Here is a 57,007-nt window from a genome sequence, read left to right on the forward strand (position 1 = left end):
ATCGTGTACCCGTTCGTGTTCGCGGTAATGCCCAAGCTCTGGAAAATCGCGCACGCCAAGAATCACATCACCGCTGCGGACTATGTGCACGGCGAGTACGGCGGCAAGTGGTTCCCTGCTGCCATCGCGTTGACGGGCATCGTCGCGACCATGCCTTATATTGCGCTGCAACTGGTCGGCATGCAGGTGGTCATCAAGGGACTTGGCGTGACGGGCGAATTGCCGTTGATCGTCGCGTTCGTGATCCTCGCGCTCTACACCTACACGAGCGGCCTGCGCGCGCCCGCGATGATCGCGTTCGTCAAGGACATCATGATCTATATCGTCGTGATCGCGGCCGTGTGGGTCATTCCGTCGAAGCTCGGCGGCTATGCGCATGTGTTCGATACCGCCGATCAGTTCTTCAAGGCCAAGGGCGGCGCAACGGGCATCACGCTCAAGCCCGCGCAATTCACGGCGTATGCTTCGCTTGCGCTTGGATCGGCGCTTGCGGCATTCATGTATCCGCATACCATGACCGCCGTGCTGTCTTCGTCGTCCGCGACCACGGTGCGCAAGAACGCGATCTTTCTGCCTGCTTATACCTTGCTGCTGGGCCTGATCGCATTGCTCGGCTATATGGCGATCGCGGCGGGCATTCATGTGAAATCGGCGTCGGATGTCGTGCCCGCGCTCTTCAACACGCTGTTTCCCTCGTGGTTCGTGGGCTTCGCGGCGGCGGCCATTGCCATTAGTGCGCTCGTGCCGGCCGCGATCATGTCGATCGGCGCGGCGAATCTTTTCACACGCAACTTGTGGGGACCGCTGATCTCGCCGGACATGACGCCCGCTTCGGAAGCCGCGACGGCCAAGGTGGTATCGCTCGTCGTGAAGTTCGGCGCGCTGCTGTTCATCGTCTTCCTGCCGACGCAATATGCCATCGACCTGCAATTGCTCGGCGGCGTGTGGATTCTGCAAATATTCCCCGCTATCGTGTTCAGTCTCTACACGCGCCGCATGACGATGCCCGGCCTCTTTCTCGGCTGGCTCGTCGGTATCGTGCTCGGCACTGGACTTGCCATCTCGCAAGGGCTCAAGCCGGTGTATATCCTGCATGTCGGCGCGGGATCGTGGCCGCTTTATATCGGCCTGATTGCGCTGGCGGTGAATATCGTCGTGACGTTCGCGGTATCGCTCGTGACGCATCGCCGCGTGGTGCCCGCGGTTTAACGCCATGAAAAGCCCGGCGCTTGACGGCGTCGGGCTTCTTTGCCGAGTGATAGTATCGATGGACATGCCCTTCTCATCTTCCGTCGAGTGCCATGTCCGCCTCTTCCATCGCGAACACGCTGTTCGCACCCGGCAAGCTCTCCATCGGCCTTACGCTTCCCTTGGTAACGTCGGGCCGGACCGTAGTGGACTTTAGCGAGCAGCTAGAACTCGCGCGTCTTGCAGATCAACTCGGCTTTCGTGCGCTATGGGTGCGCGATGTCCCGCTCAATAGCATCGACTATCCCGATCCCGTCGGACACCTCGATCCGTGGGTTCTGCTCGGCGCGCTTGCATCGAATACGCAGCGTATAGCGCTTGCAAGCGGAGCAATCGTGCTCACGTTGAGGCACCCGCTTCATATCGCCAAGGGCGCCGTTTCCGTCAATACGCTTTCGCGTGGACGCTTCATTCTCGGTGTCGGCTCCGGTGACAGGCCGCCTGAATATGCGGCCTTCGGGCGCGATCCTGAAGAACGCCGCGACTTATACAAACGGCATTGGGAGACGCTCGCTGCGGCCATTGAGGTGCCCTCGCGCGTTAATCCGGACCGCGAGCCCGAAGGTGCGCCCGCGTTCTTTCTGCTGCCTGAGCAGGACGCTTCGATTCCCCTGATCGCAGTCGGCTCCGGCGGTCAAAGCGTCGACTGGATTGCGCGTCACTCGCTTGGCTGGATGACTTATCACCGCGAACCGCAAGCGCAGCGCGGCCGCTATAGCATGTGGCGCGCAGCGGTCGAGCGCGTGTCGCCCGGCAAATTTCGCGCATTCGGCGTGGCCATGCGTCTCGACTTGAGCGAAGATCCCGACGAACCTGCCAGCGATATTTCTCTTGGCTATCGCACGGGTTATCGCGCGTTGATCGACCTGCTGCGCGCCATGCGGAATAACGGCACGCATCATGTCACGCTGAACGTTTCTTCTGAGCGGCGCGAGGCACGCGCGGTCATCGAGGAAGTCGCGAAATACGTGTTACCCGAATTTAATCGCTAAACGCATATGACCAGGCTTGCTTCCTTGCCCACCAACGATATCGTTGCACTCGACGCCATTGCGCTATCCCAAGCTATCCATGCACGAGAAGTATCTTGCGTCGAAGTGATGAGCGCGTATCTGGCGCAAGTGGATCGCCTCAACCCGCAAGTCAACGCGATTGTCGCGATGCAGGATCACGAGAGTCTTTTAAAGCTCGCAAGCGAGCGCGACACGCAGTTGGCGCGTAACGGAAGTCTTGGCGTGTTGCATGGTTTTCCTCAAGCGCCCAAGGACATTTTGCCCGTCGCCGGCATGGTGACGACCAAAGGCTCGCCCCTCTTCGCCAAGCAAATCACGCAAACCGATGCGTTCATTTTCGAACGCACGCGTCGCGCAGGCGCGGTCTTCATTGGCCGCACCAACTCTCCCGAGTTCGGCCTTGGCGGACATACCTATAACCCCGTTTATGGTTTGACGCGCAACGCATTCGATCCATCTCGGTCGGCTGGCGGAAGCAGTGGCGGCGCAGCCGTTGCGGTCGCGTTGCGCATGCTTCCCGTGGCCGATGGATCGGACATGATGGGCTCGCTGCGCACGCCTGCGGCATTCAACAACGTGTTCGGATTTCGCAGTACACCGGGATGCGTGCCGTATGGCCCCGCCGACGAAGTGTTCTATCAGCAATTCAGCGTCGCCGGTCCAATGGCGCGCACGGTCCCCGAACTCGGCTTCCTGCTTTCGGTGCAAGCGGGATTCGATGCGCGCGCCCCACTCTCGCGCCGCGGCGATTCACCGGCGGCATTTGCCAGTGCCTTGGAGCGCGATATGCGTGGCACGCGAATCGGCTGGCTTGGCGATCTGAACGGATATCTGCCTACCGAGACGTCCTTGCTCGATACCTGTAGCGCCGCCTTGCGTCACTTTGAAACGGCAGGTTGCACGGTTGAAGCGGCAGAGTTGAAATTCGATTTTAATCGCTTGTGGCAAGCGTGGATCGATTTACGCAGCTTCGCCATCGCGGGCGCTAATGCGCCGCTTTATCGCGATGCCGCTAAGCGCGCATTGCTAAAGCCCGAAGCCGTATGGGAAATCGAGCGCGGACTGGGTCTTTCGGGAGAAGACGTCTACCGCGCCGCACTGGACCGTTCGGCGTGGTACCAAACGCTCAACGCGCTATTCGAACGTTATGATTTTCTTGTGCTGCCTGCGGCACAAGTCTTCCCCTTCGATGCCACGCTCAACTGGCCTCATTCCATAGGCGCACGAACAATGGATACCTATCACCGATGGATGGAAACCGTGGTGCCCGCAACCATGGCGTCCTTACCCGCGTTGTCGGCGCCAGCCGGTTTCGGTCCTGCGGGTTTGCCAGCCGGAATACAAATAATCGGGCCGGCGCAAATGGATCTTGCCGTGTTGCAAGTCGGGCTTGCCTACGATCGCGCAAGCGGCTATTCCAGCATGCGCAGTCCGTTGCTTGCTTAGCGGGATTAAACCGCGCTAAGCGCATTTTCAAGTGTTTGCTTCTTGCACGCTTGCCGCTTTCTTTCCTGCCGGACGAGCTTTGCTCTTGGCGCCCGCTGCCTTAGACGATCCTGCCGGACTGTCACGACGCGCGCCCGTTTTGCCGTTTGATGCGCCGTCGATCAAATACACGCTACGGTCTACTACATCCTTGATCCAGGCCGGTGGACGCGCGTGCCCACTCCAAGTCAGACCACTTGCGGGGTCACGATACTTAGGCGGCATCTTCGATTTCTTGACGGCCTTCCTGGACGAAGCCACATTCTTCGACCCCACCGGACGCCCGCGCTTCTTGACGCCAGGCGAACTGTCGCTCTTGTCGAGATCCGCCGTAGTTAGGCCATATTCCTGCATCAGCGCGCGAATGTTTGCGATGACCTCGCTCGATTTACGTTCACGCAATGCATCTGCACGGCGCTGCAATTTTTGAATCTGAGTTTCCAACTGAGCCAATGTAACCATTCTTCCCCCGTTTGATATCCTGCATAGGTCTAGGGAATGAGCGTACGAGAATTGATAAAGGCTTAAACAATGAAGCATTAATCTCGACGCGCACACTCACCCGTCGAGACATCTTAAAGCGATACCATTGTTATAGCGGCAATCGCTCAAAAGATTACTTTTTATTGCTTTCGGCCTAATTGCGTTCGATGCGCTTGACGTGCTTTAACCGCGCACGGCGCAATGGCTTGATGAATATGGCGTTGGCGAAACAATCAAAAAAGCGGTGTGGCGAGGCGTGCATTGCACACGCCCTCTTGACGACTTCTCAGCTTTCCTGCGCCATCTCGGCAGGCTCGTGCACATGCGTCACGAGCGCGCCCGCGAGAATCATCGCGCCGCTATTAAGCGGCACGGAACTGCCCACGCGCCTTGGCCGGTACACCGGCTGCCCGCGCCTGATCACCTGCCCGCTTAGCACGCACGTTCCGCCCTTACGCGCCGTGCAAAGTGCCCACACCTGCTCGGAATAATTGAATGAAGTGGGATCGTGCCACGAAAGCGCCAGTGTCGATTCGCTCAAGCGCTCCAACACGCGAATGTTCACGCTTTCCGCGCCCGCCGCCCGCGCTAATGCGTTCGATGGCTCGCGCGTGAAGGCACGCGGCATCAGCCCATGGGTCTCGCCAGACTGCGATCGTCGGCTTGACCGGCTATCGAGCAATGCCAGGGTACGGCTCCAGGGATCCATCGTCGATGGAAGCTTCATGTTCCGCTCCTGCTGGCGGCAACAGACGTCCGCGAAGCAAGCCGGACCGCTGCCTGGTGAACTTTCGGGAATGCACGACGCGCCATCTTTGACACCGGGGCGAGCCGCGCCAGGTCGAACCGTTATCGACTCCTGCTCTTGGTGGAGACACTGCTCTGGACATTCGATCTAGAGTAGTACACCTGAGCATGCATTGTTTTTATTTTTCTTTCCATTCTTTTGTCGAAAATGACAAGCGTCGGTAGCTCGTGCGGGCCGTCCGGCCCGCCATTTGAGACGCGGCGGGGAAAGCGAACGCGTAATGCATTAGCGAACGAACGTTCGGCAAACCCTTTAGAATACTTTAGCGGCTTCCCACGTCACCGTAATGAAGGAAGTCGTTTGCCTGCTTGCGCACGTTTGCCGAACGATGAAGCATGCGCGGAGCGGCGAATTTCTGACAAAATAAAAACCGCGAACCGGACAACCCTGTCGAATCATGACAAGCAAGATGAACGTCAATGCCAGCGTCTCGGCGGACCGCGCGTCCGTCAGTTTCGTTGCCTTCTCGCGCGAGCAGGCCATTCAGTGCAACATCACGCGCAAGGCATTGGAGCAATATTTCTGGGCGCCCGTCGGTGCTACCGACGAGCGTCTGCTCAAAGCGTTAAGCGATGGCTACGAGCGCATCAGCGCTCGCGTTCATCGTAAATTCCTTGCTCATCCGTCGAGTTCGGTCACGCTCGACGTGGTCGATTTTTCCACTTGACGCGGCTCAACGCGCCGCCTGCGTCGACTTGCGCATTTTGGTGACGTCCTCGACGTTGACGGCGGGCGTGTTGTTGTTCCATGCGCCGCGAACGAACGTTAGTACGTCCGCTATCTGCTGATCGCTCAGTACCGGCGCATAGCGAGGCATGGGATAAGGCGCCGGCACGCCTTGAATGACGAGGTCGCCAGTGCCGTTCAGCGTCACGTTAATGAGCGACGACGCATCCTTTTCCAGCACGTTGGGATTGCCCGCCAAAGGCGCGAGCATCGGCGCAAAGCCACGACCGTCCACGCCGTGGCAATGCATGCAGTACGCCGTGTAGACACGCGCGCCCGAATCCGATGCAGCTGGACGCGCCAGGGACACCTTCGTGGCCTTGGCATCATACGAATACGGCGTGTTGCCGTTACCGCCCGCTGCCGGCAGCGACTTCAGATAACTCGCCATGGCCGCCACATCGCTGTCGTTCATGGCTTGCGTGCTGTTGTTGATCACGCTCGTCATTGCGCCGAATGCGGACGCGTGCCCGTTCGCGCCGGTTTTGAGGAACGTCGCGATATCCTGCTCGCTCCATCGGCCAAGACCGGTGTTGTGTTCGGCGGTGAGGTTCGATGCAAACCAGTTGTCGAGCAAACCCCCGGTTAAATAGACGCTGCTCGTTTCGTCGAGTCCTTTTTCCTGGAACGCGATCCCTCGTGGCGTATGACACGAGCCGCAATGGCCCAGGCCTTGAATGAGATAGGCGCCACGGTTCCAGGCGACATCCTTGCCGGGTTTATCGCGGTACACGCCCTTCTCGAGAAATACCAGATTCCAAAGCTTGAGCGGCCAGCGCATGGTAAGCGGCCATTTGAAGTCTGGTTCGCGATTAGCCTGCTTGATCGGCGCGACGCCATGCATGAAATACGCATAAAGCGCATGCATGTCTTCATCGTTGATCTTTGCATAAGACGGATAAGGCATGGCCGGATAAAGATTATGGCCATCCTTGGCAACGCCCTCGCGCAAGGCTTTAGCAAAATCCTCTTCCGTATAGCGGCCAATGCCTGTGTCGGGGTCGGGCGTGATATTGGTCGTATAGATGGCGCCTAACGGCGTCATCATCGGCAAGCCGCCGGTCATGGGTTTGCCGCGCGGAGCGGAATGGCAGGCCACGCAATCGCCGGCTTTGGCAAGGTAAGCGCCGCGTGCGACGAGTGCATCGGCGGATGCATCCGCTGCATGCGCGAGTGTCGACGTCACGGCATACGCTGCAAAACAGGCAGCCACGAGAGGCTTGAATACGTTTTTCATGTCGGCCTCCGTCAAGCGCTTTGCAACTGGTTGCCGACTGGTAATTGCCTCAGTCGCTTGCCGGTGGCGGCATAAATCGCATTGGTGATGGCGGGGGCGAGTGCCGCCGTGCCCGGTTCGCCGATTCCTCCCGGCGCTTCGCTGCTCTTGACGATATGCACTTCCACCGGCGGCGTTTCGTGAATACGCAGTATCCGGTAGTCGGTGAAATTGCTCTGCTCGACGCGGCCGTCCTTGATCGTGATCTCGCTATAAAGCGCCGCCGTAATGCCGAATATGATGCCGCCTTGCACCTGCGCCTCGACCGTATTCGGATTGACGACCATGCCGCAATCCACCGCGCATACGATTCGACTGACCTTCACCGCGCCGGCTTTATCGACGGCGACGTCCGCCACGATTGCGAAGTAACTGCCGAACGCATGCATGACCGACACGCCGCGCCCCTGACCTTGCGGCATGGTTTGCTTGCCCCATTCCGCCGCCTGCGTGGCGACATCGAGCACATTGCGCGCGCGCGGCGACTTGCCGAGCAGATCGCGTCGATACTGCACGGGATCGATCTTCGCCTGCGCCGCGAGTTCGTCGATGAAACTCTCCACGACGAACGTGCCACGCGTCGGTCCCACGCCGCGCCAGAATGCGGTCGGCACCTCGCGTGGCTCCTGGCGCACGTAGTCCACGAGTTGATTCGGCAGATCGTAGGGAAGATCGGCGGAGACTTCCACCGCATCCGGGTCGATGCCATTCTTCACCGCCGGCGGCGCAAAACGCGCAAGCACCGACGAACCGACGATGCGATGCGTCCACGCCACGGGCTTGCCGTTCGCATCGAGCCCGGCCGACAGCGTGTCGTGATAGCAAGGACGAAACATGTCGTGCTGAATGTCTTCCTCGCGCGACCATGTGACCTTGACCGGCACGCCAAGCTGCTTGCCTATCTTGAGCGCTTGCGTGGCCATGTCGAATTCGAGCCGGCGGCCGAAGCCGCCGCCGAGCAGATGGTTATGCACGACGATCTTTTCGGGCGGCAAGCCCGTGGCTTTGACGCCTGCATCGACGACACGCGTGGGCACCTGAGTGCCTAGCCAGACATCGCAGCCATCGACGCGCACGTGCACCGTGCAGTTGATCGGCTCCATCGTCGCGTGTGCGAGCAACGGCTGCACGTAGACGGCATCGACACGCGTCTTGGCATTGGCAAACGCCTTGTCGACATCGCCGTCCTTGCGCGCCACGGCGCCCGAGCGTCGTGATGCGCTCGCCATTTCATCGACAAGCTGTTTCGTCGACGTGTTCGCGCCCGCGCCTTCGTTCCATTCGATCACGAGCGCGGCCGCGCCACGTTTGGCGGCCCACGTATGATCGCCGATGACCGCCACGCCGTTGTCGAACTTGATGACCTGCTTCACGCCCGGGATTTTTTTGGCGTGACTGTCGTCGACGGAAACGAGCGTGCCGCCGAACACCGGGCAGTTCACGATGGCCGCATAGACCATGTCGGGCAAGCGCACGTCGAGACCGAATACCGCCGTGCCATCCACTTTTTCGGGAGAATCCAAGCGCTTGGCGGGCGTGCCGATCAGCTTGAAGTCCTTGGGGTCTTTAAGCTTGATGTCTTTGGGAACCGGCAATTTGGCGGCTGCTTCGACGAGTTCGCCATAACTTGCGCTGCGTCCGCTCGATGCCTGCGTGACCTTGCCGCCTGCGGCGCTGCATGTCGATGCATCGCATTGCCATTGCTGCGCGGCAGCCGCTATGAGCGTCATGCGTGCGGCGGCGCCTGCCTTGCGCATCGGTTCCCATGCATAACGAATCGACGTTGAACCGCCGGTGAGCTGACCGCCCAGCAACGGGTCCATGAAAAGCTTTTCGTTGGGCGGCGCATGCGCAATCGCTACGCTGTCGAGCGGCACTTCCAGCTCTTCGGCGATCAGCATGGGGAGCGCCGTATAAACGCCTTGTCCCATCTCGACCTTTGGCATGATGAGCGTGACCTTGCCGTTCTTGTCGATCTGCACGAAGGCGTTGGGCGCGAATACGCCGTCTTGCGGCGTTTCGACACCATCGCCGGCAATAACGGAGTTGCCGCTCTTCTGATCCTGGCTCGCGGCCGGCAGACTAAAGCCGATCAATAAGCCGCCGCTGGCAGCCGCGCCTATCGTTACGCCGAACTTGAGAAACGCACGGCGCGAGAATGTCCCGCGCGACGCATGACGTCCCGCCTCGATTAAGCCTTGCGACATCTCAGGCCTCCTTCGCGGCTTGCTTGATCGCCGCGCGGATGCGGTGATACGTCCCGCAGCGGCAGATGTTGCCCGCCATCGCGGCGTCGATGTCGTCGTCGGTCGGATTGGGAACGGTCGTGAGCAATGCGGTCGCGGACATGACTTGTCCGGACTGGCAGTAGCCGCACTGCACCACATCCAGCTGACGCCATGCGGTTTGCACCTTCTTGCCAGCGGGTGTGTCGCCGACGGCTTCGATCGTCGTCACCTTGCGCTCACCGACAGCCGCCACAGGCAGCACGCATGAACGCACGGCGACGCCGTCGAGATGAACGGTGCAGGCGCCGCATTGCGCGATGCCACAGCCGAACTTGGTGCCCGTCAGGCCCACAAGATCGCGCAGCACCCAAAGCAAGGGCATGTCGGGCGGCGCATCGACGGTATGCGTCTGGCCGTTGATGGAAAGCGTGGTCATTGGGCGGCTCCGGCTTATTAATGGTTATCGGATATCGCATGAGGCTGAAGGCGTGGGGCGGCCGTCAGTCTTTGAATTCATCGCGTCTCGAATGCAAGGCGACTAAGCACGAGGCAAGCGGATTGTAGCGCCGCATTAAAAAAGGAGCATGGATGGCGACGCCTTTAGCTCAGACGGCTTTAGCACCATGTTGCTTTGCAGGCTTAAGGAATGAGGAATTTGCTTTAAGGCGTCAACATAAAGTATCGAGCGCGATCGACAGTTAGTTGCATGATAAAAGCTAAGGCGAGTTGCTTCACGGCCCTCTCGCCTATTGGCAAGCTAGCGAATCATTTCTCAGTTTGCATAGAACACACGTCGCATGGACATGACGCCAAGACGCACCGCCGCGACCATGACGTCAAGCACGCGCGCAAAATGCGAAGGCCTAAGACATCGAGAAAAATGCAGTACCGCAAGCGATCGGATTCGTTGACCGACCGATGCACGAGCGTATCGTCGAAAATGAATAGCGGATCGTCGTGCCAATAATGACGACGCCCCGCTACATCGATAAAGACATTTTCGTCGTCGATAGGACGGAGGTTGTAAAGACAACGCAAGGTAAGACGCAGCGGTCCGTAATGCACTGACGTACTCTGCCGCTCATTGAAAACCGATATGCCGATGGTCTTGACGTATTTGAAGTCGCGCGCCAATTCCGGTAAGTCAAGCGAACTATCGACAGGCATGCCGTACCAGCGCACGAAACACATGCCGCGGCGCTTGCTTGCCATTTGCCCTCCGAGGCGCGCGTTCACTAGCGGAAGACGGTCGTTGAAAGCGGCGATGATCGAGCGGATCTCGTCTTGATGCGCGGCCGGTAACTGCGAGAGATCGTAGACGCCGTGATTCCGTTCGCAGATGAGATCGACCAGCAAATTGAAGGGAGAAAGCACCCACGTAAGCAGGCCATTGCCAAGAAAATAACGCCGCCAGTTGGCTGCATCGAACTGGCGGCTGCGTTGAAAATCCGCTAAGCCGCTTGCCAGGAAACAGAGCGCAAGGACAGGCAAGAACCTTAGAAGAAGCGCCAGAATCGCAAGATAGAGCAGATCCTTTCGTCTCACATTCGGCCTCGGCGAGCGTCGTCGTTGACCGTTACATCTTAGTACGGGTTATGTCAGCAAGAAAACGCCTGCTTAAGAAAATGCGGCGCGCTTGCAACACTTGCTTCAAGCGCTCTTAGGCTTGAGCAAAACCTTGATTGAGTCGAGTGAATTGGCGGTCTTGATCGCTTCGTCCCATTCTTCCAGGGAAAAGTCGTGCGTGACGATGCCCTTGGAAGTCACGAGCCCGCGCGCCAGCAAGTCGATAGCGATGGGATAGCAATAAGGACCGAGATGCGCGCCGCGCACGTCGAGTTCTTTGCGGTCGCCGATGATCGACCAGTCGACCGTCGTATCCGCACCGAACACGGAGAACTCCACGAAGCGTCCAAGCTTGCGAATCAATTCCAGCCCTTGCGACACGCCGGCAGGCACGCCCGTGGTTTCGATATAGACATCGCAACCGTATTGGTCCGTGATCGAGCGGATGATGTCGAGCGCGTTGTCGCTCTTGGGATTGATGGTGATATCCGCGCCGTATTCGCGCGCGAGTTCCAGCCGCTCATCCACGAGATCGATCACGACCAGCTTCCTGGGCGTCTTGAGATGCGCGACTTGCGTCATCATCAAACCGAGCGGTCCCGCGCCTGCGATCACGACGACATCGCTTAGCTGAATATCGCCGCGATTCACCGTATGAATGGCACACGCGAGCGGCTCGATGATCGCGGCATCTTCGAGCGAGATGCCGTCCGGAATCTTGTGAACGATGGCTGTCGGCGGGAAGCGCATGTATTCGGCCATGCCGCCATCCGCCACTTCACGCTGAAAGCCGAAGATGTTATGCACTTCGCACATCCAGTATTGCCCGGACTTGCAATAGCGGCACTTCGCGCACGGCACGATCTGTTCGGCGATCACGCGGTCACCCTTGTTCACGCCGAAGTGCTCGGCCGCGCCCTCGCCCAGTTCTTCCACGTAGCCGAAGAATTCATGGCCTGGAATGACCGGCGCCTTGACCCAAGGGTTCGGGCCGCCCCAGAACATCTTTGCGCCCGACCAGCATTTGCAGTCGCTCGCGCAGATTCCGCATGCGGCAATGCGAATGACGATCTCGTTTCTGCCCGGCGTCGGGCGCGCGACGCGCTCCACGCGATAGTCCTTCGGCGCGCGGCACACAATGGCCGTCATATCCGTCATGTTCGTGTCTCCGGTTATCGTTTTGACGTTCGTTATTCTTCGAGCACGATCTGCACTTTCACATCCGTAGGCAGGCCGCTCGATGCTTCCTCGAACGCCTTGATACCATCGGCGAAGGGGAATGTGCGCGAGATGAACGGCTTCACATCGAGCTTGCCGGATGCGATCAGCTGGATCGCACGCGGGAAAATATTCGCGTAGCGGAATACGGATTCGATGCGCGCTTCCTTGATCTGCACGGCGACCACATCAAGGGCAATGGCGCGCTGCGGCATGCCGACCAGCACGAGGCAGCCACTGGGACACAACAGATCGACAATGCCCTCGAAGGCCTTTTCATTACCGCTCGCCTCGATCACGATATCCGCGCCCCAGCCGTCGGTCAGTTCGGCGATCACGTCCTTCGCATTGCATTCGCGGATATTCACGGCCGTCACGCCCTGCACCGCGCCAATGAGATCGAGCTTCTCCTGCACGAGATCGCAGACGATGGCGCGGCTGCATCCACCCGCGAGCGCCGCCAGCGCGCACATCATGCCGATGGTGCCCGCACCCAGCACGACGGCGACATCGCCCGGCTTGATCGCGGCTTTCTTCGCGGCCTGCAAGCCGATGGAGAGCGGCTCGACGATCGCGCCTTCGGCAAAGCTCACGTTGTCCGGCAACTTGTACGTGAAGGCCGCGGGATGCACGACGAACGGCGCGAGACAGCCATGCACGGGCGGCGTGGCCCAGAAGCGCACCTTGGGGTCGAGGTTATAAAGCCCTTCACGCGATGCACGCGACTCCATGTCCGGCACGCCGGGTTCCATGCACACGCGGTCGCCCGCCTTGAGATTGCTCACTTCATCGCCGACCTCGATGACCGTGCCCGACGCTTCATGCCCGAGCACCATCGGCTCATTGACGACGAACGGTCCTATGCGGCCATGCTGGTAGTAGTGAATGTCGCTGCCGCAAATGCCCACCGTGTGAATGCGGATACGCACGTCGCGCGGTCCGACCACCTGCGGCAAGCTGAACGGCCGCAAGCTGATACGCCGTGCTTCTTCGAGAACCAGTGCTTCCATCGTCGTTCCTTCCTTGAAATGTTTATTGTTGGCTAGCCCGCCTGAAAGCCGCCGTCGATGGCAAGGCTCACGCCGCTGACCATGCTGGAATCGTCGCTTAACAGATAGGCGATGGAGCGCGCCACTTCCACGGGCTGCACGAAACGGTTCAGCGGAATGCGCGCGAGCATCGGGCCGGATTTGACGGGGTCGCTCCAGGCTCGCTCGGCCATGGGCGTCATCGTCACGACAGGGTTCACGGCGTTGACGCGGATGCCGTGCGGTCCGAGTTCGACGGCCATCACGCGCGTCAGTGCATCGAGTCCGCCCTTGGACGCGCAATACGCCGCATGCAACGGCAAGCCGACGGTCGCCGACAAGCTCGACACGTTGACGATGGCCCCGCCCACATTGCGCGCGATCATGCTCTTCGCGCACTCCTGCGCGACGATCATCGCGGCGCGCACGTTGACGTTCATGGTGAGATCGAACGCTTCGGCGGTCGTCTCGAGAAACGGCTGCAATTGCGCGATGCCCGCGCAGTTCACGAGCAGATCGACCGGTTGCGCGCCGCGCGCGGCTTCGCGGGTGGCATCGGCATTTGCGAGATCGACGGCAATGGTTTCGCAGCCGGTCTCTTCCTTGAGTTGCACGAGGTCGGCAGCGCTGCGGCTCAAGGCAACGACCCGCGCGCCGCGTTCGATCAGGAGATGCACGGTCGCGTGGCCGATGCCCTTGCCCGCGCCGGTGACGAGCACGGTCTTGCCTGCAAACTCGCGGTTACGGTCGATGGTGTCGGTCATGTTCTCTTCAAGGTTCGTCGCAGAGTCGCCGCGCCGTGTCTTCATCGGTCACGAGCACCGACGGATAGCGTCCGCGCAACGCCGCACGCGTGACATGAAACTTCTTCGCCCCGCCACTGACGAGAACCACGCGACGCAGCTTGCGCAAGTCTTCGAGCGTGATCGCAACGGTGCGGCGATTCAGCGGATGATCGATCAGCTCGCCGTCTTCATCCATGAAATGCCCGAGCATGTCGCCGACCGCGCCTGCTTTTTCGAGCGTGCGCAATTGCTCCGGATTGTCGATGCCATAGGTTACGACGAGAGATTCCGTCAGATCGCCGCAAGTCAGCAGGGCAAGGTCGGAGTTGCGCGCGAGTTCGTAGGTCTCGCGCACGGTGCCTTCCTGCAGGATCACATCGCGCGCCTTCTGGCTGCTGACGTAGATGGGCGCGGCGAACAGATATCCGTCCGCTCGGCAGATATCCGCGAAGTCGGAAACGATATCGAACGTGTTGATGCTCGGGCAATGCGAGAGGCCGCCTTGCAGCGACACCGCCGACACCGCGCCATAACTGCGTTGCGGCATGGCGCGCAGCACGGCGCGGATCGTGCGTCCCCAGCCAAGCCCGATAGTTTGCCCTGCAACTATCTGCCTCGAAAAGTAGCTCGCCGCGCCGATACCGAGCGCCGCGTTGTTCGCTTCGGTGTTCGCACCGGTCGGCACGACCACCGCGCATTCAAGACCGAAGCGTTTGCTGAGCGCTTCTTCCAGCGCGACGCATGGCGCTATCTTGCTGTTGATGGTGATCTGCACGAGACCCGACTCGCGGCTTGCCGCGAGCAGCCGGTTCACGCGCACGCGGTTGCTGCCTATACGTTCCGCGATCTCCTGCTGCGTCAGGTTGCCGACGTAGTAGTGCCACGCGACGCGCGCCTGCAATTCCTCTTCCGAGTCGATGGATTCGTCGGTTTCGGCGAAGGCTAGGGGTGGTACTGTCTTGCTCATATCGAGTGTCTGGTCACAATGGAAGGCCGAAGGAGTCTACTTCACCGCGCCCATCGTGAGACCTTGCACCAGCCGCCCGGACACGAGCAGCGCGAAGACGACCATCGGCAGGACGATCAGCGTACCCGTGGCCATGATCTCGCCCCAGGGCAATTCGTAACCGCTCATGTAGCTCGTCGCGGCGACCGGCGATGTAATGGCATCGGTGCGTGTCAGCACGAGCGCATAGAGCAGATCGTTCCACGAGAAGATGAAAGCGAAGATGGCGGATACGACGATGCCCGGCATCGCGAGCGGCAAGTTGATGCGCCAGAACACGCGCCACGGCGACGCGCCATCGAGCCGCGCGGCCTCGTCGAGTTCCACGGGAATATTGCGGAACTGGTCGGTGCAGATCCATACGACGATCGGCAACGAGAAGGTCAGATAAAGAAGAATCAGCACGATGTGCGTATCGACGAGATCGAGCTTGGTCGCAATCAGAAAGAACGGCACCGCGAGCACCACGGGGCTCACCATGCGGTTCGAGATGAACCAGAACCACAGGTCTTCCTTGCCACGGAATTCGAAGCGTGCAAGCGCATAGGCAGCGGGCGCGCCGAGCAGAATGGCAAGCACCGTCGTGCTGCTCGCGATGATGAGCGAGTTGAGCAGACTGCCCGCCACGTCATGCTCGAAAAGCGCCGCCGAATAGTGATGAAACGTGGGACTGAACAGCCACTTCGGCGGATACGCGAGCGCGTCGGACTGGCTCTTCAGGCTCGTCGTCACCATCCAGTAGAACGGAAACACGGACGAAAGGAAGACGATCGCCAGACCGAAAAAGTGCCATACGGTGGCGCGTTTGCGTGCGGCACGCGCACGCAAGGCACGCTTGGTCATGTCGCCATTCGCGGCTTGCAGAGTCGGAGAACTCACGCGGCCTCCCGGTACACGAAGCGGATATAAAGACGCGACAGCACGATAGTCAGGATCAAGAGAATGATGGCCTGAGCGGACGCCATGCCCTGATCGAAGAGACGAAAGCCCACGCGCTGGATATAGATGCTGATGAACTCCGTCGCGGTGCCGGGGCCGCCGCGCGTCATGGTGAAGACGGCATCGAACATCTTCAGCATGTCGGCCGAGCGCAGAATGAGGATGGCCGTCAAACCCGGCAGCAAATACGGTCGCTGCAAGTGCCAAAGAATCATGCTCCACTTCGGCGTTTCGAGGCGCGCCGCTTCCTCGGCTTCCTTCGGCACCATGGAAAGCCCGGCCAGCAGAATCAGCGCGCAAAACGGCGTCCACTGCCAGATATCCATGATCATCACGGAGACGAACGCAAGCGTCGGATCGGCAAGCCAGTCTTGCGGCGGAATGCCGAAGAGGCCCGCCAGATAGTTCGCCACGCCGAACTGCCGGTTGAAGATCAGGCGGCCGATCAGGCCGACGACCGCGTAAGTTGTCGCCATTGGAATGACGAGGCTCACGCGAGCGGCGGCGCGCATCCATCGCAAGTCGATACGGTGCAGCATCAACGCCGCAAAGAGCCCGAGTGCGACCTCGATCGGCAAGGTAAGACAAAGGAACAACGCAGTGCGGCCGAGCGCGCCCCAGAACGAGGGATCGGTGAGCGTCGCCACGTAATTGTCGATGCCCACGAACGGCGTGCCCGACGCGAGATCGGCGAGCTTGTACTGATGAAACGAGTTATAGAGCGCCAGCAGCAGCGGGTAAATGCCGATGACCGCCAGCGCGAATATCGCCGGAATCAGGAACCAGAAGGCAGGCGTTCGCGGCACCACGCCAAAGTAACGCGTCCGCTTTCCGAGCCTTGGAGAAGTTGCCACGCCTGCCATTCGATCGCCTCCGGTTCCTGATGTTTAGCGTTCAGCCGATTACTTGAGCAAAGGCTTCTTGCCGTCGTAATAGCCGGCTTTCTTCAGGATGTCCTCGGTCTTCTGACCGATGGTCTGCGCGCCATCCTTCACCGTCACCTGACCGAGCATGATCTTGCTGCCCCATTCGCCGATGACTTCCGACACCGCCGGCCATTCGGGGAAACGCGGACGATAATCCGGCACGCCGCCTTGCCACGATTCGACCATCGGCTTCACGAACGGATACTTGTCCTGCACCGCCTTGTCCTGATAGACCGCCGTGCGTGCCGGCACGCCGCCCGCCTCGAGATAAGGCTTCGCCATGGCCTCGGACGTGATCCATTGGATGAAGAGCCACGATGCCGCTTGCTTCTTCGCGCTGGCCTTTGCATTCACGGCAAGCGAGAAGCCGCCGAGCGCGGGCTTGAGTCCCGCCGGCCCCTTCGGTTCGGTGGTGATCGCAAGACAGTTGCCGAGCTTCGACTTGCTCGGGTCGGTGAGCGTCGGATAGAAAGCGGACCATTCGGTGATCATCGCGACCTGCCCTTGCGCAAGCGCGTTGACGGCTTCGGCGTGATCGAAATCGACGATACCCGGCGGCATGTACTTCATCAGCTTTTGCCGGTATTCGAGGCCCGCTTGCGATTGCGGCGACATCAGGTTCGACTTGAACTTAGCATCGAGAAGCGACCCGCCATTGGGCCACAACACGCGCATGAAGCTATCCGCCGATTGCGTCTCGCCGCGCCGCGACTGCAACGCGAAAGCGAACTTGTCGCCCTTCGTGAGCTTCGGCGCGTAGGTTGTCAGCAACTCGTCCCAGGTCTTCGGCGGCTCGTCGAAACCCGCGTCTTTCAGCATGCACTTGTTGTAGAACATGAGACCCGAGTAATTATCGAACGGCAGGCCATACGTGACCTTGTCCCATGTGCCAAACGAGTCGAGCAGGATGGGGAAGAAGCCCTTCAGATTGAGGTTCGGGTCCGCGAGCTTGGGGTCGTCCGTGAACTTCTTGATGGGCACGAGCCACTTGTTGCTCGCGAATTCGCCGATCCACACGACGTCCACGAGCACGATGTCCTGATCGCCGCCGCCCACGAAGTTGAGCACTTCCTTCTCACGCGTGTTCTCGTACGGAATCACTTCCCAGCGCACCTTGATGCCCGTCTCTTTCTCGAACTGCGGTATCAGGGTTTGTGCTGCCTTGTAGCCGGGACGATCCAGAAAGATGGCCTTGATGGTGGTGCCAGAATACGGCTCCGCGGCTTCCTTGAGCGTCCACGCCTGTGCGTTCGATGCGGCGAAAGCCGCGCTGGCCGCAAGTAGCGCGACAGCCGCTACGTGCTTGACGGGACCAAGTTGTCTCATCTGGGTGAAGCGCTTCTTCATGCCTGTCTCCTTTGATTTTTTTAGAGCAGTGATGGCTTGCGGATTCGTTCGTAGCGTCTTTCGGTTCCTGCGAGTGCGATGGGAAACGGGTGGAAAACACGGCGTATGCGGCGAAGACCGTCTGTGTCGTTTCACTTGTAATTTCGGTTTTACAATTGTATATTTTGGCCCGAACAGGTTGTCAAGAACTAAATCGACGAAGCCATTCGATGCTGCGCTGCGATGAACATACTCGTGGCCCGGCCATAGACGGAGACAGGCATGAGCGCCGTTCATCTACAACAGATCCGCAAGTCCTTTGCAGGCACCGATGTGCTCAAGGGCGTCGACATTCAGGTAAAGGACCGCGAGTTCATGGTCTTCGTCGGACCATCGGGATGTGGCAAGTCCACCTTGCTGCGAAGCATCGCCGGGCTCGAACGCAGCGATTCAGGGCAAATACTGATAGGCGGTGAAGACGTCACCGAACTCGAACCATCGCAGCGTGGCGTGGCGATGGTGTTTCAGTCGTATGCGCTCTATCCGCACATGACGGTGTACGAGAACATCGCGTTCGGACTGCGCATGCTGAAGCTGCCCGAAGTGCAGATCAAGGAGCGCGTGCAGCGCGCAGCCGAGATCCTGCAGATCGGTCAACTGCTCGAACGCCGGCCGCGCGCGTTGTCGGGCGGACAGCGTCAGCGCGTTGCCATCGGGCGATCGATCGTGCGCGAACCGCAAGTGTTTCTCTTCGACGAACCGCTCTCGAATCTCGATGCCGCCTTGCGCGTGCAGATGCGCCTCGAACTCATCAAGCTGCACAAGCAACTCAACGCGACGATGATCTACGTCACGCACGATCAGACCGAAGCGATGACCATGGCCGATCGAATCGTCGTGCTGAATCATGGGCGCGTGGAGCAGATCGGCACGCCGCTGGAGCTTTATCGCACGCCGCATAATCGCTTCGTCGCGGGCTTCATCGGCTCGCCGAAGATGAACTTCATGGACGTGCGCGTGCAACGTGTCGATGCCGCCGGCGTCAGCATCGAACTGCCCGGTGGCGAGGCGCTCACGCTGCCCTTCAAGGCTTCGTCGGTGAAGGCGGGCGAGACGCTCACGCTCGGCATTCGCCCGGAACATTTCGTCGAGGAATGCGGCGGCGATATCGATAGCGGTCTTGCCGGCGAAGTGATGGTGATCGAGCATCTCGGTGGCGAGACGCTCCTGCATCTGCGGTTGCCGAACGACCTCGTGATTCAAGTGAAGGGCTCGGGCGAATCCACTGCGTTCGAAGGACAACGCCTGAACGCGGGCTTCAGCATTCGCCATGTGCATCTGTTCAACCAGGACGGCAGTGCGCTCGAACGTCTTCGGCCCGTGACGGAGACTGCTGCCGCTTGAGGCTGCGTCGCTCGATCAAGTTTCCTCAGCGGATGCCGTAAACGAAAAGAGGCGCCGGAGTAACGGCGCGCGCGGCCGCGCCGTCGGCTGCATCCGTCACCGCTGTTCATCGTGAAACTCATGGCATCCAGCATTCGTTCGCTGACGGCATGGTCCGTCGTGGTGACGTTCGCGCTCAGCGCGGCACCTTCCACTTTCGCAGGCACCGGCAACGCAGAGTTGCCCGTGACGCTGACCGTCTACGATATCTGCACGCTCGATACGGGCGCCACGCAGCCGAGCGTGGCCTGTTCCGCAGGCGGCCAGTACCGCATCCTCGCGGGCGAATACTTCGCGGATGTCCGCATCGCCGATATCAAGGCCGCGCAACGACCGCAAATGCCGGTCGTCGAGATCGCGTTCTGAAACGTCGAACCCTTGACGACGCATTGTTACAATCGCTTACGCTTTAACGTCTGAGGAATGCACATAATCAGGGCGTCACGACGCGCCAAAAATCTGAGAGAGCAGCGCAAACGTTTGGCGCGCGGAAGACACTTCCAGAGAAGAGGTGAACAATGCGTCGCCGTAACCTTGCCGTTTCCGTGCTTTGCATCGCGTTGGCATCGGGGCCGCTCGTTCCGTTCGGAGCGAACGCAGCCACGCGAACCACTACCTTCACTGTATCCCTCACGCTGCAGAACGATTGCCAGATCGCGGCCAATCCGCTCAATTTCGGCAACTCGGGTGTTATCGCGGCGAACATCGATCAGACCACCACGTTGAGCGTCACCTGCTCGAACGGCGCGTCGTATAACGTCGGGCTGGATGCGGGTTCGGTGTCGGGTTCCACGGTGCCGAACCGGCTGCTCGCGGGCACGGGCACGCCTCTGCCGACGGTCGCCTATCAGCTCTATCGCGATGCCGCGCGCACGCTCGTCTGGGGCCAGACGGTCGGCACCGACACGGTCTCGGGCACCGGCACGGGCGCGGCGCAGACGGTCACGGTCTATGGCCGCGTCGCGCCGCAGACCACGCCGGCCGCGGGCACGTATTCATCCGTCGTCACGGCTACCGTCACGTTCTAGCATGCGCTCATCGCAGTGTTACCGGGCCGCGCGGCCCGGCAGGCGGGCGCTCGCGTGTGCGCTGGCGGGCTTCTCGTGGTGGTGCCTTCTGTACGCGGCGAACGTATCGGCGGCGGCCTTGCAAGTGTCGCCGATCCGGCTCGATCTCTCCGCCGAAAGGCCCGCCGCCGCGCTCACGCTGCATAACGACGGCAGTGCGCCGCTCAATGCTCAGGTACGCGTGTTCGCATGGACGCAGTCGCTCGACGAAGACCATCTGGAGCGCACGGCCGCCATCGTCGCGAGTCCGCCGATCGTGCAGATCGCGCCGAACGGCGATCAGACCATCCGCATTCTGCGAGTGGGAAGCGAGCCGCTTGCGCGCGAGGAGACGTATCGTCTGCTGATCGATGAAATTCCGAACGCACAAAGCGCCCAGAACACGGGCGTGCGCATGCAGTTGCGCTATTCGGTGCCGGTCTTCGTGGGCGCGGACGAAGCGCGCTCACCCGCGTTGAAGTTCGCGCTGGAACGCAAGAGCCAGGCAAGCAACGAAACCGACGTCATGCTGCGCGTGTCGAACGGCGCGCAAACGCATGCGCAACTGAGCCGCGTTCATCTTGACTGGTCCGATGGTCAGAGCACGCAAGTCTCGGCGGGACTGCTCGGCTATGCTTTGCCCGGCGCCGCGCGCCGCTGGCCCGTGCAGGGCGCGCCTGCGAATGGCACGTGGGCGACCTTGCACGCCGTCGTCAACGGCGAGCCCGTGACCATGCGTGTGAACGTCGAGCCGGGAACGCCGGGCTCCGACCGCTAGGCCGTGGATGCCATCGCCGCGCCCGCGTGCGAGCCGGTCACGCGCTCATGTGCTTCGTCTCGTGCCGATCATCGTGTGGTCCGCCATGCCCGCGTGGTCGCACGCGAACGACTCGACACCGGCGACAGCGCCCATTCAGATGCAAGGCGCCCTTCCCCATGAACGCGGCGAGCTATATCTCGAAGTGTCGATCAACGGAACATCGACGCAAAAGATCGCGCAATTCTTCGTGACCGACGAGATGATCTACACGACGCCCGGCGAATTGCGCGAACTCGGCTTGCGCACCGACGACCTGCAAGCGCAAGCGAACGGCCGCATCGCGCTGGGTGTCGTGCCTGGCCTGCGTTATCGATACATCGAGCAACAGCAACGCATCGACCTCGAAGCCGCCGATGCGCGCCGCGTGCCTTCCGCGCTTTCCAACATTCCGGCACGCGCGCCGGTGGCCGCAACCGGCACGGGCCTCGTCATCAACTACGAAGCGAGCGTGCAGACCAACTCGCCGGCGCAATACGGCTTCTATGGCGAGGAACGTTTCTTCTATCCGGGCGGCCTCTTCGACAACACCGGCACGGCGTACTGGTATGCGGACAGCCGCCGCTACGTGCGGCTCGATACGTCGTGGAGCCATTCGGACACCGCTTCACTCATGACCACGCGCATCGGCGACACGATTTCCTCATCGCTCACATGGACGCGCCCGGTGCGAATGGCAGGCGCGCAACTATCGCGCGACTTCGGCTTGCGGCCCGATCTCGTCACGTATCCCGTGCCCGCGCTCAGCGGTTCGGCCGCCGTGCCGAGCGCCGTCGTTCTCTACGTCAACAATGTGCGCCAGTTCAGCGGCGCGGCGCCCTCGGGACCGTTCGTCATCAATGCGGTGCCGGCCATCAACGGCGCGGGCGAAGCGGTGATCGTGAGCCGCGATGTGCTCGGCCGCAGCGTGATGACGACGGTGCCGCTCTATATCGACGCGCGTCTGCTCGCAAGCGGCCTCACGGACTTCTCCGTCGAAGCGGGCTTCGTGCGCCGCGCGTATGCGCTGCGCTCGTTCGACTATGCGGGCGACCCGTCGGCATCGGCGTCGATCAGGCGCGGTTTAACCGATACCATCACGCTCGAAGCACACGGCGAAGCCACGCGCGGCGTCTACAACGCGGGCGCCGGCGTATTGTTCGGCATCGGACAAGCGGGCGTCTTCAATGTGTCGCTGGCGGGCAGCGCGGGCAACGGCGGCTCGAATCCCGCGCCCCTTTATACCTATCCGGCAAGCTTCTACAACGGCTTCGATAGCAGTTTGCCGCCTTATGTTCCGCAAGCGCCGCATGGCGGCAGCGGCATGCAGGTTTCGGTGGGATGGCAATGGCGCACGCCCGCGCTTTCCGTCGATCTGCAAGCGCAAAAAGCGACGCCTCACTACAGCGATCTGGCGTCCGCCGAAGGCACGCCCGTGCCGCGTTCGACGTATCGCGCGACGCTTGCCGCGCCCGTGCGCGTGCTGGGTTCTTCGAGCACGGCAAGCGCGAGTTACGTGGGTCTTGCCGATCCCTACTACGGCGACTCGCGCATCGGTTCGCTGGCGTACACGGTGACGTTGCCGCGCGGCACGTCGCTATCGGCGAGCGTGTATCACGACTTCGGCGATACGCGTAACACCGGCGTCTTCGTGGCGCTCGCCTTCGCGCTCGGCGGCGCCCTCAACGCGAGCGTCGATGCAGGCAGCGATCACGGCAAACCGCTCTTCGGCGCATCGGTGACGAAGACGGCCGACTACGGCGGCGGCTTCGGCTGGCAAGTGCAGACGGCGCATCAAAACGGCGTGCAACAGTCGCTTGCGCAAGGCGCGTATCGCACTCGCTATGGCGATTTGCTCGGCACCGTGGCGAGCGTGCAGTCGCGCGTGTATGGCGAGCTGGACGCATCGGGCTCCATCGTGATGATGGAAGGCGATGTACTCGCGGGCCGCCGTATCGACGACGCCTTCGCGCTTGTCTCCACCGATGGCGTAGCGAACGTGCCCGTGCTGCACGAGAACCGCGAGATCGGCAAGACCAATGGCGCGGGGCATCTGCTGGTGCCGGATCTGATCGCGTATCAGGCGAATCATCTCGGCATCGACCCGCTCGATCTTCCCGCCAATACCTCCATCGCCACCACGCAGCTCAATCTCGCGCCGCAATCGCGGGCGGGCGTCGTCGCGCGTTTTCCGTTACGGGGTTTCAGCGGCGCACAACTGCAGCTCGTCGATGCCGCAAGCGCTCCCTTGCCGCCGGGCACGACGCTTACGCACCGCGAGACCGGCAAGCGTTACGTCGTCGGCTACGACGGACTCGCCTTTATCGACGATCTCGCCGCGACCAATACGCTCGACGTCACGTCATCCGGCACGTCCTGCGAAGCGCACGTTGCCTTCACGGCGCAAGCACACGCCTTGCCGACGCTCGGCCCATTCACCTGCAAGAGCGCGTCGCCATGAAGCGCGCATGGTTCTTGGCTATCGCGCTGTTCGTCTTCATGACGACGCCGGTGCGTGCGCAAGTGTGCACGGCGTCGATATCGAGCATCAACTTCGGATCGATCGCGCCCGCGACGGATTCGTCCGCGAACGTATCGGGCTCGGTGACGGTGTCTTGCACGGGCTTCGTGCTGAGCTTGCCGGTGCGGGCGTGCATCAGCATCGGGACGGGCAGCGCAGGCGCGTCCTACGCGCCGCGCCTGGCGGCCAACGGCGCCAGCACGCTGCAATACAACCTCTATGCCGATTCGACCGGCGGCACGATCTGGGGCTCGCGGCGCTCCGCGAGTTACGGCGCGGTGGCGCTCGACATACCGCTTACCCTCGCGCTCGGCACGGCATCCGGCAGCCGTACCTTGCCGTTTTATGGACGCATCGCGGCGGGTCAGAGCACGCTCGTCGCGGGAACGTATGTATCGACATTCTCGGGCGCGACGCAGGCCGAAATGACGTATCAGCAATACGTCGTTTCGCCGCCCAACTGCTCGACCGTGACCGCCAATTCGAACGCCCTTTCCTTTACCGTGAGCGCGACCGTCATCAACGATTGCACGCTTGCCGCGACCAACATCAATTTCGGCACGGCCGGACTACTCGATGGCGCCTTGACGGCAACGGGCACACTGAGCGTGGCATGCACCAACAACGACCCTTACTCGATAACGTTATCGGCCGGCGGCGGCAGCGGCGCAAGCGTCGCGGACCGGCGCATGACGCGCGGCGGCGGCAGCGAACAGGTGCGATATCAGCTCTATCAGAACGCGGCTTACTCGACTCCGTGGGGCGATGGCACGAATTCCGCGCCGGCTCTTGCAGGCACCGGCACCGGTTCGAGTCAGGCGATCACGGTCTATGCGCGCGTGCTGCCGCAAGCCACACCCACCGCCGGAACTTATAGCGATACCATCCTTGCGACCATCACTTACTGAGCCGCGAACGTGCGCTCTCCACTAGTCAGCATTGCAAAAGTTATTACACACAGGCTCGAAACTACAAGGCGCCGTGCACGGTGACGACGCATGCGGGCGTAACGCTTGCCTCGACGTAACGTTACCTTTGACCGATACGCTCTTCCCGATCCTTCCGAGGATCGCTCAACACCGGCAAAAATTCGGGTTTTCCCTTTCTGAAGTCCGCATCCGAACGCCGAACCGCCGCGTATATTCAAACTGGCACGACTCCTGCAAACCTTCTCTTGAACACTAAGGGAGGGCGGCAAAGCATGAGTACAACGACATCCCGCTCGCAGGTCGAGAACGTCGTGCGCGACTCCGGTCAGGCATTGAGGCGTCGCGTACTTCAGGGTCTCGCGGCTGGCGAGTTTTGTATCGCCTATCAGGGAATCTACCGAGTCGACAGCGGCGAGCTCGCGCGCATGGAAGCGCTCATCCGCTGGCGTCATCCAGACTATGGCGTGCTTTTGCCTGGCGCGTTCTGCGAGGCGTTGCAGGACCCGGACGTCATGGTGAAGATCACCTGGTTCGTCATGGATGCCGTCGCAGGCGATATTGCCGCGTGGCTCGCGCGCGGCGGCAAGCGTTATCCCGTCGCGGTCAACGTGCCGCCTTCGGTCGCCGCCATGCCGGGCTTCGCAAAACGCATGGAAGCGATCTGCGTGGCGCATGGCATCGCGTCGAGCTATATCGAACTCGAGCTCTCGGAAAGCGAGGATCTTGCGCTCTTTCCGTCGATTCAAAAGGTCGTCCAGCGCTTCCGTAATAAAGGCGTCAACATTGCGATGGATGATTTCGGTACCGGCTACGCGTGCCTCGCCGCGCTCGGGCCGATCGACTTCGGTACCGTGAAGATCGCCAAGGAGTTGCTCGCGGAAGCGCCGCGCTGCCCGAATGCGTGCATGGTGTTTTCCTCGGTGCTCGCGCTGCTCACGCGGCTCAAGGTATCGATCGTCGTCGAAGGCGTGGAGACGCCCGCGCAGGCGCAATGGCTCGCGCAGTGGCCGCATGTGCTCGCGCAAGGCTTCCTGCTCGCGCGGCCCACGTTCGGCATGGACAACGTGCCGGGCGTGGATGCTCACGCGGACATGCAAGGCATGCAGGGAGCCCATGCAATCACGCGGCAAACCAGCCGGCGCCCGGCGATGCGTATCGCGGACGCGGCATGAAGGCGCGCACCGCCTGTATGGAAAGTTGAAAGGACATAAGGCCGGACCCACTGATTTCATCCGGCCGCCCAGAGCTTCTGGCAGCCCTCGAAACGCCAGAACTTCGCCGACGTAGGCATGCGTCGGCGTTTTTTTTGGACGCCCGGAATCGATACCCGAGCGCGGCACTCAAAGCGGGCGCGTCTCCGGTTCCTCATCGAAGATCTGGAACTTGCGCATCTTCTCCCACAGCACCTTGCGGCTGATGCCCAGATGCAACGCCGTATCCTGCCGGCGCCAGCCGTTCGCTTCGAGCGCGGCGATCACGCGGTTTCGTTCGTTCATGTCCCACTTGCTGCGGTCGACGAGCAGCTCAGTGGCGTTATCCACGGGTTGCGCATTGCGCGCGAGCACGAGGAGCCGCTTGACGCGCCCTTCGTCCCACGAGCCGAGTTGCCGCACCGTCACACCCACGCGCTCCGCCAGATTGCGCAACTCGCGCACGTTGCCGGGAAAATAGACATCGGCGACGGCGTCCGCCAGCCAGTACGGTAACTCGGGCAAGGACTCGAGCTTCTCCTTGCCCACCACTTCGTTGATGAACGACTTGAAGAGCGCAATCTTGTCGGCCGCGCCGCGTTCTTCCAGCGTCGGAATCTTGAGTTCGATGACTGCGAGCCGGTAATAGAGGTCCGCGCGAAACGTGCCGTCCTTCACGAGCTGCGGCAAGCTCTTGTTGCTCGCCGCGATAAGCCGGAATTCGAGCCGCACGGGCGTCGCGGAACCGAGCCGCGTGACCGCCTGATCTTCCAGCACGCGCAGCAGCTTGACTTGCTGATAGAGCGGCAAATCGCCGATTTCATCGAGAAAAAGCGTGCCGCCGTTGGCCTGCTCGAAGTAGCCTTTATGCGCGAGCACGGCGCCCGTGAACGATCCCTTCGCATGCCCGAAGAACAGCGACTCGAAGAGACCATCGGGAATCGCGCCGCAGTTCACCGGCACGAACGGACCTTCGCCATAGCGGCGATGCTTCTCGTGCAGCAATTGCGCAATGCGCTCCTTGCCGACGCCGGTCTCGCCGTGCAGAAGCACGGGCGTATCGCAATCGGCGAAGGTATCGACTTCGTGCAAGAGCGCCTGCATGCATTCGGCATGCGCGATCAACGCATGCGACGCCTGCGCTTCCTCGCCATGCGCGCGCAATTGCTGGGCGAGTTTCGAAACCATCGCGCGCAATTCGGCGCCGGTGAAATCGAGCGGCAGGATGTGCGAATAATCGGCGGGAAACATGGACGGATCGCGTTCGCGCGGCGCCGCGCCGACCCAGACCACGGGCATCGAATGACGCGCTTCCCAGTCGCGCAGCACGAACGCGCCGCTGTCTATCACGCTTACGCTGATGATCGCGATTGCCGGGCGCGACGAATCGCGCGGCGCGCTGATGGACGTGCCGTCCGCGCGCAATACATCCACTTCGTGACTGGACATGCAGCGCACCACGCGCTCGACGATGTCGGACTTGCCCTCCCACACGTGGATGTCGAGGCCATCGATTTTGGTGATCTGTCTCATGTCGTTCAGTACGCCAGTTGCGATTCGCCGCAGGTAAGCGACAAGTCGTGAATCGTGCTCGTGCCGATCTGCGCGCCGAGGAGTTGCAGGACGGGGACGAGGACCTGGTCCAGTCCGGCGAGTATCGTGGTCAATGCGGGCGTGAGCAGGGCAAGCAGCAGCGGTGCGATGCTATTGAGCAGCGCGGACGGAAGCAGCGGCGACGCGAGTATCAAACCGCCAGGCGCCGAGAGACTCGTGTTGAGCGAGGACAACGCGTTGGCGAGCGTCTTCCCCGGCAGCGATGCAAGTGTCTGATAGTCGTCGCTGTTGCCGCTCTGGCCATCGAATGTGAGCGTGCCCGATGCCGAAGGCACGGAGCCGGTGGTCACCTTGGCGGTGACCGTCAGCAGTCCGAGCACGTTGACGAGCGTCGCCGGTTGCGAGCAGGCGGCGGTGCCCGCGGGGGTGTCGCCGACACACACGTTCGCCACCGTGCTGTTGACGCCGATGACCGAGCGCCGCGCGAGCGGCGGCCCCTTGCATTGCGTCGACGCAAGGTACGCGGAGCCCGCCACGGCCTCCACGACCACGGGCAGATGCACGGTCGGCGCGATGTTGCCGAAGAGCGGACCGAGCACGAGCGACAGCGTGCCGACCGTGACATCGAGCGATGCGCGCACTTGCGCGGTCTGCGCCTGCGTGCGCCAGTTGCCGTTGGCATCCTGGCCCGCTTCGCCGATGGCGAGCACCGGCGGCTGAATGACCTGCACGGTCAGCCCGGCGGAAATCCCGAGCAGATTCAACCCGCCCGCCACGTTCACCGCCGACTTCCCGGCCTGCGCGATCTCGGCCATGACGAAGAGCGCGTCCAACGGGCTGATGGTCGCGTTGAGCGCGGATTGCGTGTTGGCGAGCGCCACCGAAAGCAGCCCCGGCGCCGTCGATGTCTTGCCGAGCGAGATCGTTTGATTGCCCGGGATATTGGCGCTCGCGATGGTCTGCATCGCGCCAAGCGCCGTCGAGAGATTGGCGTTGGCCACGCTCGTCGTTTGCAGCGCGTTCACCATCAGGCGCGCGATCTGCGCGGCCGTGAGACTCGTGGCGAGCAGTTGATCGACCGTGCCCACGCCCGCCGCCGTCACCAGATCGGCGATTTTCACGCGGGTATCGGCGAGTCCCTGATACGACGCGAGCGAGAGATTGAGGCTCGTGCCGAGCAGCGCGTTGAGCAGGCCGTTGATCGGTCCCGGGCCGATGCTCGCGAGCGTCGTGCCGATGCTGAACGCGCCGATATCCGTGACCTTGGCGACGGCCGTCGCCGTCACCGTGCGTGCCGGCCCCACGAAGAAGTACGGCACGGTGCGCGTCGCGACGACTTTCACCGCGTTGATCGGCGTGCCGCCCGCCGCGAAGTAGTTGGGCGCGGCGTTCGCTTGCGTGTCCCAGCGGCCGCACGCGGTCGTCATGCCGTTGCCCGACGCGGTGGCATCGAAGCCGTTGACCGCCGCGCTGCCCGTCGCGGCGGCGGTGGCGCGCGTGCACGCGGCATCGGCGACTTGCGAGCCTGCGGTTGCCGCTAGATCGGCCGCGCTTTGCAGGCTGCGGCGCGCGAAAAAGAAATTGCCGACGTCGATCGCGCCGAGCGCCGCCACCGCCACGATCAGCCAGATGGCCGCGAGCGTGCCCGCCACGCCGCGTTGCGCGCGCCGGGCTGGTCGATGGCGAAAAGGCCGTGTCATGGGCCGGTCAGTCCGCGTCGTGATAGTTGACATCGAGCGCCGGCCGCCCCGCCTGTTCCAGCGACGAGCCGTAGCGCTCGGGAATGGCCGTCTCGAACGACTTCATGTAGCGCGCGTAGGCAAGACTCGCTTGCGCGCCGGGCATCGGGCGCGCGGGACCGGCTGCGGCATTGCTCGACTGCAACGTGAGCCAGGCTTCGGTTGCGTGACCGACTTCGCTTGCTGCCGGTGCGCCTTCCTCGGCCCGCGCTGCGGATACGAGCGCCATCGCGCTCAACCAGATCGCTGCCATTGACGATGCTTTCATCGACTGCTTCCTCGCTCGATTCGATTTCAACGTGACGCGATACGGCTACCGCCGCCTTCGTCCTGCACTTGCGCGCGATACGTGCGCGCCGCCTGCTGCACGCGCTTTGCATCGCCCTGAATGGCCTGCTGCACGTCCGGCGCGAACTTCTGTTGCGTCATCAATCCCTGCGCGTTCGCGGCCTGCCCGCTCGAAAGCAGAAAGAGCGCGACGTTGCTCATGATCTTCGCGTTGTCCGGGGCGAGTTCGGCGGCCTTCATCAATGGCACGCGCGCGCCCGCTATGTCGCCTTCGCGCAGCTTCGCGTACCCCAGGTCGGACAGCGTCGCGGCATCGGTCGGCGCGCGCTGCGCGGCGGCTTCGAAGCGCATTGCCGCCAGCCGGAAGTCGCCCGCCTGGCCGGCCAGCAAACCCAGTCCACGCAGACCGCGCGCGGCGAACGGGGTATCGGCGAGACGCGCATAAGCTGCTTCGGCGGGCTGTGTCTGGCCGGTCTGACGCAGCGCATCGGCGCGCAAGAGAATGGTGTCGGGCGACTCGCCATACTGCTGCTCGTAAGCGTCGATATGCGCGAGCGACGCGAAGTACAACCCTTGCGACTGCATCCGGTCGATGAGCGCCAGATACATGCCGGGCGTGTCGGGCGCGGCATCGCGATGCATCGCCTGATCGAGCGCGGCCTGACGTTCGGCCTGAATGCCGACGCCGTAGCCGCTTTCCATCTTGCTCGCGCATCCGCCAAACAGCATGCATGCGCCGATAGCGGCAAGCGTGACGAGTCGCGTCCGGTTGATTGAAGACTGCGTCATCGATGAAGCCCCGAAAGCGAATGCAATACCGCGAGAAACCCCGGCCCCGCGGTGACGATGAGCAGCGCAGGCAACAGCGTCAGCACCATCACGCCCGTCATCTTCACGGTGACTTTGCCGATGCGCTCACGCAGCGCCGCACGCCGCGCCTCGCGCAGACGGTCGCCGAACTGCCTGAGCGGCTCCTGCACCGCGCCGCCGTATTTCTCCACCTGAATCACGAGCCGCACGACCGCCGCGAGGTCTTCGTTCTCGTAGCTGCTGGAAAGGCGCTTGAGCGACTGCTCGCGCGTGCGGCCCGTCGCAAACTGCGCCTGCGCCGCCGCCAGTTCCTTCGACAAGATCGGCAGCACCGTTTTGAAGTCGTGGATCATCACTTGAAGGCTCTGATCCAGCGATAACCCCACGCCCTGCAACAGCCGCAACAGATCGACGAACATCGGCAGCTCGTTGCCGACCGCACGCTGGCGCGCGTTCGCCCGGCTCTGCACGAACCACTTCGGCGCCATGAAGCCGCCCGACAGCGCGACGAACAGCAGCAGCATGAAGCGCGCGCCGTGCGGCGTGCCACGCGCGAGCAACATCAGCGCGACCGGCGCGAGCGCCGCGCCCGCGATGCGCGCCAGCATGAAAGCGCCGCGAGCGCGCGCGTCGAGATAGCCGCAGCGATCGAGCAGGCGGCGGTCTTCGTCGGCCACGGCGATGCGCCCGAACGAGGTATCGAGCCACGCGATGCTCGCGCGACCGATGGCGGCGAACAGGCCCGTTGGCGGCGTTTCGCCGCGCGCGGGCCCGCTATCCGTCGATACCGGCGCGCCTGCCGCGACACGTTGCGTGAGCGCACCTTCCAGCGTGCGCGCCGAGCGTTGCATGCGCGCGTAGCGGCTCAACGCGAGCGCGCCGATCAGGGCGGCGGCGCATGCGAGCGCGAGCACGGCGAACGCGGCCACGAGGTTGGGCGTCAGATGCATCGCGTCCTCTTAACGTTTACGGCGCGCGCGCTCATGTCCTGAGCCTCGCCATGCGAAACAGCAGCCACACGCCGAGCATTTGCAGGCCGAGCGCCGCGTACACGAGCCGCTGGCCGAGCGGATCGGTCCACATCGCATCGAAATATTGAGGGTTGGTGACGATCACCGCCGCGCCCAGCAAAACCGGCAGGAGACCGAGCACCCACGATGAGAGACGCGTTTCCGTCGACAGCGCGACGAGTTCGCGGTCGGCCTGTTCCAGATCGCGCATGAGCGCCGACATGCGGTCGAGCATCACGTCCGAGCGCCCGCCGTATTTCACCGATACGCGCAGCACCGCGCCCACCAGTTCGAGCTCGCGCACGCGATACATCCGCGCCACCGCGCCGAGCGCGTGATCGATCTCCATGCCGGTACGCAGCATCGGCAACACGCGGTCGAGGCAATCGGCGAGCGGCGGCTCCGTGCTTCCGAGCGCGGTCTGAAACGCCGCCGGCACGCTATGACCGATGACGATGAGCCGCACGATGCCATCCATGAACGAGGGCAACTGCCGCACGATACGCTGACGTCTTTTCTGCGCGCGCCAAAACAGCGCTGCCGCCGTCACGGCAAGCACGAGCGCGCCGGCCGCAAGCCCGAGCAATGCGTTCGTGCGCGCTGTCATCCAGAATGCGGCCAGCGCCGCGGCGACGAGCGTGACGAAAAAGAAAGCGCGCGGCCGTTCGATTCCCGCACGCCGCATCAGATGTCCATAAGCGGCACGCGCCCGCACGATGTCTCGCGCAATCTCGACACTCACGCCCGAGTGCGTGTTCGCCGATGCCCGCGACTGCTCAGGCTGCCGTGCAGTGCGCGGCCGCGGCGTTGCGTGCGACGCCATGACCTGCCGCTCCACGAAGCGCGCGGCGAGCATGCGTTCGCGCTTTTGCGCGCCGCGCCGCCACAAGGCGAGCGCGGCGGCCGCGAACAACAGCGCGAGCATCGCGACGAGCGCCGTGCCTCTAGACACGGAAGCCTCCGCCGAAGCCGCCAAAACCTCCGCCGCCGCTTTTGCCGAATCCTTCTGCAAGCGACGCGCCCAACGCCTGCCGATACTTCGCGAGCTTGGGCGAGCTCGGATGAATGCCGAGCGAGGTCCAGCGGTCGGTTTCCTCGCCATTCGCATCGGCGACGGGGTCGTAGCGATACAACTCCTGCATCGCGATGATGTTGTCCGACAGCCCGGTGACTTCCGTCACGGAAAGAATGCGCCGCTTGCCGTTCGAGAGCCGCCCGATCTGCACGATAAAGTCGATGGCGTTCGCGATCTGCCGCCGCAGACTTGCCTCGGTGCCCTGAAAGCCCGCGAAACCCGCGAGCATTTCCAGCCGGTAAAGGCACTCGCGCGGTGAACTCGCGTGCACGGTCCCCATCGAGCCGTCGTGGCCGGTGTTCATCGCCTGCAGCATTTCCAGCACTTCGCCACCGCGCACTTCGCCGACGATGATCCGGTCGGGCCGCATCCGCAACGTGTTGCGCAAGAGATCGCGAATCGACACGACGCCCGCGCCGTCGAAGCCGCCCGGACGGCTTTCGAGCCGCACCACATGCGGATGGTTCAGCGACAACTCGGCCGTATCCTCGATCGTCACGACGCGTTCGTGCTTCGGAATGAAGAACGCGAGCGCGTTGAGCAGCGACGTCTTGCCCGAACTCGTGCCGCCCGAGACGAGCACGTTGCAGCGCGCCTCCACCGCCGCTTCGAGCAGCGAGCTGATCTCCTGATTGAACGTGGAGTTCGCGAGCAGATCGTCGGGGCGCAGCGGATCGCGGCGAAACTTGCGGATCGACACCACCGGCCCGTCGATCGACAACGGTTCGATGACCACGTTCAGGCGGCCGCCGTCTGGCAGGCGCGCATCGACCATCGGGTTCGACTCGTCGAGCCGTCGGCCGATGGGCGCGAGAATCCGCCGCACGATGCGCAAGAGGTGCGCGTTGTCCGCAAAGCGCACGGGAATCTTTTCGAGCATGCCGTGACGCGACACGTAGACATCGCTATAGCCGTTGATGAGGATGTCTTCCACGGCGGCATCGGCGAGCAAGTCCTCGATCGGACCGAAGCCCGCGAGCTCCTTCGTGAGCGCGGCCGCGACGAGGCGTACCTCGCTCTCGTTGAGCGGGATGCGTCGCAGGCGCACGAAGCTGTCCATCTCCAGATCGACGAATTGCTGGATGGCCTGGCGCGACCATCGCCCGAATTCGGCGCCGAGTTCCTCGATACGCGTGAGCAGATGTTCATGCGCCGCGCTCGCCACGTCCTGGAACTGCTGCGAGTGCGCGAACGCGACGGCATCCTCGGCCAGATCGTTGGAAAACGCGATGTCCTTGCTGAAGTCCTGAACCATCGTCATGACCGCCTGAGAAAGGTGGGAAGAAGTTGCGCGAGTCCGGCGGCCGGGCTTTCAGTAGCCTTGGGCAGTGCATGGCGGCCGGCGGGCGCGGGTTCATCCGCGAGACGCGCGACGAGAGGTAAAAGCGCGCGCACGTAAGGGTCGCGCGGCGCGGTATCCGCGAGCAGGCTTCCCTGATTCACCGCGCGCCCGAGCGCCTGCGCACGTTCCGGCAAGATGCCGATGAGCGGTAGCCCGAGCCGCGCGGCCAGTTGATCCGCGCCGAAGTTGAGCGCCGCATCGAACTTGTTGACGACCAGACCGAGCGAAATCTTCCGCGCCGCGGTTTCGGTTTGCTCGCCGCCGCGCACATGCTCGACGAGCGTGACGGCCGAGACCGCCGAGACCACGTTCGGATCGCATACGAGCCAGGTTTCGTCGGCGGCCTGCACGACTTGCGCGACGAAGTCGGGATTCGAAAAACCGCCGAGATCGACGATCTGGTGGTCGAAGTATGCGCGCAGCCGGTTGAGTGTGCTGACGGCCGTGGCAAAGGAAATCGCGCGCATTTCGGCAAGATCGGCGGGCAGCGCGGTGAGCGCGAGGCCGCTCGCATGACGCGCAAAGGCGGTGTGCACGAAGGTTTCGTCGAACCGGCGCAGGTTGCGCACGGCATCGACGAAATGCAGTTCGCTGCGCGTGTCGAGCAAAAGCGCGCTGTCGGCGGCGGGCAGGCCGAGATCGAGCAGCGCGGTGGCGCGGCGCGCGCTCTGACCGCGCCGTTGCAGACTCACGGCGAGATTGGCGGCGAGCGTGCTCACGCCCACGCCGATGCGCGCGCCGAGCAGCACCGTCAGCTTGCCGCGCTTGGGCACATGTTCGGGACGCTCGTCGATAAGCCGCCGCGCCACCGTGAGCACGCTGCCGGGATGCCCGCCGGTATCGATGAAATCGCGCACGCCCGCGCGCAACGCGGCGAGCGCGGGTGCGGGCGTCGCAAGCGTGCCGAGCGCCACGACCGGCACGTTCGGAAAAGCGTCGCGGGCCGCTTCGGCGAGTGCGGCCGCGTGGTAATCGGCGCGCTCGGTGAAGTCGATGAACACGATGGCCGGCGCGCATTCCGCGATGCGCGTGACCAGCGCGACGGCATCGCACGGCGCGATTTCCACCGCGCCGGTGCTGGTCAGCGCCTGCTGCAGCCACGCTTGCCTCGACGGTTCGGGACTCGCCAGCAGAAAGCGCGCGGTGAGCGGCTCGCCCGCTGCCGCCGCCGCTGCTGCCTTGCCGGGTCCGAATCCTTGGGTGTTCATCGCGAAAATCCTGGCGCGGTGTCGGAAGAAAGCGCTCCGCCGACGAAGCTCTTCCACACCGGTCCGTCGCGCTGTTCGGACTGCTGGCCGGGCGTCATCGGCAAGGCGGCGCCCCGGGCGATAGGCGCGACCAGGTGCGGCGTCACGATGATCACCAGCTCGCGGTCCGTTTGCGAGTACTGCAAAGTCTTGAAGAACGCGCCGATGATCGGCAAGTCGCCGAGCAAGGGCACCTTGTTTACGTTCGACGCCGTTTCGCGATCCACCAGCCCGCCGATCACGAAGCTCTCGCCGTCGCCGAGTTCGACCGCCGTTTCCGCGCGGCGCGTGGTGAGCGCAGGCACCGAAACACCGTCGATGGTGATGGCGTGCGCGAAGTCGAGCTGGCTCGCTTCGGGCGCGACCTTCAGCGCAATGCGGTCGGCGCCGAGCACGGTCGGCGTGAGCGAAAGGCCTATGCCATACGGCTTATAAACGATGGTCGTGCTGCCGAGCGCCTGTGGCACTGGAATCGGAATTTCGCCGCCCGCGAGAAAGCTCGCGCTCTGGCCCGAGAGCGCGACGAGCGTCGGCTGCGCGAGCACGCGCGCGAGGTTGTTCCCTTCGAGCAGGCTCAGGTTGGCGAACAAACCGCGCGAGCCCGAGTTGAGCAGCAGGTTGAACGCGGCGCCGATTGGCGAGGTGGACGTCACCTGCAACGCGGTCGTCGCGCCGCCGGTATAGGAACCCAGCGAACTGGGCGCGAAACTGCCGAACGCGAAGCCCGCGTGGTTCTGCGAGAACAGATTGAAGCCGGCTTCCTTCAGCACGGCCTTGCTGAACTCGACCACTTTCACGTCCACCTGCACGACGCTCTTGCTCTGTACCGTCGATGTATCGACGAGCGCGCCGTCCTTGCCGATAGCCGCGCGCGCCGCCGCTGCCGCGCGCTGATGCTTGGCCATCGACGGCGTGCTGCCGCTGAGCACGGCCGTCTTGCCGAGCACGCGCACTTGCGGCGCGTCGTGGTCGAGCAGCGCGGCGTTCGCGCTGGCGGCGACATCGACGGTATAGGACGCCGGCGTGTCGCGGCCCTGTTCCCAGACGAGCAGATTGGTCGTGCCTGCCGACTTGCCGACCAGCAGCACGCCGCCATTTTTGAGCACGAGAACATCGGCGATGGCGGGATCGGCGACGGCCACGCGCGACACCGTGCGGCCATGCGCGAGAACCCGCTGCGCACCGGTCGCAAGCGCGATCACGGGAGCGTCTTCCGCGCTGCCCGTCGATGCACGCTCGATGTCATCCGCGTGCGGCGTCGCGACGGCATGCGCCAGGTTCACGTTGAGGCCGAGCAAAACCGCGCAGCACGCCATGAGCGCGCGCGTGTGGAACCGCAAGATCGGTGGCCGGGTTATCGTCATCGTCATGGCTTGCTTCGTTTCGAATTCATCGGGATAGCCGGCATCGGCGCGCTCAATATGCGGTTCGCTCGCCACGGCCACCCCGGATCACTTCCACTTCGTTGCTACGCGGCGCACGCGCCACGCCCGCCGCACGCGGCTGCGTCACCGGTTCGCGGCCGGCGCGCGCGCCCGACAGCGCACCGAGCGATACCCCGGCGGCCGCGCGTGCGGCGCCATCCGCGTCGGCATGCAAGGCAGCGGCATGCAGGGGCAGCCACGACTGCGGCGGCGGCATTTCGGCGTCGTTGGTGTTGCGCAGCGCCAGCACGAGGCGGCCCGAGCTTTCGGCGAGCGTGAGCGCATCGACATCGGCGGTGCGCACGGCGAGCACTGCGGTCTGTGCGTTCAAATTGCGAGTCGCCTGGTTCGTGTCGCCCGCGGCCTTGCCATCGACACCCTCCACCGACGCGCCGCCCACGCTCAGCACGCGCACTTTCGACAATAAAAGGCGCGCCTGTGTCGCCTCTACTTCGGCGCCGCTGCTGCCGCCGCCTTCGCGCTTGAGCGTGAAAAACACATCGACGAAATTGCCTGGGCGCACGAGATTGCCGACCGCGTTGGTTTCGTCGACGCGCACCGCGACCGCGCGTTCGCCCGGCTCGACGACATCGGCAAGTCCGCTCGACAGCGTCTCGACCGTGAGCGGCGTGCCTTGGGGCACCGCGACGCGCGTGGTGCGGCCGGTGAGCGCGGCGGTATCGCCGAACACGCCGGACGCGGGTTCGGCCTGCATGCGCACCGTGAGCGACGCGGCATCGAGCGGCTTGCCGGGCTGCAAATCGCGTGCGGCGATCACGACCGGCGCGAGCTTGCGATCCACCGCGAGCGCGGGACCGGGCGCGCCGCCGTTGGCGCTTGCCGGCAGCGGCGCCGGGGCGCGCGCCAGCGTGAACGCGAAGATGCCCAGCGCGATGGCCAGCATGAAAAACAGGACCGCGAGCGTTCGTGTGACGTTGGCCATGTGAGATCAATCGTGAAAGTTCGGGCGGACGCTCATAACACGTTGTCCGGATTGAGTTGGACCATCGCGCGCGCCACCAGCGAATCGGGCAGCGCGAGGCCGATCAACGGCAGCGTCGGCACCAGCGGCTTTTGCGCATAGGCATAAGCGAGCGTCACCTGGATGCAGCGCAGGGTCCCGTCGTAGGTACATGGCGCGGGCGTGGCGGTGCATTGCGCGAGTCCCGCAAGCCAGTTCGACAAGCCTTGCGCGGTCTGGCAGGCGGCACTGCCACGGCGCGCAAGGGCGTCGTCGATGCTCGTCGCGTTGGCCTGATAGCGCAGCGCGGCGCGTGCGCCCTCTTCCGCTGCGAGCGTCAGCGACTGCTGCGCGACGAACACGAGGCTGTAGGTGACGATGGCGTAAAAGATCAGGAAGAACAGCGGAAACACGATGGCGAACTCGACCGCCACGTTGCCGCGCTGGTTTCGTCGTGGGCGTGGCCGTTGGATTGATGGCGCGGACTTCATGCTGGCCGCCCCGTTGCGTTCAGCAGATGCAGCGCCAGCTGACCGATCCCAGCCGCCGCGAGCAATGCGCCGTAGGGCGTGCTGTTGCGCCTGCGTTCGGCCACGCTCGCATGCGCGGCAAGACTGCGCAGCGACAGCACCACGCGGTCCTCACGGCGCGCGAGCAACACGAGCGCATGCACCGCGGCCGCAAGGCTCGCCGCGACCCAGACGCCGACGAGTTCGCGCGGGCCGCACCACGCGCCGAGCACGGCGAACGCCTTGACGTCGGCGGCGCCCATCATGCCGAGCAGGTAGAACGGCAAGAGCGCGGCGAAACCCGCCAACGCGCCGAGCAATGCGAAGCCGATCGCCGTCTGAAAAGGCGAAATGCCGAGCGCGGCGAACGCAAGCGCGAACACGCCTCCGGCCGCGACCAGCGAATTCGGAATGGACCTGCGCTGCCAGTCAAATAAGACGACCGCCAGCGCCCAGCCGATAAATATCGCGGATTCAAAATAAATCATGGCAGCGTAAATCGGCAGGCAATAAGACAGCGCCCTCCGTAGTAATACGGAGGTTTAATCGAAACTCGAAAGATGTATTCGGTCCGCGCGCCGGATTGCTCCGGCGCGCGAATCGGCATCTCGTCAGCGAATAAAGATGGGATTAGCTCGACGTTTTAGCGAGCTCCGCCTTTATCGCGTTGAAAGTGGACGTGAGCTGAGTGGAGACGCCGCCCACGGCCGTCATGATGCCGAGCGCAAGCACGCCGGCAATCAGCCCATATTCGATGGCGGTGATCCCACGCCTGTCGCGGATGAATTGAAGCAAGGTAGATGTCATTCTTGTTGCCCTCGGATGGTGTACTGCCTGGCCGCGGATTCGCCTCTTCGTGCGAGGCTCCAGGCGGCAGACCACCACGCGAACGCGATGTCGTGACCCCGGGCCCATGCATCGGAGCGGCGCTCCAACTCTCTCGATATTTTTGGTTTTTCTTGTTGATCGCTACCCTCCCACAACGTTTGCCGAAAGAAGAGGGCTGCGTTGGCGAATTTATATCGCATGCACATCTCAAAATCAATTACGTCAGAACATTTTGTATCGTGCAGTGCATCAATAGTTGCATCGGGTAAATAATCGCTGGCATATCAGTAAAATCAACTTGATGCGAATACAGCGACTCGTATTCATTTCCTGCCAGCTCTTTTTCACTCATTGGCTCTTTATGGCGGGCCCGCGTAACGCGTCGCGTCGTAACGCGGTTCGATGTTCGTTACGTTACGAACGTCCGGATTGCCGTTTGCCGATACGCGGTGAGACGCGGCCGCAATCTCCCGCCAAACCCCGAATTCATTTGGAAAGCGTCCTTTCGCGAGCGCTTCTCGCAGGGCGAGGAACGCCTGCGGGCCCCGTCGTCCGTACGTTGGCACACCTTTCGCAGTTACTGGCCCGCGGTTCAACCAAAACAAAGTAACGAGGGCCATCATGAATACGAGGAACGTCGGACAGGAATTCTTGCGCAAGTCTATCGTCGCGGCAGCGGTCGCGAGCGTACTCACGCTGGCGGCGTGTGGCGGCTCGGGCACGATGAGCAAGTCGGCAGGCGCGAGCGGTAGCGGCTCTGGAACGATCACGACCGGCGACAGCGGCACGGGCTCGGGCAGCAGCGGCGGTACCGGAACGGGTAGCGGCGGGGGTAGTGGTAGTGGCAGCGGTAGTGGCGGGGGGACCAGCGGGGGCTCCGGTGGCAGCACGGGCGGCACAAGCGGCGGCGGCACCGGAGGCGGTAGCACGGGTGGTGGCAGCACGGGGGGTGGCGGTACGGGTGGTGGCAGCACCGGAGGCGGTAGCACGGGTGGTGGCAGCACGGGTGGTGGCAGCACCGGCGGTGGCAGCACGGGTGGTGGGGGCACTGGCGGTGGGGGAACCGGCGGTGGCACCACGGGCAGCACGACGCCTCAGCCTGTCGCGGCCGTCGTAGGCAAAACAGGCAACGTGGTGTCCGCGCTTGGCGCGACCGTATCGGGAATCGGGTCGGCAATCGGCGCGACGACCACGCCGCTCGTCAGCGCGGGCACCACGAAAGCCACGGGCGATGTCGTCACGAACGCAGGCGCGGCTGTTACGACGCTCGGCGATGGCGTGTCGGCCGGGCTCGGAACCATCGGCTCGAGCACGAATCCGGTCGGCACGACGGTGGCGAGTCTTGGCGGTGTCGTCGAAAAAACCGGCGATACGGTCAGCAGCGCCGGGACGCTCGTATCGAGCCTCGGCACCGGTACGCTTTCACCGCTCGCACCTGTTACGACGCCGGTCGGGAGCATCGTCGGAATCGTGGGTAACGCGGTGACGCAGACGGGCGGCGTCCTCGATCAGACGCTGACCAGCGCACCGGTTCAGCAACTCACGCAGCAAGTCAGCCAGGCCATCACGCCGATCACGTCTGTCGTCAGTTCGACGACGCAGACCGTCGGCGCGGCAACGGGCCTCGGCACGCCGGTCAACAACCTCCTCACAACGCTCGGCGGCGCGCTCGGTCAGGCGGGTCAGGGCATCGCAGGCACGGGCGCCAATCCGGTCACGGCGGGCGTGGGCAATCTGGTGTCGACCACGGGAACGACGGTGGCATCCGCGGGCGGCCTCGTCAGCGGCACGCCAGCGTCCAATCCGCTCGCACCGATCACCGGCATTCTCGGCGGCGCGACCGGCGCAGGCTCGGGCGTACTTGCGCCGGTCACGGGTCTGGTCGGCGGCGTCACGGGCGCACTGACGGGCGCAACGGGCGGCACTGGAACGACGGCAGGCTTGCTTGCGCCGGTCACCGGTCTCGTCGGCGGCGTGACGAGCGCGCTCACGAGCGCGACGGGCGGCGGCACGGGCTCGACGGCGGGCTTGCTCGCACCGGTCACGGGGCTTGTCGGCGGCGTCACGGGTGCGTTGACGGGCGCAACCGGCAGCGGTACGAGCGTGCTCGCGCCGGTCACGAGCGTGGTCAGCGGCGTAACGGGTGCGTTGACAGGCGCGACGAGCGGTACGGGCGCCGGTGCGGGCGTGCTTGCTCCGGTCACGGGCGCGGTCGGCGGCGTGACCGGCGCGCTTACAGGCGCCACGGGATCGGCCGGTGGCGTGCTGGCTCCGGTGACAGGCATCGTTGGCGCGGTCACTGGTGCGCCGGGCGGCACGACCGGCTCGTCCGGTTCGGGCGGCGGCGTGCTCGGCACGGTGACCACGATCACGGGCGCGGTCGGCGTGACGGTTGCCACGACGCACGGCACGACCAGCGCAGGCGCGGGTACGGGCGTGGGTATCGCGACGACGACAGGCGGCACGGGCAGCACCGCCAGCACCGCAAACGGCTCTGGCACGGGCTTGCTCGGCGCGGTGGGTTCGATCGTCGGCGGCGTACTCGGAGGACCGCGACGCTAACGCATGAAGTCGGGCGTCACCGTTTCCGGATCGCGGCGTATCGCGGTTCGGAAACGGCGTGACGCCAGGCGAACGTCGACGCGCATGCCAGCAACACAACACGCGTCCGATCGAAGCCACGAATCGCATCACCAAACGACAACACACGACGAAGAACGCGGCGCTGCCCGTGCAGGATGTTGGAAGAAGCACGCACCGTACGACGTTCTCGCGACAACCTTCGAGGATTCATCGTGGAGATCCGCGACTGGAAACGGGTGCTCTTGCTCGCCGCAATCGGCGCCCCATTCACGGCGCAACTCGCGCTTGCTCAAACTGCTCCGGCGGCACCGCGCGCGAGCATCGGCGGCAATCCGCTCGATGCCCTGCCGCAAGTGAACACGCCGCCCAAGCCGGCGGTATCGGTGAACGTGCAGCCTCCCGCTCCCGCGCTCGACGCGCTTCTCGCGCAGCATCTCACGCCGCGCAAATTCGAAATCGAGGGCGTCAAGGCTCTGCCCTTCGACGATGTCGCGCAACGCTTCGCGCCGCTCGTCGGCACGGACGTGACCATCGGCAAGCTGATCGAAACCGCCAACGGCATCACCGCGCTTTACAAGGAGCGCGGCTATGCGCTCTCGTTCGCCTTCATTCCGGCGCAAACGTTTCGGGATGGCGTGGTGCGCATAACGGTGGTCGAAGGGTATATCGCGCAGGTCGTCGTGAAGGGCAACGCGGGCGCGGCCGAGAAGCGCATTCGCGCGGTGGCCGACCGCATGCGTCAGGACCGGCCGCTCACGCAAGCGAATTTCGAGCGTTATATCAACGTGCTCGGCATGATTCCGGGCGTGAAGACGCGTGCGACCGTCGCACCGCCGCAGAATACGGACGGCGCCGCCACGCTCGAACTCGATGTCGAGCGCAAGCCTTTCAACGTGAGCACGGGCATCGACTTCAATCATCCGGGCGTGCAGGGCATTCTGAGCGCGACCGAGAACGGCATGCTCGGCTTCGGCGAATCGCTGTCGGCGTCCGCGCTGTTGCCCAAGGGACGCGACGATCAAACCTATTACGCGCTCAACGGCTCGCTGCCTATCGGCACGGATGGCTTCACCGCAAAAGTCGATGCATCGCATTATCACGGGCATCCGGTCGACAATCCTGGGCTGCCGTCTTATATCGAGCGCACCGTCGTGAACGACAAGCTCGCGTTTTCCGCCGTCTATCCGTTCCTGCTGAGTAACGCGCGTAGTCTCGTCGGCACGGGAAGCGTCTATGCATCGCACGATGAAGACCGGCTGAAGAACACCATCGTCGCGGGCAATCCGCAGTTGTCGCAGCGCTCGCAGATTCGCGTCGCGCAATTGCAGCTCGATTACACCGGCATTGCGACAGGCGTCGTGCGGCGCGCGAGCGTGAACGTGGCGAAGGCGTTCGACGTGCTCGGCGCCTCGAAGAGCGCGGACACCAACATTGCCGGCTACGCGCCCGTCAATCCTGTCTCGCTTACCTTCGTGCGGACCGGCGCGAGCTACACGCAGAGCAACGATTGGCCGATGAAAATCGGCACGGCGCTTTCGCTGACGGGGCAGTATTCGCCCGACTCCCTGCCGACATCCGAGCAGGTTTCGTTCGGCGCGCAGCGTTTCGCGCTGGGCTATCAGCCGGGCGAAGTGTCGGGCGATTCGGGCTTCGGCGCGTCATTCGAAGTGAACCGGCCGCTCGATATCGGCATGACGTATCTGAAGACCTTCACGCCCTACGTCATGGTCGATGCCGCGCGCGTTTTTCTCCACGGCGGCACGGCGAGTCCGCGGCGTTTGTCGTCGTTCGGGATAGGTTTTCGAGTGTCGGATTCGAAGCACTACAGCATCGATCTGTCCATCGCCAAGGCAACGGGCGATGCGCCCGTCGAGAGCGCATCGCGCAGTCCGCGTGTGAACGCTTCGTTGTCGTATCAGCTGGACTGAAGCTTCACGTGACTGAGCGTCCGGTTCACGGCGTCGAAGCGGGCGCCGGTTGTCCGGCCTTCTTTGCGTTGACCTTGGCCTGCGCGTTCTGCAGATTCTGCGGATAGTCGTTCTGCTCGCCGCCGGGGTTATAGCCGTTCTTTTCGAGCTCGCCGAGTTCGGCGTTTTTCTTTGCGCGCGCTTCCTTGCGCTGCGCTTTCTTGACCTGCTTGGGCGTGGACGCGCCGGCGTCTTGCGCGTGTGCGGGCGTCGCGGGCAGCGTGACGAGCGCCGCGACGGACAGCGCGATGACGGCGAGCGGTGCGGTGCGTAGATTCAGCATGGTTCTTCTCCCCAGGAAGTGAATGAAGCGCCTGTCGCGGCAGCAAGAACCGATCCAAACCTTATCTGTCGACGATCCGGCTGAGGTTCGCCCGCACCCGCTGCAGGAGCCCGATCAACTGCTCGCTTTCCTGGCGGCTCAGGCCCGCGAGCGCCTCGGAAGTGATTTCGTCGCCGACGCGCCGCGCCCGGTCGAGCGCCTTCTCGGCTTTCGCGGTCATGCTCACTTGCCGCTCGCGGCGGTCGTCGGGATTGAGCCGCCGTTCGATCCAGCCGCCCTCCTCCATGCGATCCAGCAGCCGCCCGGCGGAAATCGGCGCGACTTCGAGCAGCCCGGCGAGCCGCGCCTGATTCACCTCGCCGTAATGCGACAGATAGGCAAGCACGCGGCATTGCGCGCGGGTCAGATTCAGCGATGACTTGGCAAGCTCGTCGAAGCGGTTGCCGCACAGGCGGTCCACATCGGCGACCAGAAAGCCGAAGCGTTTGTCGAGTTGAGTTTCCATCGGGCGATTATAGGGAAGACGCCGCCCGGTGTTCCAGAGGCGACGGGCAGGCAAACCACGATGATCGTGATCTCAACGACTTCATGCTGATGTGCGTTGTCGGTGTGATGCGCCCAGCGATGAATTGAGTCGCTAATCATTCGACGCACGCCACGGCGAAAAGTCCATGCCTATTTTTGCCGAAGAGATGACTCGACTTCTTGAAGTTAATCGTTATGTTTCGGTATCCGAATATCTCTGAATTTTTTGCCGATGGCGCGGTCGATTCGAATCATGGATGTATCAGTTCGCATATTCGAATCTGGTCACGGCTCAACGTCTGCCACAACGGCCGATAAAGGCTCGACAGTACTAAATTATTTAGTCTCTGCACACAGGATGACGCGCGCGTTAGTTGGGCAGGATTTAGTTGCACAGCGCCCGGTAAATATCGTTCCACTTGGTTCGAGTTTTACCGATTTACTGCCGCATGCGTGTTAAGCTTGACAGCATGCCTCCTGAAGCAAGCCACGCGGCACGCACCATTCGCCGTTTGTGAGTTGCTCCCTCCTATCGATCGTGCATGTATCGTCCAATGGGCTTGGACAATCCATGCTCCCTTCAACGAGAAAGCGTCCTTTTCACACGACTCGCTTTATTAGTGATTAGCGCATTATTGATCTGACGATCCTTTTCAATACTCGCTTCGTTAGTTTTAACTTCGTCTAAGTGCAGCGACGGGTTGCACGATTTCTTCGGTGCAGGCGCGTTTGAACGCAAGCCTTGCCCTCTTCTGATCCGCCAAGAGTCGCCGTTCTCTGCGACTAATGTCTTGCGTGCGTCACGATTGCATCGGCGATCGATTCGCGAAAAATAGTCTTTGCCACCTTGGCCGGCGTGTCCAGGCCACCGACCATCAGCGTGAAATATCCAGCCGGCTGTTTTCCGGCTCAACAAGACTAAATGCCTACTACGTATGTGTAAATAGCTGGTTCAGGCCGGTCTACGGAGCAAACGGTGTTTATTACCGAGTGGTACCTGCCCATGAAAGCCGATTCCCTCCCTCATCCACGAGAACAGATACCGGAGAACCCCGGCTTCACGCCTGTCGCGCTACTGCTCCGTGCTCTCTCGATGCTTCCATATCGATGGGTTGCCAGAATTGGCAGCATACTTGGCGCGCTGCTGTACGAGATCCCAAGCCGTCGCAAGCACATCGTTCTCGTCAATCTGCGCCTTTGCTTTCCCGGCAACTCCGAAGCGCACTATCAAGAACTTGCCAAAAAACACTTTCGTCATGTAATCCGCAGCTATCTCGAGCGCGGTATTCAGTGGTACGGCAGCGCGAAGTCGATACGTTCGATAGTGCAGATAGACAGCGAAATCGATCTCGATGATAAAAACGCCCCGCCAACCATTTTCATGGGCTTTCACTTCGTTGCCATCGAGGTCGGCTGTCTGGTGCATTCGACGACTTCGCCGGTGGCCGCGCTCTACACCCGCATGTCGAACAAGCGCCTGTGCGCGCTAGCCAAACGGCAGCGCGGCAGGTTCGGCGCCGAGCTAATCGAGCGGTCGACGAGCGCCAGAAAGGTGGTTGCGCTGCTTCGCTCGGGCACGCCGGTGATGCTGGCGGCCGATATGGATCACGGCATCGACAATTCGGTTTTCGTGCCGTTTTTCGGCGTGCCGGCCTGCACGTTGACTGCCGTCTCTCGGCTTGCAAAGCTGGGACATGCGCGTGTGGTACCGTTCGTCACCGAGGTGTTGCCCGATTATCGAGGCTACCGGCTGAAGGTCTTTAAACCCTTGATCGATTTTCCGTCCGCCAGCGACACGGTCGATGCGAGCCGCATGAATGCATTTCTGGAAGAACAGATTCGCCTGATGCCCGAGCAGTACTATTGGGTGCACAGACGCTTCAAGCATCGGCCGGACGGCTTGCCATCGGTCTATTGAGGTTGAAATGGACGTTGTGTGCCCGAAAAGGCAGGAAATCCGGCGTTTCGCGAACCGGAGTTTGACGCAGAAGTAATTTTGCGCACAACACCAGTTGCCTTTCAGACGTAGGCAGTTCACTATAGGCGCCTTAGCGCAATCGCGATAGGAAACCGCCGCTACGCGGCAAAATTCAGGAAGAAGATATGGCAACCGGTACGGTCAAGTGGTTCAACGATGCAAAGGGTTTTGGTTTCATCACGCCTGATGGCGGTGGCGAGGACCTGTTTGCACATTTCTCGGAAATCCGCGCTGACGGCTTCAAGAGCCTGGCGGAAGGCCAGAAAGTGAGCTACGAAGAAAAGATGGGCCCGAAGGGCAAGCAAGCTTCGAACATCAAGCCTGTGTAAGGCGAACGCGCCGCAGCAGCTTTCGGGTTTGCTGCGGCGCGTCATATTTGACCTTCTGTTTAGGCACGGCGACGCGCATCGGTTTTGCGCTGCTCAGGCTGCTGCTATCTAATACCGCTTAGTCTACCTGGGGCTTGATGCGCTCGTGCTGCGGCGCGGCATGTCATGGCCGAACATCGTGTGGGCACGATGGGTTGTGCCGATGCTTTCGTGCATGGGTTGTCTAGGCGCGTCGATCTGGCTCGTCTTCCAGCACCGTCCTTCCCGCTTTTTCCGGCTCGCGTCCATTCGGCCTCTGGTCTTCTTTGGAGCGTCAGCAAAGAGAGCCTTTCCTCAAAGCGTGTCTGTGCAAGTTGCGCGGCTTTCGATCGTTGCCATCCCCATGACTTTCGTCTTGCTTCACCAGGCGAGGTGTCCCTGCCGCACTACAGCGCCGCTACAGGCCGCTTTCACCTAACGCACTACGCATGCAACCGCCGCGTGACGAAAAGCCGTCCCAAGTTTATAAGCTGCCTGGCGTCAAGCACTGGTCCCTGCTGCTTGCGAACTGAAAACCTCACCTCGTGTTCGGACGCTTTCCGGCTGCGTTATCAATCCGGCGAGCAGGGATATTCAAAAGCGCATCTTTAGCTCCGCATCGCCTGATCGACTCGCTTCAAGCTTAAAACCCTTCTTGCAGTGAAATTTCAGCAGGCACCAGGACGCACACGACGCCCCAGGCGCAGCAATTAACCGGCTTATCTCCTGCCTTAAGGCACTTTTCCTCTCGCTTCTATTGGCATCTCTCAATCAACGATTCGATTTCCTAAGCATAGGCAACAATGCTAATGAAAATATAAGACCAATCTCGTTGAAGCTTATTTGAGGATACCGGATCATTCACACACGCTTTGTAGAGAGCGACTCGGACGACTTCAGTGCACTGAACTATGTCGTCTGATGAGGCTGACTGTCTGGATTGACTCGCGCCTTTTCGGCGCCAATCCAAACTCGACGCTTCACATACTTAGCGGCGATTCAACTTTAAAACAAACATTCGCAAATCTAACTGTCTGGAATCTCGTATGAAGACTTTTGCTATCTCGGCCCTCGTTGCTGGCTTGCTTGGCTTGACTGCCGCCAGCGCATTCGCCTCGGACGGAACCATCACGTTCAACGGCGCATTGACTGCCACGACTTGCACCATCAACGGCAACGACACGTCGTCTAAAGACTTCACTGTCACCTTGCCGACCGTTTCCACCAGCCAACTCACGGCCTCCGGCGAAACGGCCGGCACGACGTCGTACCACATAGCTCTGTCGGCCTGCTCGCCGATTACCGCCAGCAGCAAGGCGGCGGTGTTCTATGAAGCGGGCTCGACCGTCGACCCGAGCGATGGCCGCCTGATGGTCGCAAGCGGCGGCGCCGAAAACGTCAAGCTGCAACTGTTGAATTCCGACTCCTCGCCTATCAAGGCAGGTTTTTCGCGCGACCTGCAGAACTCCATCGCGGCCGACATCTCCTCGGGCTCGGCTTTGCTGAACTATCAAGTCCAGTACTACGCAACCGGCGTTACGTCCGCTGGCGCGGCGAACTCGTCAGTCGTGTATAGCATCGACTACCAATAAGCCGCGCTTTCGGCAGCGATTGAGTTCGCATAACTAAGAGGTCATGCGAGGGTGGGCACGAGCCCGTCCTCGCGTTGGGTCAAAGCATTTGGTTGGAATTTTAGTTCCCATGAGACTGGCAATCAGACTACTCACAACTACAGCGCTGTGCATTGGGTACCTCACCGTGGCGCCACAAGCGTATGCCTCCGTGGTGGTTGCCGGCACGCGCGTCGTCTATAACCAGAGTGACTCAGAAGTCACCGTGAAGCTGACGAACAATGGAAAGCTTCCGGGGCTGACCAAGGTATGGCTGGATAAGGGCGACCCGGACGCCAAGCCGGACAGCATCGACGTCCCGTTCACGATCACGCCTCCCATCATGCGCATCGATCCGGGCAAGTCTCAGACGTTGCGCATCATGTCGACCGGCGAGGCGCTGCCTGCCGACAAGGAATCGATTCTCTACCTGAACGTGCTGGAAGTTCCGCCAAAGCCTTCGGGCGATGAGGCGTCGGCCAACCAGCTGCAGCTGGCGTTTCGTACACGCATCAAGTTCTTCTTCCGGCCGACTGGACTGAAAGGGCAAGCGTCGGACGCGCCCGGCGCTGTCGTTTGGCACGTCAAGCGTGATGGCTCGACGAATGCGATCGAAGCGTCCAACAGCTCTCAGTATCACGTTTCTTTCGACCGCATCGAACTCACGGGGGACGGGCATACCGCGGCATTCGATCAAGGTGGAATGGTCGGGCCGGGAGAATCAAAGTCGTTTCCGCTCAAGGGTGAAGTGCCTTCATCCGGCGGAAAGGTCAAATACACCGCCATTAATGACTACGGTGGCCCCCAGTCTGGCGAAGCGACTCTGGCTCCCTGACTAAGAGACAACCCCGGTTCGACAACGTGGCCGACTAACCACGAGTTTGCAAACGCGCCGGATTTCCTCCAAAAGACGCGCAGGCTGGCATGCACGCCCTCAAAGGCTGCAGGGCCATGCACGCCCGTAATTTTCGTATGCGTCAGGGAACATGAAATACCGCAGCATTAAGTTGGCACGCACGCACATCAAACCGGTAAGTATTCTGGTTATCCAAGCTGTCGCGGCAATGGGCACTAGTTGCCGTGCGTGGGCCGATGCACCGCAACACTATGCCGCCGTCGAATTCAACGAGCAATTCCTCGATTCCAGCGATTCCGAGAAGTTAGACGTATCTCGATTCAATAAAGGCCAAGAAGTGCTTCCGGGCACGTATCGGTCCGACATATATGTCAACGACGCTTGGAAAGGAAAGCTGAATATCGAGGTGCGAGAGTTGGGAGGGGACTCCCACGAGGTTGTCCCTTGCATGAATGCCGATCTGCTCGAACGGCTTGGCGTCGACCCGAGAAAGCTCTCGGCGGAGTCGACCGCCAAACTCGAAACAGCAGATATGGGCTGCCTGACTCTGTCAGACTTGATTCCGAACGCGGTCGCGTCGTTTGATGGTGGCGAGCAACGGCTGGACGTCTCCATCCCCCAGATCGTGATGAATAGCCGTGCCCGAGGCTATGTCGATCCGAAGTACTGGGAGGACGGCGTGCCTGCGGCCATGCTGCAATACAACGCCAACGCATATCACAGTTCGTCGCCGCAATTCAATAACGACTCTCAGTATCTCGGACTGATCGGCGGGATCAACGCGGGTGCCTGGCGCTTTCGCTATCAGGGCAACCTGACGAACACCAGTAACGGTGGTTCGCACTTCCAAAGCGTGCAAACCTATGTTCAGCGCGGGTTCAAGGGAATCAAGAGCCAGTTGACCGTCGGTGACACTTTCACCGACGGCGCGCTATTCGACAGTTATGGCGTTCGAGGCGTCACACTGGGCACCGATGACCGGATGTATCCGGAATCGCAGCGTGGCTATGCGCCGGTCATCCACGGCATTGCGAATAGCAACGCCAAGGTTCAGATCCGGCAGAACGGCAACATCATCTACGAAACGACCGTCTCCCCCGGTGCTTTCGAGATTGACGACCTGTATCCGACTGGCTACGGCGGCAATCTCGATGTCATCGTCACGGAAGCAGACGGGTCTCAGCATATCTCAACTGTGCCGTACGCCGCAGCCGTCAATGCGCTGCGTCCGGGGGTGACGCGCTATAGCGCAACGATAGGTGAGTATCGTGATGCCACGCTCAACATCCATCCCTTCGTCTCGCAGTTCACGATACAGCACGGCATAAGCAACCTGCTGACGCTTTACGGCGGAATCACCGCTGCGGATCTGTATTTCGCGGGCATGATGGGCACGGCGCTGAATACTAGCGTTGGTGCATTCGGCGTGGACGTGACCAGCGCGACCGCGAGTTTCAAGCGACTCGGCACACGCAACGGTGCCAGCGTACGCCTGAGTTACTCGCAGCTCTTTGCACCAACCGACACGAATATCGCGATCGCGGCGTACCGCTATTCCACGAGCGGTTTCTTCAGCTTGCCTGATGCCATGACCATGCGTCAATTGAACGACGACGGTCAGCTAGCGGCTATGTCGGCGCTACAGAAATCGCGTGTTCAGTTCGTGCTGAATCAGAGCATCGGGTCGAGCGGCCGTTTTGGGTCGGTGTATGCAATGGGTTCGGTCACATCCTACTGGAACCGCTCCGGTCACGACACGCAGTATCAAATTGGCTATAACAACAGTTGGAAGCGTCTGACCTATGGCGCGTCGCTTGTGCGCCAGTATCAGGTCGATGCGGACCGATGGGACAACCGAATCATGCTGAATCTTACGGTTCCGCTGGGTTTGGGTTCGCACGCGCCGCAATCGTCGACGTACTTCCAGCATGACACGAGCGACAGCAGTTCAAGTATTCAACAGTCGATCACCGGCACCTTGGGTGACGACAACGCCATCACGTATGGCCTGAATGGAAACTTCAACGACGGCGGCCACGCACGCAGTTCGTTCAATGCAGGCGCCAATGTGGGCTATATGTCGCCATTCGCGCTATTGACGGCCAACGCCAGCACGGGACGTCAATACTCTCAGGTGGGCGCGAGCGTTTCAGGCGGTGTGGTGGCCTGGGGTGATGGCGTTGCGTTCACGCCGAACATGGGTGAAACCGTGGCCGTGGTGGAAGCCAAGGATGCGGCTGGAGCCAAGCTTGCGAACGGTTCGGGCCTTCGCGTGGAATGGAGCGGTTCCCGGCTTTAGCAACGTCGCTGCCTTGAGCGGAAGCCCATCTGCCGGCGGTGTCGGAATCCAACTCTATGACAGCACCGGTGCAGTCTTTCCGCTTAGCGTGTACAAAACTTTGAGCAACTTTAATAGCGCCACGGGCGGTACCTACAATATACCGCTTACGGCACGCTACTACAGAACCGGAGCCCTTACTCCGGGACCGGCGAACTCGACCATGACGATGACCGTGCTGTACCAATAGAACGGTCAAAAAGAGTTTACGCCATTCAAGTTTTTAGACATCCAGGAAATTAAATGAACAAGCTTAAGCTTATTGCAGTAGTCTCGGCATTGGTCGCCGCGAAGTCGGTGTTTGCAGTCGATGCGACGCTCAACTTCACAGGCACAATCATTTTGCCGACCTGCACGGTCGATTCTAGCAGTTCGAACCAGACGATCTCACTCGACACGGCGAAAACGACGGATTTCGCGGCTGTAGGGTCCACTCAAAATCCTCGGCCGTTCAACGTGAAGTTGGCCTCCTGTGCTACGAATACCAACGTGACAATGACCGTGAATGGTACCAACGATACATTGACCAGCGTGTTGAAAAACACTGGTTCAGCGGCGCAAGTGGGAGTGCAGTTGTTGAAGGCAACAAACGTTGGCGACACAACCGGATCGCCTATTACGCTTGGAAGCGCGGAATCGCTCGGCGCTGTCGATGCGACGAATGAGATGACCATCCCGATGGTTGCGCAATTTTATCGACTTGGAGCAATGACAGGTGGTACGGTGACGGCGGTAGCTACAGTAAATTTCGCGTATAATTAATACTTCGTTTTCCAAACTGACATATAACAAATCAAGCTTGACTATCTAAGCGCGCTTTAAACGCTTTCAGCTTGAACTATCGACTACTCACCGTCCTATTCGTCTTTCATTCCGCGTGTCGTTGCACCGATATCCTCGGCTAACGACTCGGACTAACCCATTCTCGTTTTCAAATTCGAGAATTTTTATCAACGCTTTAACTTCAAGTAGGTTCAATAATGAATATGCAGAAAATCACGCGAAGCGCACTCGCACAAGTCGATATCGCGGGAGCCGGTTCGACGTCATCTTCCTCATATACGAGCGTTACAATCAACATCACACGAGCCGATACAACTGGTGGCCTTAAGTCCGGAATCGTGATATCCGTTCAGTAAGATGATTAGCTAGTCACGATGTTTCGCGGAGCCATCACCCATGGCTCCGCGTTTCTTTATGTAGCGCCTCTACCCATGCGGCAAGTTACTTCTGTACATCGACATCTCGCTCCAGGACTAGCTTCGTTCGGGAGGGAGATTGTATGGATCGCTATGAAACGCCCGGCGCGCTTATCCCGTAATTAAGCCAGACGCCGATGCGCCATTTACCGCATCATCGGTCCTCGCGTCCGAAGGAACCAGCAACTCGCCAAACGCATCCGCCGAAAGCGGTCGTGCCAGCAAGAAGCCTTGCATTTCATCGCACATCAAGTCTTGCAGGCGATTCAATTGCGATCCCGTCTCGACGCCTTCCGCGACCACATCCATATCCAGCGAATGCGCGAGCGCAATGATCGCCGACACGATCGCGCGCCCTTCGTGGCCGTTCTCGTCCAGCCCGTTGGTAAAAAACCGGTCGATCTTCAATTGCTTCGCGCGAAACCGCTGCAGATACGCGAGACTCGAATAACCCGTGCCGAAATCGTCGATGGCGATTTCGAAGCCATTGTCCTGAAACGCGCGAATCATCTCGATGGTGCGCGGCGCGTCCTGCATGGCGACGGTCTCGGTGATCTCGAACATGATCTGGTCGCTCGGCACGCTCTCTTCACGCACGATTCGCATCACGTTCGCCACGAGGTCCACTTCGTTCATCTGACGCGGCGACAAGTTGATGGCCACCTTCACCGCCGGCCGCCCCTCGGCACGCCAGCGCGCGATATGTCGGCAAGTCTCGCGCACGACCCAGTAGCCGATCTGCACGATCTGCCCCGAGCGCTCCGCAATCGGAATGAATTCGAGCGGCGTCAGTACGCCGATCACGGGATGATCCAGCCGGATGAGCGCTTCCGCGCCCGCCAGCGTACCGTTGGCGCCGCGAAACTTCGGCTGGAACAGCAAATAAAAGTGTCCCGCGTTCAATGCCTCGTGCAACGCCTGCTGAATCTGCAAGGTCCGCACGGCGGCTTCGTTCATGCTCGCCTCGAAAAAGCGATAGGTGCTGCGCCCGCCGCGCTTCGCTTCGTACATGGCGATATCCGCGTGCTTGAGCAAGGCATCGACCGTGTCGCCGTCCTGCGGATAAAGCGCAATGCCGATGCTCGGCATTACCTGCAAGGTATGTTTCGCGACCATCAGCCCCTGACGCATGGATTCGAGCACGCGCTCGGCCATCTTTTCGGCATCGGCGGGCTCGGGAAGGTTTTCCAGCATCACGACGAATTCGTCGCCGCCGATGCGCGCCACCGTATCGCCACCACGCACGCATTGTTGCAGACGCCGGCCGAACGCCTTCAGCACTTCATCGCCGATGGAGTGGCCGAGCGAATCGTTGATCGTCTTGAAGCCGTCGAGGTCCATGAAGAGAATGGCGAAGCCGTTGCCGCCCGACTGCGCGCTCTTGATCGCGCGCTCGATGCGCTCGGTGATCGTGCTGCGATTCGGCAAATCGGTCAGCGTGTCGAAGGTCGCCATGCGCACGATCTGTCCGTTCAGCCGCGAGACGGAGCCGGCGAGGAACGCGGTGCGCGCATCGAGACGCGACAGCACCAGCGTGATGATCAGAATGGTGAGCGTAAAGAGCACGACGGTAGTCGCGAGCCAGTGCGTATCGACATCGTTGGCCGCGCCGCAGATCGAACCCGGCGCGAATTCGGCCGCCGCGTTGCCGGTGTAATGCATGCCCGTGATGGCGATTCCCATCACCAGCGCCGCCGCCGCGCGCTTGGTCAGCACGTGCGACTTGTTCGCGTCAGACAAGGTCCGCGCAATCCACAACGCCGCGCCTGAAGCCACGATGGCGATCACGATCGACGCCGCGAACAGCGTCGGGTCGTAGACGATCGCGGGCAGCATGCGCATGGCGGCATCGCCCGTATAGTGCATGGCCGCGATGCCCGCGCCCATCATCACGCTGCTGACCACGAGCCGTCGCGCCGTGAGCTTTGCGCCGGTGATCACGTAAAGCGCGAAGAACGACGTCAGGACGGCGATGACCAGCGATCCCGTGGTGATCCAGAAGTCGTAGCCGAGCGGAATCGGCAACTGGAACGCCAGCACGCCGATGAAATGCATCGACCAGATGCCGAGGCCCATGGACGCGGCGCCGCCTGCGAGCCAGACGTGGCGCAGGCGCGACTGCCCAAGCATGGCGAGGCGGCCCGAAATGTCGAGCGCGGTGAAAGAGGCAAGCGTCGCGACGATCAAGGATGCCGCGACCAGCCATAAGTTATAGGTGCCGTGCATGTCCGGGCCGATGTCGAAGACTCAATAGTGTGAGCGTCTTATCGGCGCGGTATCGCGCTTCTTTAGTGTGCGACTGCAATTAGTTCCGCACGCAACTTTTGTCCAGGTAAGAAGCGCTTCACAGTTGCGAATCGAGAAGCGCGGCCACGCGTTCGAGCACGCGTTCGCGCAAGGACCGATGTTGCCAGTCTTCCAGCGTGATGCGTTTGGCTCGGGTCACGTCGTCGTCGAAGATAGCGGTCTGCTGGGCCGCGAAGTCGCGGTCGTAGATGTTGAGATTGGCTTCGTCGTTGAGCTTGAAAGACCGGCTGTCGAAGTTGGTCGACCCGACCGACACGAGATATTCGTCGACTACGATCAGCTTGCAGTGGAACATGGTCGGCTGATATTCGTACATCTCCACGCCCGCCGCGAGCAGGTCGCCCCAGCAGGCGCGCGAGGCTTCGCGCACGGTGTGTGTATCGATCCGCTTGCCCGGCGTGATGATACGCACGCGCACGCCGCGCTTCGCCGCTTCCACGATGGCGTTGATCGTCAGCTTGTCCGGCACGAAATACGCGCTCGACAGATGGATCGACGTCGTGGCGGCGGTGATCGCCATGAGATACATGAGTTGCATGTCGTCGCTGCCGCCCGAGGGCGATGAGCTGAACATGTGCGCGAGGCCGTCGCCCGCGGGCGCGATCTCGGGAAAGTAGTCGCCGCCGTGCAGCACGTTGCCCGTGGCCTTGACCCAATTGTCCATGAAGACCGCCTGCATCTGTCCCACCGCCGGGCCGGTTATCCTGAAGTGCGTGTCGCGCCAGTGCTTCTCGTCCTGAGCGTGTCCGGTCCATTCCTCGGCAATGCCGACGCCGCCCGTGTAGCCCGTATGACCGTCGATCACGAGCAACTTGCGGTGCGTACGGTCGTTCATGCGGCCAAGACCGGTCCAGTGCGGCTTGTGATACTGAATGACCTCCGCGCCCGCGTCCTTGAGCATCTGCAAGTAGCGCTTGTCCATCTTCGAGGAGCCGACCCAGTCGAGCAGCACGTGTACCGCGACGCCGGAGCGTGCTTTCTCGGCGAGCGCGGCGGCCACCTCTTCGCCTATCTTGCCCGACCAGTAGATGAACGTTTCGAAGGTAATGGTTTTCTTCGCCCCGCGAATGCCCGCGAGCATAGACGGGAAAATCTGGTCGCCGTTGACGAGCATCTCGAAGCAGTTGCCATCGACGACGGGCGGGCCGAGCAACAGTCCCATCGAGCGGAGGAATTGCGGGTCGTCGCTCGCGTAGAGCCGCTCGATCTTGTGTTCGATCTTCTTTTCGCCGCTCGTCAGATTCGCGATCAGCAGCACGATGACCACGGTCACGACGACGGTCAGGACAATCACAGCAATCAGGGCAAGCGCCGGCATGCGGGGGTCTCGGTGAAGGAACTGGCGTCCGGGACCCACAGTGTATTGGGTTTTTGTTCAACCGCTAACTGCCGTCCAGCCCGCTTCCCGGCTCACCTTGGCGATTTCCTTGGCGATGGCGTCGCCCAGGCGCTTTTCATCGGACGATACATCCGCGTGCTTCGTCTCCGATACCGCGTGCATGCCGCCCGATACCGCGAGCGAACTCGCCACATGGCCCGCCGCCACGCCGACGCCCGCCATTTCCGCGACGCCCGGTGCGTGGCCGCTGTCGCCCTTTGCATCGAACTGTTCGATGACTTGCGGCGCGCCGTGCGCCGGCTTGAAGACGAGTTGCACGTTCGCGCCCACCTTGCTTTCGCCCGCGCCGAGTCCGATCAGGACGCGCCGGCGGCGATTGCCCGCATCGATCGTGCTGAAGTCGCCGACCACGGCGAGCACGTTTTGATCGTCCGGCGGCGCGACGTCGGCGCGAATGGCGCGCAGACCCTGCGCTTGCAGCTTCGCGACGATTTCGTTGGCCACTTCCTCACGCGCGGCCGTGGCGTACTGCGCTTGCTGTGCGGCGGATGTATCGCCCGAGAACGCGCTGGAAAGCTTCGACGCGAGACCATGTTGATCGAGCTTGACTTGGGACGCGTCGCTATCGAAAGCGTAGACGTAGATCACGTCGGGGCGTGCGACGGTCTGCGCGTTTGCGTTCGCACAACCGGCCATGAGCGCCGCTCCGGCAAACAGGCTTGCCACCGTCACGCGGCGAGCCAGCTTCAGCAGCGAGTGGTGCGAAGGGGTCTTGATCGAGTCGAACATGATGTGCACCTTGTATGCCGGCCGCGCCGGAAAGCAAAAATTCGGGGATATCGGACCGTATAACCGCGATCCTGGCTGTGCGTGATACGGCGCTTGGGTTCACTCGTTACCGC

General features: G+C 62.0%; 52 protein-coding genes and 2 pseudogenes (1 of these 54 only partly in view). 22 read left to right on the plus strand and 32 right to left on the minus strand.

Annotation, left to right across the window (positions count from 1 at the left end):
* From mctP to LDZ28_RS22380, 3 genes are all read left to right on the plus strand, one after another.
* Window positions 1-1,209 carry the 3' portion of a monocarboxylate uptake permease MctP gene (mctP, locus tag LDZ28_RS22370; protein ID WP_244830790.1) on the plus strand. Its footprint begins 273 nt before the window's first position, so 1,209 of the gene's 1,482 nt are visible here — the last part of the coding sequence; its start codon lies off the left edge, out of view; its stop codon occupies window positions 1,207-1,209.
* A gap of 92 nt (window positions 1,210-1,301) precedes the next feature.
* Window positions 1,302-2,240: an LLM class oxidoreductase gene (locus LDZ28_RS22375; protein ID WP_244830791.1), complete on the plus strand. Its 939-nt coding sequence runs from the start codon at window positions 1,302-1,304 to the stop codon at window positions 2,238-2,240.
* A gap of 6 nt (window positions 2,241-2,246) precedes the next feature.
* Window positions 2,247-3,707, plus strand: a complete 1,461-nt coding sequence (locus LDZ28_RS22380) for an amidase (protein WP_244830792.1) — start codon at window positions 2,247-2,249, stop codon at window positions 3,705-3,707.
* Window positions 3,708-3,734: 27 nt separating this feature from the next.
* Here LDZ28_RS22380 and LDZ28_RS22385 read toward each other — a convergent pair whose 3' ends face one another.
* Both LDZ28_RS22385 and LDZ28_RS22390 read right to left on the minus strand, forming a co-directional pair.
* A complete protein-coding gene (locus LDZ28_RS22385; protein ID WP_244830793.1) occupies window positions 3,735-4,208 on the minus strand; it encodes an H-NS family nucleoid-associated regulatory protein in 474 nt (157 codons plus the stop codon).
* Window positions 4,209-4,515: 307 nt separating this feature from the next.
* Window positions 4,516-4,956, minus strand: coding sequence for a DUF3331 domain-containing protein (locus LDZ28_RS22390; protein WP_244830794.1), 441 nt, complete (start codon window positions 4,954-4,956; stop codon window positions 4,516-4,518).
* Between the two features lie 478 nt (window positions 4,957-5,434).
* On the opposite strand from LDZ28_RS22390, the gene LDZ28_RS22395 reads away from it, so the two are divergent.
* Window positions 5,435-5,704 carry a DUF1488 family protein gene (locus LDZ28_RS22395; protein WP_244830795.1) on the plus strand — a complete coding sequence of 90 codons (270 nt, stop codon included), beginning with the start codon at window positions 5,435-5,437 and terminating at the stop codon, window positions 5,702-5,704.
* Between the two features lie 6 nt (window positions 5,705-5,710).
* Here LDZ28_RS22395 and LDZ28_RS22400 read toward each other — a convergent pair whose 3' ends face one another.
* Both LDZ28_RS22400 and LDZ28_RS32885 read right to left on the minus strand, forming a co-directional pair.
* Complete coding sequence (locus tag LDZ28_RS22400) at window positions 5,711-7,000, minus strand: cytochrome c (protein ID WP_244830796.1); 1,290 nt, start codon at window positions 6,998-7,000, stop codon at window positions 5,711-5,713.
* Between the two features lie 11 nt (window positions 7,001-7,011).
* Window positions 7,012-7,428 (minus strand): molybdopterin cofactor-binding domain-containing protein, encoded by a 417-nt coding sequence (locus tag LDZ28_RS32885; RefSeq protein WP_370652259.1) that lies wholly within the window; start codon window positions 7,426-7,428, stop codon window positions 7,012-7,014.
* Between LDZ28_RS32885 and LDZ28_RS32890 the strand changes: the two are divergent.
* Window positions 7,423-7,473, plus strand: a pseudogene (locus LDZ28_RS32890) (hypothetical protein); the annotation flags it as partial. The gene LDZ28_RS32885 and the pseudogene LDZ28_RS32890 sit on opposite strands and share 6 nt — an antisense overlap.
* Before the next feature lie 78 nt (window positions 7,474-7,551).
* Here the strand turns inward: LDZ28_RS32890 and LDZ28_RS22405 are convergent.
* The 3 genes and pseudogenes from LDZ28_RS22405 to LDZ28_RS32895 form a co-directional block, all read right to left on the minus strand.
* Window positions 7,552-9,246: pseudogene (locus LDZ28_RS22405) on the minus strand (molybdopterin cofactor-binding domain-containing protein); the annotation flags it as partial.
* A gap of 1 nt (window position 9,247) precedes the next feature.
* Complete coding sequence (locus tag LDZ28_RS22410) at window positions 9,248-9,703, minus strand: (2Fe-2S)-binding protein (protein ID WP_244830799.1); 456 nt, start codon at window positions 9,701-9,703, stop codon at window positions 9,248-9,250.
* Between the two features lie 329 nt (window positions 9,704-10,032).
* Window positions 10,033-10,479: an aspartyl/asparaginyl beta-hydroxylase domain-containing protein gene (locus LDZ28_RS32895; RefSeq protein WP_370652260.1), complete on the minus strand. Its 447-nt coding sequence runs from the start codon at window positions 10,477-10,479 to the stop codon at window positions 10,033-10,035.
* A 111-nt stretch (window positions 10,480-10,590) separates the two neighbouring features.
* On the opposite strand from LDZ28_RS32895, the gene LDZ28_RS32715 reads away from it, so the two are divergent.
* Window positions 10,591-10,722, plus strand: coding sequence for a hypothetical protein (locus LDZ28_RS32715; protein ID WP_255784837.1), 132 nt, complete (start codon window positions 10,591-10,593; stop codon window positions 10,720-10,722).
* A gap of 195 nt (window positions 10,723-10,917) precedes the next feature.
* Here the strand turns inward: LDZ28_RS32715 and LDZ28_RS22415 are convergent, their stop codons facing one another.
* From LDZ28_RS22415 to LDZ28_RS22445, 7 genes are read right to left on the minus strand one after another with little or no spacing between them, the layout of a single operon-like run.
* Window positions 10,918-11,991, minus strand: a complete 1,074-nt coding sequence (locus LDZ28_RS22415; RefSeq protein ID WP_244830806.1) for an alcohol dehydrogenase catalytic domain-containing protein — start codon at window positions 11,989-11,991, stop codon at window positions 10,918-10,920.
* 32 nt (window positions 11,992-12,023) lie between these two features.
* Window positions 12,024-13,061 (minus strand): NAD(P)-dependent alcohol dehydrogenase, encoded by a 1,038-nt coding sequence (locus LDZ28_RS22420; RefSeq protein ID WP_244830807.1) that lies wholly within the window; start codon window positions 13,059-13,061, stop codon window positions 12,024-12,026.
* A gap of 32 nt (window positions 13,062-13,093) precedes the next feature.
* Window positions 13,094-13,843 carry an SDR family oxidoreductase gene (locus LDZ28_RS22425; protein WP_244830809.1) on the minus strand — a complete coding sequence of 250 codons (750 nt, stop codon included), beginning with the start codon at window positions 13,841-13,843 and terminating at the stop codon, window positions 13,094-13,096.
* A gap of 7 nt (window positions 13,844-13,850) precedes the next feature.
* Window positions 13,851-14,831, minus strand: a complete 981-nt coding sequence (locus LDZ28_RS22430) for a sugar-binding transcriptional regulator (protein ID WP_244830810.1) — start codon at window positions 14,829-14,831, stop codon at window positions 13,851-13,853.
* Window positions 14,832-14,867: 36 nt separating this feature from the next.
* On the minus strand, window positions 14,868-15,713 hold the full coding sequence (locus LDZ28_RS22435) for a carbohydrate ABC transporter permease (protein WP_284503485.1): 846 nt from the start codon (window positions 15,711-15,713) through the stop codon (window positions 14,868-14,870).
* A gap of 32 nt (window positions 15,714-15,745) precedes the next feature.
* Window positions 15,746-16,672: a carbohydrate ABC transporter permease gene (locus tag LDZ28_RS22440; protein WP_244830813.1), complete on the minus strand. Its 927-nt coding sequence runs from the start codon at window positions 16,670-16,672 to the stop codon at window positions 15,746-15,748.
* Between the two features lie 39 nt (window positions 16,673-16,711).
* Window positions 16,712-18,082, minus strand: coding sequence for a sugar ABC transporter substrate-binding protein (locus LDZ28_RS22445; protein ID WP_244830815.1), 1,371 nt, complete (start codon window positions 18,080-18,082; stop codon window positions 16,712-16,714).
* Between the two features lie 261 nt (window positions 18,083-18,343).
* Here LDZ28_RS22445 and LDZ28_RS22450 point away from each other — a divergent pair, with 261 nt between their 5' ends.
* The 7 genes from LDZ28_RS22450 to LDZ28_RS22480 all read left to right on the plus strand — a co-directional run bounded on the left by LDZ28_RS22450 (window position 18,344) and on the right by LDZ28_RS22480 (window position 25,968).
* Window positions 18,344-19,465, plus strand: coding sequence for an ABC transporter ATP-binding protein (locus tag LDZ28_RS22450; protein ID WP_244830816.1), 1,122 nt, complete (start codon window positions 18,344-18,346; stop codon window positions 19,463-19,465).
* 120 nt (window positions 19,466-19,585) lie between these two features.
* A complete protein-coding gene (locus LDZ28_RS22455; protein ID WP_244830817.1) occupies window positions 19,586-19,870 on the plus strand; it encodes a hypothetical protein in 285 nt (94 codons plus the stop codon).
* A gap of 152 nt (window positions 19,871-20,022) precedes the next feature.
* A complete protein-coding gene (locus LDZ28_RS22460; RefSeq protein ID WP_244830818.1) occupies window positions 20,023-20,532 on the plus strand; it encodes a spore coat U domain-containing protein in 510 nt (169 codons plus the stop codon).
* Between the two features lies 1 nt (window position 20,533).
* A complete protein-coding gene (locus tag LDZ28_RS22465) occupies window positions 20,534-21,328 on the plus strand; it encodes a molecular chaperone (RefSeq protein WP_244830819.1) in 795 nt (264 codons plus the stop codon).
* Between the two features lie 7 nt (window positions 21,329-21,335).
* Window positions 21,336-23,807: a fimbria/pilus outer membrane usher protein gene (locus tag LDZ28_RS22470; protein WP_244830820.1), complete on the plus strand. Its 2,472-nt coding sequence runs from the start codon at window positions 21,336-21,338 to the stop codon at window positions 23,805-23,807.
* Entirely contained in the window at window positions 23,804-24,775 is a 972-nt protein-coding gene (locus LDZ28_RS22475; RefSeq protein ID WP_244830821.1) for a spore coat U domain-containing protein, read from the plus strand. The genes LDZ28_RS22470 and LDZ28_RS22475 overlap by 4 nt, the downstream gene beginning before the upstream one ends.
* A 293-nt stretch (window positions 24,776-25,068) precedes the next feature.
* Window positions 25,069-25,968, plus strand: a complete 900-nt coding sequence (locus tag LDZ28_RS22480; RefSeq protein ID WP_244830822.1) for an EAL domain-containing protein — start codon at window positions 25,069-25,071, stop codon at window positions 25,966-25,968.
* Between the two features lie 168 nt (window positions 25,969-26,136).
* Here the strand turns inward: LDZ28_RS22480 and LDZ28_RS22485 are convergent, their stop codons facing one another.
* The 13 genes from LDZ28_RS22485 to LDZ28_RS22545 all read right to left on the minus strand — a co-directional run bounded on the left by LDZ28_RS22485 (window position 26,137) and on the right by LDZ28_RS22545 (window position 38,752).
* Window positions 26,137-27,519, minus strand: coding sequence for a sigma 54-interacting transcriptional regulator (locus LDZ28_RS22485; protein ID WP_244830823.1), 1,383 nt, complete (start codon window positions 27,517-27,519; stop codon window positions 26,137-26,139).
* 5 nt (window positions 27,520-27,524) lie between these two features.
* Entirely contained in the window at window positions 27,525-29,240 is a 1,716-nt protein-coding gene (locus LDZ28_RS22490; protein WP_244830824.1) for a TadG family pilus assembly protein, read from the minus strand.
* A gap of 7 nt (window positions 29,241-29,247) precedes the next feature.
* The gene (locus tag LDZ28_RS22495) at window positions 29,248-29,547 is read right to left on the minus strand and encodes a DUF3613 domain-containing protein (protein ID WP_244830825.1); all 300 of its coding nucleotides are present in this window, start codon (window positions 29,545-29,547) and stop codon (window positions 29,248-29,250) included.
* Between the two features lie 26 nt (window positions 29,548-29,573).
* Entirely contained in the window at window positions 29,574-30,356 is a 783-nt protein-coding gene (locus LDZ28_RS22500) for a pilus assembly protein (RefSeq protein ID WP_370652250.1), read from the minus strand.
* The gene (locus LDZ28_RS22505) at window positions 30,353-31,327 is read right to left on the minus strand and encodes a type II secretion system F family protein (protein WP_244830826.1); all 975 of its coding nucleotides are present in this window, start codon (window positions 31,325-31,327) and stop codon (window positions 30,353-30,355) included. The genes LDZ28_RS22500 and LDZ28_RS22505 overlap by 4 nt, the downstream gene beginning before the upstream one ends.
* Window positions 31,328-31,358: 31 nt before the next feature.
* Window positions 31,359-32,339 (minus strand): type II secretion system F family protein, encoded by a 981-nt coding sequence (locus LDZ28_RS22510; protein WP_370652251.1) that lies wholly within the window; start codon window positions 32,337-32,339, stop codon window positions 31,359-31,361.
* Window positions 32,332-33,717, minus strand: a complete 1,386-nt coding sequence (locus LDZ28_RS22515) for a CpaF family protein (RefSeq protein ID WP_244831002.1) — start codon at window positions 33,715-33,717, stop codon at window positions 32,332-32,334. Before LDZ28_RS22515 ends, LDZ28_RS22510 begins: the two co-directional genes overlap by 8 nt.
* Before the next feature lie 2 nt (window positions 33,718-33,719).
* Complete coding sequence (locus LDZ28_RS22520) at window positions 33,720-35,012, minus strand: fimbrial protein (protein ID WP_244830827.1); 1,293 nt, start codon at window positions 35,010-35,012, stop codon at window positions 33,720-33,722.
* Window positions 35,009-36,367 (minus strand): type II and III secretion system protein family protein, encoded by a 1,359-nt coding sequence (locus LDZ28_RS22525; protein ID WP_244831003.1) that lies wholly within the window; start codon window positions 36,365-36,367, stop codon window positions 35,009-35,011. Before LDZ28_RS22525 ends, LDZ28_RS22520 begins: the two co-directional genes overlap by 4 nt.
* 100 nt (window positions 36,368-36,467) lie before the next feature.
* Entirely contained in the window at window positions 36,468-37,418 is a 951-nt protein-coding gene (gene cpaB, locus LDZ28_RS22530) for a Flp pilus assembly protein CpaB (protein ID WP_244830828.1), read from the minus strand.
* A gap of 32 nt (window positions 37,419-37,450) precedes the next feature.
* Complete coding sequence (locus LDZ28_RS22535; RefSeq protein ID WP_244830829.1) at window positions 37,451-37,927, minus strand: TadE/TadG family type IV pilus assembly protein; 477 nt, start codon at window positions 37,925-37,927, stop codon at window positions 37,451-37,453.
* Entirely contained in the window at window positions 37,924-38,433 is a 510-nt protein-coding gene (locus LDZ28_RS22540; RefSeq protein ID WP_244830830.1) for a prepilin peptidase, read from the minus strand. The genes LDZ28_RS22535 and LDZ28_RS22540 overlap by 4 nt, the downstream gene beginning before the upstream one ends.
* Before the next feature lie 142 nt (window positions 38,434-38,575).
* Window positions 38,576-38,752, minus strand: coding sequence for a Flp family type IVb pilin (locus tag LDZ28_RS22545; protein WP_244830831.1), 177 nt, complete (start codon window positions 38,750-38,752; stop codon window positions 38,576-38,578).
* A 642-nt stretch (window positions 38,753-39,394) separates the two neighbouring features.
* On the opposite strand from LDZ28_RS22545, the gene LDZ28_RS22550 reads away from it, so the two are divergent.
* Together LDZ28_RS22550 and LDZ28_RS22555 are read left to right on the plus strand one after the other, a co-directional pair.
* Entirely contained in the window at window positions 39,395-41,335 is a 1,941-nt protein-coding gene (locus LDZ28_RS22550) for a collagen-like triple helix repeat-containing protein (protein WP_244830832.1), read from the plus strand.
* Between the two features lie 233 nt (window positions 41,336-41,568).
* Window positions 41,569-43,284: a ShlB/FhaC/HecB family hemolysin secretion/activation protein gene (locus LDZ28_RS22555; protein ID WP_244830833.1), complete on the plus strand. Its 1,716-nt coding sequence runs from the start codon at window positions 41,569-41,571 to the stop codon at window positions 43,282-43,284.
* Between the two features lie 25 nt (window positions 43,285-43,309).
* Here LDZ28_RS22555 and LDZ28_RS22560 read toward each other — a convergent pair whose 3' ends face one another.
* Together LDZ28_RS22560 and LDZ28_RS22565 are read right to left on the minus strand one after the other, a co-directional pair.
* Window positions 43,310-43,606 carry a DUF4148 domain-containing protein gene (locus LDZ28_RS22560; RefSeq protein ID WP_244830834.1) on the minus strand — a complete coding sequence of 99 codons (297 nt, stop codon included), beginning with the start codon at window positions 43,604-43,606 and terminating at the stop codon, window positions 43,310-43,312.
* A gap of 61 nt (window positions 43,607-43,667) precedes the next feature.
* Window positions 43,668-44,111, minus strand: coding sequence for a MarR family winged helix-turn-helix transcriptional regulator (locus LDZ28_RS22565; RefSeq protein WP_244830835.1), 444 nt, complete (start codon window positions 44,109-44,111; stop codon window positions 43,668-43,670).
* 1,023 nt (window positions 44,112-45,134) lie between these two features.
* Here LDZ28_RS22565 and LDZ28_RS22570 point away from each other — a divergent pair.
* The 7 genes from LDZ28_RS22570 (at window position 45,135) to LDZ28_RS22595 (ending at window position 52,022) form a co-directional block, all read left to right on the plus strand.
* On the plus strand, window positions 45,135-46,049 hold the full coding sequence (locus LDZ28_RS22570) for a lipid A biosynthesis lauroyl acyltransferase (RefSeq protein WP_284503944.1): 915 nt from the start codon (window positions 45,135-45,137) through the stop codon (window positions 46,047-46,049).
* A 185-nt stretch (window positions 46,050-46,234) separates the two neighbouring features.
* Window positions 46,235-46,438, plus strand: a complete 204-nt coding sequence (locus LDZ28_RS22575; protein WP_244830836.1) for a cold-shock protein — start codon at window positions 46,235-46,237, stop codon at window positions 46,436-46,438.
* Window positions 46,439-47,502: 1,064 nt separating this feature from the next.
* On the plus strand, window positions 47,503-48,048 hold the full coding sequence (locus tag LDZ28_RS22580; protein ID WP_244830837.1) for a fimbrial protein: 546 nt from the start codon (window positions 47,503-47,505) through the stop codon (window positions 48,046-48,048).
* A 109-nt stretch (window positions 48,049-48,157) separates the two neighbouring features.
* A complete protein-coding gene (locus tag LDZ28_RS22585; protein ID WP_244830838.1) occupies window positions 48,158-48,901 on the plus strand; it encodes a fimbria/pilus periplasmic chaperone in 744 nt (247 codons plus the stop codon).
* A gap of 151 nt (window positions 48,902-49,052) precedes the next feature.
* Window positions 49,053-51,221, plus strand: a complete 2,169-nt coding sequence (locus tag LDZ28_RS22590; protein ID WP_244830839.1) for a fimbria/pilus outer membrane usher protein — start codon at window positions 49,053-49,055, stop codon at window positions 51,219-51,221.
* Window positions 51,154-51,450 (plus strand): fimbrial protein, encoded by a 297-nt coding sequence (locus tag LDZ28_RS32900; protein ID WP_370652252.1) that lies wholly within the window; start codon window positions 51,154-51,156, stop codon window positions 51,448-51,450. Before LDZ28_RS22590 ends, LDZ28_RS32900 begins: the two co-directional genes overlap by 68 nt.
* 53 nt (window positions 51,451-51,503) lie before the next feature.
* The gene (locus tag LDZ28_RS22595) at window positions 51,504-52,022 is read left to right on the plus strand and encodes a fimbrial protein (RefSeq protein ID WP_244830840.1); all 519 of its coding nucleotides are present in this window, start codon (window positions 51,504-51,506) and stop codon (window positions 52,020-52,022) included.
* Window positions 52,023-52,570: 548 nt separating this feature from the next.
* Here LDZ28_RS22595 and LDZ28_RS22600 read toward each other — a convergent pair.
* The 3 genes from LDZ28_RS22600 to LDZ28_RS22610 form a co-directional block, all read right to left on the minus strand.
* Window positions 52,571-54,685, minus strand: a complete 2,115-nt coding sequence (locus LDZ28_RS22600) for a bifunctional diguanylate cyclase/phosphodiesterase (protein ID WP_244830841.1) — start codon at window positions 54,683-54,685, stop codon at window positions 52,571-52,573.
* A 118-nt stretch (window positions 54,686-54,803) separates the two neighbouring features.
* Window positions 54,804-56,084, minus strand: coding sequence for a cardiolipin synthase (gene cls, locus LDZ28_RS22605; protein WP_244830842.1), 1,281 nt, complete (start codon window positions 56,082-56,084; stop codon window positions 54,804-54,806).
* Between the two features lie 57 nt (window positions 56,085-56,141).
* The gene (locus LDZ28_RS22610) at window positions 56,142-56,894 is read right to left on the minus strand and encodes a DUF4410 domain-containing protein (RefSeq protein WP_244830843.1); all 753 of its coding nucleotides are present in this window, start codon (window positions 56,892-56,894) and stop codon (window positions 56,142-56,144) included.
* Window positions 56,895-57,007: the final 113 nt, after the last annotated feature.

It is taken from the genome of Caballeronia sp. TF1N1, assembly GCF_022878925.1.
GTDB lineage: Bacteria > Pseudomonadota > Gammaproteobacteria > Burkholderiales > Burkholderiaceae > Caballeronia.

Excerpts from the sequence above, each read along its gene's own strand:
- LDZ28_RS22520 (WP_244830827.1), bottom strand. The coding sequence starts at position 35,012 with ATGAACACCCAAGGATTCGGACCCGGCAAGGCAGCAGCGGCGGCGGCA.
- LDZ28_RS22480 (WP_244830822.1), top strand. The coding sequence starts at position 25,069 with ATGAGTACAACGACATCCCGCTCGCAGGTCGAGAACGTCGTGCGCGAC.
- LDZ28_RS22495 (WP_244830825.1), bottom strand. The coding sequence starts at position 29,547 with ATGAAAGCATCGTCAATGGCAGCGATCTGGTTGAGCGCGATGGCGCTC.
- LDZ28_RS22560 (WP_244830834.1), bottom strand. The coding sequence starts at position 43,606 with ATGCTGAATCTACGCACCGCACCGCTCGCCGTCATCGCGCTGTCCGTC.
- LDZ28_RS22595 (WP_244830840.1), top strand. The coding sequence starts at position 51,504 with ATGAACAAGCTTAAGCTTATTGCAGTAGTCTCGGCATTGGTCGCCGCG.
- cls (WP_244830842.1), bottom strand. The coding sequence starts at position 56,084 with ATGCCGGCGCTTGCCCTGATTGCTGTGATTGTCCTGACCGTCGTCGTG.
- LDZ28_RS22505 (WP_244830826.1), bottom strand. The coding sequence starts at position 31,327 with ATGCATCTGACGCCCAACCTCGTGGCCGCGTTCGCCGTGCTCGCGCTC.
- LDZ28_RS22540 (WP_244830830.1), bottom strand. The coding sequence starts at position 38,433 with ATGATTTATTTTGAATCCGCGATATTTATCGGCTGGGCGCTGGCGGTC.
- LDZ28_RS22585 (WP_244830838.1), top strand. The coding sequence starts at position 48,158 with ATGAGACTGGCAATCAGACTACTCACAACTACAGCGCTGTGCATTGGG.
- LDZ28_RS22575 (WP_244830836.1), top strand. The coding sequence starts at position 46,235 with ATGGCAACCGGTACGGTCAAGTGGTTCAACGATGCAAAGGGTTTTGGT.
- LDZ28_RS32885 (WP_370652259.1), bottom strand. The coding sequence starts at position 7,428 with ATGCATGCGTTCGGCAGTTACTTCGCAATCGTGGCGGACGTCGCCGTC.
- LDZ28_RS22580 (WP_244830837.1), top strand. The coding sequence starts at position 47,503 with ATGAAGACTTTTGCTATCTCGGCCCTCGTTGCTGGCTTGCTTGGCTTG.
- LDZ28_RS22455 (WP_244830817.1), top strand. The coding sequence starts at position 19,586 with ATGGCATCCAGCATTCGTTCGCTGACGGCATGGTCCGTCGTGGTGACG.
- LDZ28_RS22445 (WP_244830815.1), bottom strand. The coding sequence starts at position 18,082 with ATGAAGAAGCGCTTCACCCAGATGAGACAACTTGGTCCCGTCAAGCAC.
- LDZ28_RS22390 (WP_244830794.1), bottom strand. The coding sequence starts at position 4,956 with ATGAAGCTTCCATCGACGATGGATCCCTGGAGCCGTACCCTGGCATTG.
- LDZ28_RS22460 (WP_244830818.1), top strand. The coding sequence starts at position 20,023 with ATGCGTCGCCGTAACCTTGCCGTTTCCGTGCTTTGCATCGCGTTGGCA.
- LDZ28_RS22550 (WP_244830832.1), top strand. The coding sequence starts at position 39,395 with ATGAATACGAGGAACGTCGGACAGGAATTCTTGCGCAAGTCTATCGTC.
- LDZ28_RS22535 (WP_244830829.1), bottom strand. The coding sequence starts at position 37,927 with ATGAAGTCCGCGCCATCAATCCAACGGCCACGCCCACGACGAAACCAG.
- LDZ28_RS22430 (WP_244830810.1), bottom strand. The coding sequence starts at position 14,831 with ATGAGCAAGACAGTACCACCCCTAGCCTTCGCCGAAACCGACGAATCC.
- LDZ28_RS22485 (WP_244830823.1), bottom strand. The coding sequence starts at position 27,519 with ATGAGACAGATCACCAAAATCGATGGCCTCGACATCCACGTGTGGGAG.
- LDZ28_RS22525 (WP_244831003.1), bottom strand. The coding sequence starts at position 36,367 with ATGGCGTGCTGCGCGGTTTTGCTCGGCCTCAACGTGAACCTGGCGCAT.
- cpaB (WP_244830828.1), bottom strand. The coding sequence starts at position 37,418 with ATGGCCAACGTCACACGAACGCTCGCGGTCCTGTTTTTCATGCTGGCC.
- LDZ28_RS22500 (WP_370652250.1), bottom strand. The coding sequence starts at position 30,356 with ATGACGCAGTCTTCAATCAACCGGACGCGACTCGTCACGCTTGCCGCT.
- LDZ28_RS22415 (WP_244830806.1), bottom strand. The coding sequence starts at position 11,991 with ATGACGGATATGACGGCCATTGTGTGCCGCGCGCCGAAGGACTATCGC.
- LDZ28_RS22425 (WP_244830809.1), bottom strand. The coding sequence starts at position 13,843 with ATGACCGACACCATCGACCGTAACCGCGAGTTTGCAGGCAAGACCGTG.
- LDZ28_RS32900 (WP_370652252.1), top strand. The coding sequence starts at position 51,154 with ATGCGGCTGGAGCCAAGCTTGCGAACGGTTCGGGCCTTCGCGTGGAAT.
- LDZ28_RS22380 (WP_244830792.1), top strand. The coding sequence starts at position 2,247 with ATGACCAGGCTTGCTTCCTTGCCCACCAACGATATCGTTGCACTCGAC.
- LDZ28_RS22610 (WP_244830843.1), bottom strand. The coding sequence starts at position 56,894 with ATGTTCGACTCGATCAAGACCCCTTCGCACCACTCGCTGCTGAAGCTG.
- LDZ28_RS22450 (WP_244830816.1), top strand. The coding sequence starts at position 18,344 with ATGAGCGCCGTTCATCTACAACAGATCCGCAAGTCCTTTGCAGGCACC.
- LDZ28_RS22435 (WP_284503485.1), bottom strand. The coding sequence starts at position 15,713 with ATGACCAAGCGTGCCTTGCGTGCGCGTGCCGCACGCAAACGCGCCACC.
- LDZ28_RS22385 (WP_244830793.1), bottom strand. The coding sequence starts at position 4,208 with ATGGTTACATTGGCTCAGTTGGAAACTCAGATTCAAAAATTGCAGCGC.
- LDZ28_RS22395 (WP_244830795.1), top strand. The coding sequence starts at position 5,435 with ATGACAAGCAAGATGAACGTCAATGCCAGCGTCTCGGCGGACCGCGCG.
- LDZ28_RS32895 (WP_370652260.1), bottom strand. The coding sequence starts at position 10,479 with ATGGCAAGCAAGCGCCGCGGCATGTGTTTCGTGCGCTGGTACGGCATG.
- LDZ28_RS22465 (WP_244830819.1), top strand. The coding sequence starts at position 20,534 with ATGCGCTCATCGCAGTGTTACCGGGCCGCGCGGCCCGGCAGGCGGGCG.
- LDZ28_RS22515 (WP_244831002.1), bottom strand. The coding sequence starts at position 33,717 with ATGGTTCAGGACTTCAGCAAGGACATCGCGTTTTCCAACGATCTGGCC.
- LDZ28_RS22440 (WP_244830813.1), bottom strand. The coding sequence starts at position 16,672 with ATGGCAGGCGTGGCAACTTCTCCAAGGCTCGGAAAGCGGACGCGTTAC.
- LDZ28_RS22420 (WP_244830807.1), bottom strand. The coding sequence starts at position 13,061 with ATGGAAGCACTGGTTCTCGAAGAAGCACGGCGTATCAGCTTGCGGCCG.
- LDZ28_RS22545 (WP_244830831.1), bottom strand. The coding sequence starts at position 38,752 with ATGACATCTACCTTGCTTCAATTCATCCGCGACAGGCGTGGGATCACC.
- LDZ28_RS22565 (WP_244830835.1), bottom strand. The coding sequence starts at position 44,111 with ATGGAAACTCAACTCGACAAACGCTTCGGCTTTCTGGTCGCCGATGTG.
- LDZ28_RS22400 (WP_244830796.1), bottom strand. The coding sequence starts at position 7,000 with ATGAAAAACGTATTCAAGCCTCTCGTGGCTGCCTGTTTTGCAGCGTAT.
- LDZ28_RS22475 (WP_244830821.1), top strand. The coding sequence starts at position 23,804 with ATGAAGCGCGCATGGTTCTTGGCTATCGCGCTGTTCGTCTTCATGACG.
- LDZ28_RS22490 (WP_244830824.1), bottom strand. The coding sequence starts at position 29,240 with ATGACACGGCCTTTTCGCCATCGACCAGCCCGGCGCGCGCAACGCGGC.
- LDZ28_RS22570 (WP_284503944.1), top strand. The coding sequence starts at position 45,135 with ATGAAAGCCGATTCCCTCCCTCATCCACGAGAACAGATACCGGAGAAC.
- LDZ28_RS22410 (WP_244830799.1), bottom strand. The coding sequence starts at position 9,703 with ATGACCACGCTTTCCATCAACGGCCAGACGCATACCGTCGATGCGCCG.
- LDZ28_RS22590 (WP_244830839.1), top strand. The coding sequence starts at position 49,053 with ATGAAATACCGCAGCATTAAGTTGGCACGCACGCACATCAAACCGGTA.
- LDZ28_RS22375 (WP_244830791.1), top strand. The coding sequence starts at position 1,302 with ATGTCCGCCTCTTCCATCGCGAACACGCTGTTCGCACCCGGCAAGCTC.
- LDZ28_RS22470 (WP_244830820.1), top strand. The coding sequence starts at position 21,336 with ATGCCATCGCCGCGCCCGCGTGCGAGCCGGTCACGCGCTCATGTGCTT.
- LDZ28_RS22600 (WP_244830841.1), bottom strand. The coding sequence starts at position 54,685 with ATGCACGGCACCTATAACTTATGGCTGGTCGCGGCATCCTTGATCGTC.